This is a genomic window from Microbacterium sp. ZW T6_19 (assembly GCF_044987465.1).
Taxonomy (GTDB): Bacteria; Actinomycetota; Actinomycetes; order Actinomycetales; family Microbacteriaceae; genus Microbacterium; species Microbacterium natoriense_A.
Genome location: NZ_JBJDRH010000001.1, coordinates 286,947 through 342,201, shown reverse-complemented (window position 1 = coordinate 342,201; position 55,255 = coordinate 286,947). Strand labels below are relative to the sequence as shown.

Here is a 55,255-nt window from a genome sequence, read left to right as displayed (position 1 = left end):
GATGCTCGAGGTCGAAGAAGCTCATGGATCCGACGTTACGCCTGCAGCGCACGGGAAGGATCGACGATGACGGGGGTGATAGCGTCGCTTCCGAAAGGGGTGCGCGCATGAGCGAGTGGTTCGGCGAGATGCTGGGCTTCGTCGCGGCCGCGCTCGGACTCGTCCAGATCCCCGATGCCGCCGCCCTCGGGCTCGCGATCGCCCTCGTCGCCGTCACCGTTCTCACGATCGCCGTGACGCTCACGCTGCTGCCGCTGCGGACCGCGGGCAGACCGCATCCGCATCGCGCCATCAGCGCCGGAACCCGGCTCGACCAGAGCGATCCGGATGCCGCGGGCCACCCGCGTCCTCGTGCGCCGGGAGTCGCCGTACCCGCGTAGTCCCTGATCGGGAGTGCGCGGTCTTCGCCGACCCTCCCGACTCATGAAAAGGACAACGCTGTGGACATCTTCGCCTTCCCTCCCCTGACCTGGCTGCTCGACGCCGCCTACCGCGGCCTCGCCGGCCTCTCCGACCTCCTCGATCCCCTGAGCACAGCATCCGCCGCCCTGGCCGTCGTGCTGGTGACTCTGCTCGTGCGGGCCGTGCTGATCCCGGTGGGCATCTCGCAGGCGAAAGCCGAGCAGACAAGAGCCCGGCTCGCGCCCCAGCTGCGCGCGCTGCAGCAGAAGCACAAGAAGAACCCCGAGAAGCTGCAGGCCGCGATGCTCGACCTGTATCGCCGCGAGAACACCTCGCCCTTCGCCGGGATGCTCCCGGTGCTCGCGCAGGCGCCGGTCGTCGGCATCCTGTACACGCTGTTCATCCGCCCTGAGATCGCCGGGCATCCGAACGAGCTGCTCACGCACGACCTGTTCGGCGCACCGCTCGGCACGAGCCTCGTCCACATGCTGACGGCCGGGCCGTTCTCGGGAGCCACACTGCTCGTCACGGGCGCGCTCATCGTGATCATGATCGTGGTCGCCGACATCACGCGGCGGGTGTTCCGACCCGCTCCCGTCGACGACTCCCCGATGTCGTCGCCGGGGATGCTGCGCGTGATGAGTGCTCTGCACTACCTGACGGCGGTGTTCGCGGTCTTCGTCCCGCTCGCCGCAGCGCTCTACCTCACGGTCACGGTTGCGTGGACTCTCGTGCAGCGCGTCGTGCTCCGCCGGCGCTACCCGATGCCCGTGCCGGTCGCGGCCTGACGCGTGCTGCTGCCCGCACCGGACCGGTTCAGTCGGGCAACGGGATCGGAGCGGTGAAGGGGCCGTCGGAGCGACGGTCCCTTCGCACGCCGAGAGTCGTGCCCACGCTCGCGGCGATCACCAGGGCGACCGCCAACATCCGCAGCACCGTCGCGTCCTGTCCCAGGATCATCCAGCCCGCCAGCGTCGCGAAGGCGGGTTCCAGGCTCAGCAGCACACCGAACACCCGTTGCGGCAGTCGTCGGAGCGCGGCGAGTTCGAACGTGTACGGGATGACGGACGACAGCACGGCGGTGATGGAGGCGAGCAGCAGCAAGTCAGGCGCGCCGGCCACTGTGACGGATGCCGGTACTCCGACGGGAAGCAGAAGAACCGCGGCGACCAGCAGCCCGATGGACAGGCCGCCGTGCCCCGGAATGAGCGAACCCACGCGCGCGCTCATCCGGATGTACATGATCCAGAATCCGGCCGCGACGAGGATGAACAGCAGCCCGAGGGGATCGAGCGGCTCGGCGCCGATCATGCCGTCCACACCCAGCAGAGCCATGCCGAGGAGAGCCACTCCCACCCAGATCGCATCCGCCACCCGCCGCGTCAGCACGGCGGCGAGCACGAGCGGTCCGAGGAACTCGATGGCCACCGCGGGCCCGAGCGGGATGCGGTCGATCGCGGCGTAGAAGAATCCGTTCATGGCGGCGAGCGAGATGCCGAACAGCACCGCCGCCAGCCACTGCTGACGGGTCCATCGCCGCGGTCGCGGTCGCACGATGACGAGCAGCAGCAGGGCCGCGATCGCCACCCGCAAAGACGTGACGCCCCAGGGCCCCAGCACGGGGAAGAGCTGCGCGGCGACTGCGGCGCCGAACGGCAGGGAGAGGCACGAGCCGACGACGAGGGCTACACCCACGAAGGGGCGGGACGACGTCGGCGGCTGCACCTCTCCAGCCTAGGGGCGCGCTGCGGTCAGAGCGGCTTGCCCCCTGTCACGGCGAGCACCGAACCCGAGACATAGGACGACTCGGCCGAGGCCAGATACACGTACGCACCGGCGAGCTCGGCCGGCTGGCCCGCCCGGCCCAGCGGCGTGTCGGCCCCGAAGGACTTCAGCCGCTCGGCATCCCACCCTGTCGCGGGGATCAGCGGCGTCCAGATCGGCCCGGGGGCCACGGCGTTCACCCGCACGCCCCGCGGGCCGACCTCCTCGGCGAGCGCCTTCACGAACGCCACCTGAGCCGCCTTGGTCATGGCGTAGTCGAGCAGACCGGGTGAGGGGTGGAAGGCCTGGATGGATGCGGTCACGATGATGCTCGCACCCGGCTCCAGATCGGGCAGCGCCGCTCGCGTCGTGAACAGCTGCGAGACGAGGTTGGTGTCGAAGACCCGGCGCATCCGCTCGGTGCGCAGGTTCTCGATGCCGTCGATGTCATGCTGATAGCCGGCATTGAGAACCAGGACGTCGAGTCCTCCGAGCGCCTTCCGCGTCTCGAAGACGATGTCCGCGGCGAAGGACTCGTCGCGGATGTCTCCCGCGAGGCTCACGCCATTGCGGCCGGCCTCTCGGATCAGGGCGACCGTCTCGTCGGCATCCGCCTGTTCCTCGGGCAGATGCACGATCGCGACGTCCGCGCCCTCACGGGCGAAGGCGATCGCCGCCGCCCGGCCGATGCCGGAGTCGCCTCCCGTGATGAGCGCTCGCCGGCCCTCGAGGCGCCCGTGGCCCACGTAGCTCTTCTCACCGTGGTCCGGCCGAGGGATGGTCTCGTCCGTGTGACCCGGCTGGTCCTGGTGCTGCGGAGGGAATCCCTCCTCGCGGTGTGCGTGGCGGGGGTCGTTGGTGGCGTCGCTCATCGAATCTCCTCCTCAGTCGTCTGCGGAGTCTCCAGCCTGTGATCTGCGCCTCAGCCGTTCCAGGGGGTTGACACGGCACAGTGCCCGCCACTGCTATCCGGCATCCACCGCTCTCAGCCAGCGGAAGCCGTAGGCCTCCAGATCGAACACGAACCGCCCGTTCTCGGCAACGACCGCAGGGCTCGACGAGAGCAGCTCGTGGAGCGGGCTTCCGCCGACGACTCCCGCCGAGAGCACGACTCGCCGCGGTTCGTCGCCGAAGTTGTGCAGCGCGAGGAAGACGACTCCCTCGGTGCTCAACGTGTGGGCCAGAACCGCGGGATCCTGCGTGTCGAGCACGGCGACCGAACCCCAGGCGATCTCCGGAGCCTCGCGGTAGCGGGTGATGAGCATCCGCAGGAAGGACAGCAGAGAGTCGGGGTCGCGCTGCTGCTCGTGCACGTTCACGTGCTCCGGCCCGTAGCCGCTCTTCGCCAGTTCCCTCCGCTGCCGAGAGACCGGCGCCATCGAGAAGCCGCCTGTGCGGTCGGGCAGCCACTGCATGGGCGCGCGGACCGCCATCCGGTCGCCCAGACCCGGCACCTCGCCCATCCCGATCTCCTCCCCGTAGAAGAGCGCGGGGGTTCCCGGCAGCGCGAACATCAGGCTGTACGCCATTCGCAGTCGGCGAGGATCGCCGCGCAGCATCGGGGCGAGACGGCGCACGATCCCGCGCCCGTAGACGCGTTGCCGCTCGTCAGGCGCCAGTTCCTCGAACACCTCCTGCCGCTCCTCCTCGCTCAGCTGATCGAGCGTCAGCTCATCGTGGTTGCGGAGGAACATCGCCCATCCCTGGCTCACATCGATCTCCGGTCGCGCGCGCAGCGCCGCCGCGACCGGGCCGGCGTCGTGCCTCACGAAGGCGAGGAAACACGCCTGCATGGTCGCGAAGTCGAACTGCAGATCGAGCTCCGCGCCCTTCGCGCCGAAGTACTCCAGCTGCTGCTGGTGCGGGAGATTCACCTCTCCGAGCAATGCGGCGTCGCCGCGACGACGGGTGATGAAGCGGTGCAGCTCTCGCAGGAAGTCGTGCGGGTCAGCGGTCTGGGGCCCGCCGGGCTGCTGGATGAGGAACGGCACAGCATCGATGCGGAACCCGTCGACCCCGAGCTCCAGCCAGAAGCCGACGATCCGCGCGATCTCGGCACGCACAGCGGGGTTCGCGAGATTCAGGTCGGGCTGGTGCCGGTAGAAGCTGTGGAGGTAGTACTGACCGCTGCGCTCGTCCTTCTCCCACACGCTGTTCTCCTCGCCGGGGAACACGAGGTTCTTCGACCCGCGTGTCGGCCGGTCCCGCCACACGTAGTAGTCCCGGTAGGGCGAGGTGCGAGAGCGTCGCGCAGCGACGAACCACGGATGCCGGTCGGATGTGTGGTTCACGACGAGATCGACGATCACCCGCAGCCCGCGGCCACGCGCGATCCGCAGCAGCTCGACCACGTGCCCGAGATCGCCCAACCGGGGATCGACCCCGTAGAAGTCGGTGATGTCGTACCCGTCGTCACGGTCGCGTGTCGGCTGGAACGGCATCAGCCACAGGCAGGTGACGCCGAGATCCGCCAGATAGTCGATCCGGTTCGCGAGCCCTTCGAGGTCTCCGACACCGTCTCCGTCGGAGTCCTGGTAGGTCTCGATGTCGAGGCAGTAGACCACAGCGGTGCGCCACCAGAGATCGCTGGTGTCCGCCGGCCTCATCGCTGGCTCGTCTCGGTGCCCAGCAGTCCCCGCAGGGCCGGCAGCAGCTCCGCCCCGCACCGGTGCAGGAACGGAGACTGCGCGCGACCCACGTGGTGCAGGTAGACCTCGTCGACGCCGCGCGCGAGCTCGGCGATCCGTTCGGCGAGCTCCTGGGTCGAGGCGGTGATGATGACCGATCGTCGCAGGTTCTCGTCGGTCGGGTCGGCCAGCGCCTCGAACTCCTCCGGCTGCTCTACATCCCACATGAGCTCGGCGGGCGCGGTGGAATGCGACCACTGCTCCCGCGCGGTCGCCATGGCCTCGTCGAGGGTGTCCTCGAGGCTGATGTGCACCTGCAGGACCGTTCGCCCGGGGCCGCCGGCTCGGCGGTACGCCTGGAAGGTCTCGCTGCTCGCCGCGGCGTCCGTCCCCACCGTGATGACCCCGTCGGCCCATGCGGCCGCGCTGCTCGCCGTGTGAGGGCTGACAGCCGCGGCCAGAAGAGGAGGCGGAGTCGACGGACGGCTCCACACCCTCGCCTCGTGCACGCGCACCTCGGCGTCGGCGCTGACCCGCTCGCCGTCCAGCAGACTGCGGATGACACGGACGCACTCCCGTAGCCTCCGATCCCTCGCATCCTTGTCGGGCCAGGGATCTCCCGTCACGTGCTCGTTCAGCGCCTCCCCGCTGCCGAGCGCCGCCCAGAACCGCCCGGGGAACATCTCCGCGACCGTCGCGATGGCCTGCGCGGCCACGACGGGGTGATATCTCTGCCCCGGCGCCGTGACCAGCCCGATCGGGAAGCGGGTCGTGGCGAGGGCGGCTCCGAGCCACGACCATGCATAGCCGGATTCTCCCTGGTTGCGTGTCCAGGGAGCGAGATGGTCCGAGCACATCGCCGCGTCGAAACCCGCGGTCTCGGCCAGGCGAACGGCCGCCAGAAGCCGTCCGGGCGGCACCTGTTCGTGCGAGGCGTGATAACCGATGACAGTCACTGAACGCTCCTTCCCGGGCGCCAGGAAGAAGCCGGCGCCCACCCCCGATGCTCTCGGGGATGGGCGCCGTTGGCACGGGGGTTGACAGCCCCGTGCGATGATCGGATGCGGCTCAGAGCGGCGGCGTCACCGGCGTCTCACCCGTGCCAGGTGTTTCGCCCGCCTCGGGGGGCTCCGGAACGAGGTACAGCCCGCTGGGCGCGTTCGCCGTGAACGCGAGGGCTTCGATCCAGGCGCGGTTGATGGCGGGCTGGCGGCTGCCGAAGTACTTGAAGACCAGGGCACTGCCCGGCTGGATCCACACGGTCGTGCGTCCGCCGCCGACGCTGGCGTCCTCGCGCCAGCTGAACGGGAACGGTTCGCCGCGGCGCAGCTTGGCCGTGATCACGAGCTGAAGATGAGTGAGCGCTCGGTCCTCGATCTCCGTCTTCACTCCGTCTTCGTAGATGAACTTGCCCATCGAGAGCGCTCCTTCTGGCTTGCGTGTCAGTCCGACGAGGACTGTCGAAAACATCCCCCCATGCGTAGCGTATTCGGTATGGGCCTGCTGTATTACGACGACTCCGAGGAACCCGTTCAGATCGACGACCTCGCGCTCGCCCATCTGAAGGTGGTCATCGCCGCGAAGCTGCGTCGAAACGAGAGCTTCACGCTGTCATGGCGCCATCCCGACGGCGAGAGGGCCGGTCGATCGACGATCTGGCTGCATCCCTCGATCCCCTTGCGCTTCGTGTTCGACGAGCCGACGCCGCCGCCTCTGCAGCAGGAGCGGATCACTGCGATGGCCGACTCCGCGAACTCGACCGGCGGCATCATGATCGCAGCCGCCGACCTGCTCGCCGACGAGACGACGGCCACTCGGGGGAACTGAAGTCAACCCCCTCGGCCAGGCATCCGTTCCCCTCTAAGCTCGGCACTCCGACACGAGGAGGCCGCGTTCCATGGACGAACGACACATCGACGATCGCCCCGATGAGGGGTACACCCCCACGACCACGCACGCCGAACGAGGCGCGGGTTCTCCGCGCCTGCGCATCACGCGCGATGACGAGCGCACCGAGTTCGCGTTGGACGCGGACGTCGTGCGCATCGGCTCGGCCGCGGGCAACGAACTGCAGCTCGCCGACACCGATCCGGTGCACGCCACCATCACGCACGACGATCGCGACGAGTACGTCCTCGAACTCCACGGCGAGGGCGAGATGAACGCGAGCGCCGGTGTCGCGGCGACTCACGGAGGCGACCGCACCGAGACGCTGCGCACGGGAGCGCGATTCACGACGGGCCCGTGGACCCTCGTCTTCGCCCGCGAGGAGTTCGCGGATCACGGTCGCCCGTTCGGGGGTCGGCTGGGCGGCGAGTACTCGGATCAGCCCGTGCAGCCTCCTCGCCCCGAGTACGCAGGCGATGAGCGCGTGCCCCCCGAGGCGGGCACCGATGAGACCGCGACCACCGCGACAGGCACGGACGCACCCCGTCAGTCGGATTCCAGAGCTGACACGTGATGCGGCACCCCCACCGGCTTCGACTCCGCTGAGCCGCGCTGGCGAAGGTAGATCGAGAACGCCACCATCGTCCCGACCGCGAGGAACTCCGACTGCCAGTTCTGCAGGGTGCGGTCCCAGAAGTCCGCCGAGACCACGTAGTCGAGCCAGGTGATCGCGGGCGCGCCATGCATCGAGTTCTCCTCGTTCATCACGACGACGCCACCGAGCGACTGTGCGAGCCACGAGAGGACGAACACGGCGCCCATCACGATCAGCAGGGAGTTGCCGTACACGACCGTGCGCCAGCCGCCGATGCGCGCCCAGCGAGGGGAGTCTCCGCGGGCGTGCGCGCCGATCCGCTGATCCTCGTCGCTTCCCGGCCCCCCGTCCCCGGGTTTCTTCGACTCGGGCGAGCCGCGCTGCACGAGCCAGACCGTCGCCGCGATGAACAGGAAGAACTGCAGGAACTCGGACTGCCAGTTCTCTGCGACGTCGACCAGGAAACCCGACGACGTCACGAACTCGCCGAAGCCGATCGTGGCCATGCCGTGGTCTGCGAGTTCGGAGTTGTTGCGGAAGAAGCCGGCGATGGACTGCCCGACCAGCGCCAGCACGAACAGCGCGAGGAAGAACAGGCTCAGTCCGTTGTCGCGGATCGCTCTGCGCATGCTCACCTCCCGCTCAGCGGCACGAGGATCATGGCGGCGAGCCCCGCGACGATGATCGTCATCCAGCTCCAGAACATCCACCGCATCCCCGCGGTCTCCTCTTCTCCGGGCATCGAAGCCCTCCCTTCCCTATGCCGGCATCCTGATCGCGCTCGTGACGGCGCGCCAGGGGCTTGACGGGCGCTCCTCCGGTTTGTCAATCCCCCTCCAGAGGCTTCCGGGTGCGCCTATCGTCGCCGACACGGAACGTTGACACGACACGAGAAGGAAGACCGATGACTACCGCAGCCGAGATCATGACGCCCAGCCCTCGTTGCATCGGAGTGAACGATTCGCTCCGCATCGCCGCATCCGTGATGGCCGACCTCGATGTCGGCGCCCTGCCGATCTGCGGCGAGGACAGCAAGCTCAAGGGCATGCTCACCGACCGCGACATCGTGGTGCGCGGCATCGCGATGGGGATGGACCCGGAGACGACAGCAGCCGGCGCGCTGGCGCAGGGCAAGCCCGTGACCGTCGCCGCCGATGACGACGTGCGGGTCGCGCTCGACCTGATGCAGGAGCACCAGGTGCGGCGGCTGCCGGTGATCCAGGATCGTCTTCTCGTGGGCATCGTCAGCCAGGCGGACATCGCCCTCTCGCTCTCTGCCGCGACCACGGGCAAGACCGTCGAGAGCATCTCCCGCTGAGCACCGCGATGGACGAGGTGCGCCGCCTTAGTGAGATCGCCCGGGAACGGGGCCTGCGAGTCTGCGTGGTCGAGTCGCTCACGTCGGGTCGGCTGGCCGCCACCGTGGGCGCGGGCGAGGATGCGTCCTCGTGGTTCGCGGGCGGCATCGTCGCCTATCTCACCGAGGTGAAGGAGCGGCTGCTCGGGCTGACGCCGGGCACGGATCCCTGCTCCGCCGCATGCGCGCAGCAGATCGCGGAGGGCGGGCTGGCTCTTTTCGATGCGGATGTCTGCGTCTCGACGACGGGTGTCGGCGGGCCGGGTCCCGAGGGCGGTCACCCGCCTGGCGAGGTTCACCTCGGCTGGGCGACTCCGCTCGGCACCGGCCACCGGGCGCTGAGCCTGACGGGCGAACCCGAGCAGGTCATCGACGAGGCGTCGGACGCCGCGCTGCGGCTGCTCCTCTTCCATGCGGAGGCGGTGCGGCCTGCAGGCCCGCTTCGAGCACCTGCGGGGCTTCAGCCCGGCACAAGTCCGATCCGCAGCGGAGCGTCCGGTGCGGATGCCGCAGCGAGCGCGTCATCGAGCTCGCTCAGCGGTCGCACTTCGCCGACCGCTTCGGCGAAGGGGTAGGCACGGCCCCGACCCGACAGGAAGGCGATCGCCTCGGCCAACTCCGATCCGGTGCAGCCTTCCACACCGCAGATCGTGACGAGTCGTCGAGTGATGCTCTCGAGGTGGACCGGAACAGGCTCGGCGGAGAGGGCGCTCCCTGCCAGCACGACCATGCCGCCGACCGCCACCCCCTCGATCGCTTCGGCCACGGCGCAACCCGATGTCTCGACGACGATGTCGGGATCGCGGGAGATACTGCTGGCGCCGAACCTGGCCGCGAGGGCCCGCCGGGCGGGATTCGGGTCGACCACTTCGACCGATGCTCCGAGCTCCGCCGCGATGGCCGCGGCGGAGAGGCCGACGAGCCCGGCACCATGGATCCGCACCGCAGCGCCGTCGAGGTCGCCTCGTGCCCGGGCGAGCGCCGCCCAGGCCGTCGAGGTCGCGCACGCGGCGGGTGCGAGGACGGATGCGGGCAGGGTCTCCGGCACCCGCACGATGGATGTGCCCGATCGCAGCTGCACGTGACTTCCGAACGCGCCGGTGAGGTCGCCGTGCCCGCCGATGCGATCGTGTCCGTATCGGCCGAGTGTCCGGCACTTCTGCGGGAGCCCTGCGGCGCATCGATCGCATGATCCGCACGAGATCGTGACGGACCACACCACTCGGTCCCCGATCCGCAGCGCAGTGCCGGAGACGTCGAGTGCACCGGCATCGCCGATCGCGATCACGCGCCCGACGCTCTCGTGGCCGAGCACGAGCGGCACGGGCGTCGCGCGGCGCCCGTGCACCGTGTCGACGTCCGCGTCGCAGATCGTCGACATCTCGACCGCGACGAGGACGTCGCGGTCGCCGAGCGCGACTCCAGGGACCGCGATCATCTCGTGACGATGACCCTCCCCGATCCAGACCATCGCAGTCGCGGCAGGGCGAAGAGCGACATCGCGGCGGTGCCCTGGCGGACGGACCAGCAGAGTTCCCATCGTCGCACTCAGACCGTCGCGACGAGGAGCCGCAGTCCGCGCTCTGCGAGGACGCCGCGCAGCGCGGTGGCATCGGTGGCGGCGGAGAGATCGCGGCGCTTCATCGCGGTCCTTTCGAGGATGTGGGGATGGATCACCCACGACTCTCTCAAGGGAATGCGGCGCGACCGCGTCCGACCCGGAAGAGTTCAGCCTCCGTTCACCCGAGGTTCCTGCTGCGCATCGTGCAGTGCGCGTCCGCTGCCGTGGATTCGTGTGCGCAGCGAGGCACAACGTGCGGCAGCCGGAAGCGGCCGCGAAGCGACGTGGGCGACGACACAGCCCTGAACACAGAAACGCGATCGCGAGCGCAGTGGTTCAGAAGCCTAAGAAGATCGCGCTCGCGATCGCAGCGCTGGGGACGCTTTTCTGGGGAGATCCCAGACTACGAGGGATGGGGGGACATCACGTAGAGCCATACGGCGAGACATATATGGACTTTCGTCTAGTCTTCGTTTTCGCTCGTGATCAGGACATCGGTAGCCTGGCACGCACCTGCCAGGCGTCTTCGACGACGCCCGCGCTGAACTCGCCGCTCGCGCCGATGACGCGCTCGGCCATCCGCGTGAGACCTGTGCCGCTGGACGGGAGGTCTCGCCGCGGCGTGGCGGGCAGAGGACTCCGGATCGTGAGCGTGGCGGCATCGTCGTCGATCTCCATGTGGATCTCGACGGGCCCGGGCCCGGCATGCTTGAGGATGTTGGTCGCCGACTCGCGGACGATGCGGGCGAACACGATCTCGGCGACGCGCGGTATCCGCTCATCACGAGGGTCGCCGTCGATCACGACCGGGTGCCCGGCTGCGTCGATCTCGCCCTCGGCTTCGTCGATCGCCTCGCCGAGGTCTCCGGTCGGCATGCCGGACGAACGCGGTCCGTCGTCGGCGAGTTCGATGACGAAGCGCAGATCGGCCATGGCTTTGCGCGCTGCGACCCTGATCGCCTCCTGCGATTCGGTGCTGGCCGCGGGCTCGTCGAGCATCTGCACGTGCAAAGCCACGACGGTGAGGTGGTGCGCGATGCTGTCATGCAGTTCGCCGGCGATCCATCGCCGCTCGGCGAGAACCGCCTGACGCTCCTGCTCCGCGCTCTCGGCGAGTTCGTGCTCGAGCTTCCGGCCGCGCGCGAACGCGATTCTCAGGGTGAAGCCCACCGCTCCGGAGACGGTGGCGATCACGAGGTAGGTGCCGACGTTGACGGGACCGTCGACCTCGACGAAGGCGGCGATGGCGACGGCGACGAGGAAACCGGCGGCGTAGGTGAGGATCAGGGCGAATCGCCCCAGCCGCAGCACGAGGCCTGCAGCCACAGCGGTGGCCAGCAGAGCCGCGACGGCCGTGTCTGCGGCGAACGACAGCGCGAGCACCACTCCCAACAGGAGTGTGGCGACAGTCGGCGACCACAGGTAGGCGGCGAAGACCGCCGTCGTCGCGATGCTGAACACTTTGGGGACGACGGCGAGATCAGGCGTCGTGAAGGCGCTGATGACATCGAGGGCCAGGAGGATGACGATGATCGCGAGAAGCGCGATGCGTTCGAGGGCGCTGGGCTTCTCTCCGCGCCCGAGGCGGAGGATGCCGGGGTCGTCCCGGGTCGAAAGACCAAGCGGCATCTCTTCAGTATCCCCTATTAGCCAGGTAGATTAGCGGTAAAGACCAAATGCGCGTGCGAGCTGCTCCCAAACGGACATGCGATTCACCTCCAATATCAGGTCGTTTGTCCAGGTACCTATTGATCTTCTCGGCTGGCTGCTCGGGGCACATCTGTCTCTTGTCCAGACCTTGTTGGCCAAAGGTCTAGAGATGCCCGGGACCTGTCGCCCAACGCCGTTAGGCTTCGTTCATGCCCGAAATCCGTGTGCTCATCGTCGATGATGACCCTCTCGTGCGCTCAGCCCTCTCGCACTTCGTCGCCCGCGATCCGGAGATCACGGTGATCGGTCAGGCCGAGGACGGATATGAGGCGATCGACTTCATCGAGCACGACCGCCCCGACGTCGTCATGATGGACGTGCAGATGCCGGGCATGAACGGCATCGAGGCCACCGCGGCGATCGCCGAGCGCTGGCCCGAGGTGCGGGTTCTCGCGGTCACGACGCTCGACGGCAGCGACACGGTGCTGCCGATGCTGAGCGCTGGCGCCTCCGGCTACCTCCTCAAGGACTCGAGCGCCGAGAGCATCGTCACCGGCGTGCGCGAGGTGCACAGCGGCGCGAGCTCGTTGTCGCCTCGCATCGCCTCGCTGCTGGTCAAGCATGTCCGCAGCACCGAGCCCGCCGGCGGCGGCGCCGAGCTCGAGGTGCTCACCGATCGCGAGTCGGAGGTGCTGGAACGCCTCGCCCAAGGCATGTCCAACGCCGAGATCGCGCAGTCCCTCATCGTCTCCGAGGGCACCGTCAAAGCGCACCTCGGTCGAATCATGTCGAAATGGCAGGTGCGCGACCGCGTGCAGATCCTGGTCACCGCCGCCCACGCGGGCCTCGTCGACTTCCGCTGAGTCGTCCACGGCGCGGCGTTCGGAGTCAGGCCCAGCGCTCCTGCAGCCACGCGATCCCGGTCAGAGCCTCCTGCCGCTGGAACTCGCGCAGCGTCGGCATGCCGGGAGGCGCCGGCAGACGCGACTTGAACATGTACCCGCCCGTCAGGGCCGCGATCAGCGAGTCGATGTCGGCATCCGCCACGCCATCGAAGAGCGGATGCCGCCCCAGCACCTCCTCGACGTCGATGGCCTCACCGCGCATGCGCACATCGAAGAGGTAGCAGGCGCCGTCGGTCCAGCGCGCACCGATGCCTGCCCACGGCCAGTCGATGATCCAGGCGGCGCCGTCACGGTCGAGGATCACGTTGTCGGCGCGGCAGTCCAGGTGCTGAAGGTGCTCCCCCGCCGTGGCCTCCGCGACACGATCCGCCGCCGCGAGGATGCGGTCGTATGCTCCCTGCACCCATTCGGGCAGCTCACCGATCACGCCCTCGGCCTCGAGCCGGCACCACCCCTCGGCGTCGCCGGCGAACTCCGCGGCGGCGTCCGGCAGAACCGCGGGGTCTCCGGCAGCGATGCGAGGGAAGCCGGCCAGCGCATCGAGGACGGCATCCACGTCGCGCCCGTCACCCGTGGCACCGGGATGCGCTCCCTCGATGTCCCTGCTTCCGTCGCGGGATTCCGGTCCTGCCACGAGACCCGCCGTCCGCGCGTGGCTCTCACGGCGAACGGCGGGTCTCACGACCGGAGGCGGATCAGATCGCGGCTTCCCGGCGGCGGACCCTCGCGACGAGCAGCACCAGCGCGCCGATCGCGAGCAGAGCGAGCGCCCAGCCCAGCCCGGTGACAACGCCACCTGTGGTCGCGAGGACCTGCAAGTCGACGGATGCCGTCGCCGCTGCCGTCACGGTGACCGCGCCTGCGGCGCCGCTCACGGTCGCGACGTTGACGACCTTGCCCGCGGCGACGTCCGCCGCGGTGAGCGCATACGTCACGGGTCCGCAGTCGGCCGCCGCGCCAGGAGCGAGGTCTGCGATGTCGCAGTCGATCGCGCCGCCGAGCATGGGGTCCGTGATCACGATGCCGGTGAGCGTACGGGAGCCCGTGTTGGTCACCGTGAAGCGGAACTTCACCGTGTCGCCCGCGTTGATCCTGCCGTCGCCGTCGGCGTCGGCGTAGTCGCCACCCGTCTTGGTGAGCGCGATGGCCGGCTGCGCCTCGATCGGCGTCACCACGGTGTCTTCGATCGTGGGCGGCTCCTCGCCGGTTCCGGTGCCCGTCGCGGTGGCGGTGTTGATGATCTCGCCGGCGTCGACCTCGGCCTGCGTGAGCACAGCGGGCTCGCCCGCGCACACCGTGGAGGCGCCGGGCGCGAGCTCGGTCGTGTCGCACACGATGTCGCCGGTCAGCCGAGGATCGGAGACCGAGACGCCCGTGAGCGTCGTGGTTCCGGTGTTCCTGACGGTGAACGTGTAGGCGATCGTGTCGCCGGCGTCCGTGCGTCCGGTGCCGTTCGCGTCCACGATGGCCGCCGCCGACTTCAGTAGGGAGAGCGCGTCCGTGCCGATCACCGCGACGTCCGCCTCATCCGTGGCCTCGGCTGCCTCTCTCCATGACTCGCCCTCGACGCTCGCCGTGTTGTGCACGGTTCCGGCGTCGACATCCGCCTGCGTCAGCGCGTAGTCGATCGGGCCGCAGGTGGCGTCCCGACCGGGCATCAGCTCGAGCCCGTCCAGAGCGGGGCAGTCGAGCTCTCCGCCCAGCAGCGGGTCCGTCAGCACGATGTTCCGCAGGGCCGTGGTTCCGGTGTTCCTGACCGTGAACGTGTAGGGCACGGTGTCGCCCGCGCCGACCATGCCGTCGGCACCCGGGTCGATGGAACCGGGGGTCTTGGTCAGTGCGATCGCCGTCGTGCCGGCGAACATCACCTCGGCCGAACCCTCGTCGCCGACCTCGCCGATCGGGCTGTCGCCGGTCGCGGTCGCGGTGTTCGGGCGACGCTCCGCCTCGATGTCCGCCTGGGTCAACGCGTAGGTGAAGGGGCCGCAATCGGCGCTCGCACCCGGCAGGAGCTCAGCGATCGTGCACAGGGCACCGGTCCCGAGGAGCGGATCGGTCACGGCGACATCAGTCAGGGTCGTGTTACCGGAGTTCTGCACCGTGAACGAGTAGTCGATCGTGTCGCCGGCGCCGACGAAGCCGTCGTCGTTCGCATCGGTGACCTGACCGGCCTTCTTGGTCAGCTCGATGCCGGCCGTCTGATCGATGTCCGCCGACGCGGACGCGGTGTCCTCGACGAAGCGGTTGTCGGGTCCCTGAGCGATTGTCGAGGCCGTGTTGCGCACCACCCCGTTGTCGATGTCGTCCTGCGTGAGCGTGTACGCCACCGGGTCGCATGTCACGGACTGTCCCGGCGCCAGCACTGCGCCCTCGAGCGCGTCGCAGGTGACTGCTCCCCCGAGCATCGGGTCGTCGATCTGTCCGTTGTGCAACGTCGTCGTCCCGGTGTTGGTGAGCGTGAAGGTGTACTGGATCGTGTCGCCCGCGTTCACCTGGTTGTCGCTGTTGATGTCGACGACCGTGCTCGGGGTCTTGGTGAGGCTGACGCTGTTCACGCTCGGGACGATCACGTTCGCCTCCGCATCGTCGGTCGCGGTGCCTCGAGCGGACTGTCCTGTGACGGTCGCCTCGTTGTGCACGGTGCCGTTGTCGATGTCCTGCTGAGTGAGCGTGTAGGTCACCGGCGCACAGGTGACCTCGGCTCCGGGCGCGAGCGGTGCGCCGAGCGCCGCACAGGTGACGGCGCCGCCGAGCTTCGAGTCGGTGATCTGCGTGCTCGTGAACGTGGCGTCTCCCGTGTTGCGCACGGTGAACGTGTACGCGACGGTGTCGCCCTGGTCGATCCTGCCGTTGCCGTTCGCGTCGACCGGAGCGGCCACCGCCTTCTCGAGCTCGATCCGCGGGGTTCCGGCGACCGGGACCGTGCTGGTCGAGCTGTTGTCGGACGGATCGGGATCGGGCGTCGTCGAGGTCACCGTCGCGGTGTTCGACAGCTGTGCGTCGGGCGTGGCCGGGTCGACGGTGCCGGTCACGGTCGCCGTGAACGTGGCGCCGACGGCGAGGGTTCCGACCGTGCAGTCGAGCTGAGCCGTGGTGATCGTGCACCCGGAGGTGGGCGTCGTCGGATTCAGCAGCGCCGCCGGGAGCGGATCGGTGACCGAGACGGCGGATGCCGCGCTCGGCCCGTTGTTCGTAACGACGATCGTGTAGGTGATCGGCGCGTTCAACTGCGCCGGGTTCACGGATGCCGTCTTCACGATCGACAGGTCGGCAGAGGGCGTGCCGTCGATCGTCGATGTACCCGTGTTGTTCGAGGGATCGGGATCGGGCGTCTGCGACGTGCCGGTGGCGGTGTTCGTCACTGCCCCCGTCGCCACCACGCGCGCTGTCACTGTGAGCGTCGCCGACTCTCCGGGGAGCAGCGTGCCCACGGTCCAGCGGGCGTCGGCGGCCGACCAGGTGCCGACCGACGGCGTGGCGTTCACGATGATGAGGCCGGGCGCTGCCGCCTCGTCGACGACGACACCGGCTGCCGTGGACGGACCGTCGTTGCGCACGGTGACGACGAAGCTCGCCTCGCCCTCGAGCGGAACGCTCGGGGTGCTCGTGGTCTTCGTGACCACGACGTCGGCGCTCGGGGTCAGCGGCTTGTCGACGGTCGACGTGTTGTCGGAGGGGTCGGGATCGGGCGTCGGCGATGTGACCGTCGCCGTGTTGCTGAGGGTCCCGGTCGCGCTCTCGGCGAGTGCGCCCTCGATGCGGATCTGCACGACCTGGCCCACGGTCAGGTCTCCGACCGCGCACGTGAGGGTGCTGCCGGAGAGCACACAGCCCGCGGGCGTCGCGCCGATCACGAATCCGGCCGGAAGGGTGTCGCTCGCGACGACCCCGCGCGCGACCGAAGGGCCGCCGTTCGAGAAGGTCAGGGTGTAACCGAATCCGCCACCGGGCACGGCCGAGGCGTCGGCGGTCTTGACCACGCTGATGTCGGCGCTCTGCACGACCTCGACGTCGGCCGAATCGGAGTTGTTCTCGGGGGTCGAGTCCTGGGCGGGCGAGGCCACGGATGCCGTGTTCGTGAGCGTGCCGGCCGGGGCGTCAGCCGCGACCAGAGCCTGCACGGTGACCGTGCTCGACGCACCTTCGGCGAGTGTCGGCCATGTGCACTCGACGCCACCCGACGTCGTCGTGCAGCTGCCGGAGGTCGCCGTCGCGTTGATGACGGTCAGTCCCGTCGGAAGCGTGTCGCTGAGAACGGCGTTGACCGCATCCGAGCTTCCGTTGTTCGTCACCACCATGGTGTACGTGACGGTGCCGCCGGCGGCGACCTGCGCGGCCGATGCCGTCTTGGTCACGGCGAGGTCGGCGATGATCGTCGGGTTGAAGCTGGTGGAGTCGACGTTGTTCGACGGGTCGGGGTCGGGCGTGCTGCTGGTGACGCTCGCCGAGTTCTGCACGACGGCGCTCGCTCCGGAGGCGAGCGCCACGGTGACGGTGATCGTCGTGGTCGCGCCGGGGGCGAGAGTGCCGACGAGGCAGCCCAGGGTCTGCCCCGTCATCGAACAGGAGCCCTGCTGAGGGCTCACGCTGACGAAGGTGGTCGCGGGGTCGAGCGGATCGGTCACGCGCAGGTCGCGAGCCTCGGACGGGCCGTCGTTGTGCACGGCGAGCGTGTAGGTCACGTTCTGCCCTGCTACGGGCGCCGCCGGCGCGTAGGTCTTGACGATCGAGACGTCGGCCTCGGCCGTGAGGGTTCCGGATGCGGAAGCCGTGTTGTTCGAAAGGTTCGGATCGGTGAGGGTCCCCGACACGGACGCCGTGTTCGTGAGCGCTGCGCCGGGGCTCATCGACGCCGAGACGGTTCCCGTGACGGTGATGGTGCTGCTCGCGTTGACCGCGAGGGACCCGAGCGTGCAGCTGATGCTCGCACCGATCGTGCACGTGCCCTGCGCGGGAGTGACCTGGGTCACCGCGAACCCGGCGGGCACGGCATCCGTCACCGACACGCCGGTGGCCGTCTGCGGGCCGTTGTTGGTGACGGTGATCGTGAAGGTCGCCGGCTCGCCGGCCACGAGCGGCGAGGTGTCGAGCGTCTTGGCGATCGCGAGATCGGCCGCCGCATTGACGGGCGTCTGCACCTCATTGCTGGTCGAGGTGCGGTTCTGGTTCACCACTCCGTCGTGGAAGGCGACGTTCGCCTCGTTGAGGACCGTGGTGGCCGCAGCAGACACCGCGACCTTCGCGTCGAACGTGTAGCTCGTGCTCGCTCCCACGCCGATCGATCCGCCGACGGTGGCGCTGCCGTTGTCGCCGAGGCGCACTCGCACCGTTCGGGACCCGGCGGCGTACTCGCCGCGGTCGTCGCCGGACGCATCCGTCAAGGCCCCGGCGCCGGCGCCGGCGGTGATCTTGACCGATCCGGGGACGAAGTCGATCCCGGCGGCCAGCTGGTCGGTCGAGACGGCCTGCGTCGCCGGGTTTCCGCCGTTGTTGACGGTGGTGACCGTGTATCGGAGGACGTCGCCGACCTCGGCCGTGGACCCGCCCCGCGTGAGGTTCGTCACGCTCTTGGTGGTCACGAGGCACGGGCCGGTGCCGAATGTGATGTCGTCGAGGAAGTTGCCGACCGAGGCGTTGCCCGAACCCGCGCTGACCGCCTCGAACCCGAAGCGCGTCACGGTCTGGCCCGCCGGCACGGTGTAGGTGCCCGAGTGCGCTCCCCACGCGGCCGTGGTGTCGGAGAGATTGGGCCCGCTCTGCACGAGCGTTCCCCCCGGGACGCCGATCACGACCCTCATGACGTCGGTGCCCTGGCGCGCGCGGTGCTTGAGCGACCAGGCCAGCGTCTGGCCCGGTGTCGTCGCGACGTCCTGGTAGAGCATGCTGGCGCTGTTCGCGTTGAGTTCGGCGAACTGCCGCCCCTGCGCCGCGGACACGCCCTGGAATCCGCTCGACCAGACCTCGATCTGGTTCGCGCTGTCGTTCGTGAGCCACCCGGGGACCTGAGCCTCGGGTATCAGTCGGTAGGTCGCGTTGCCGATCGCCGGCGATTCGAACGAGCCGTTGGTCAGCGAGACCGTGCCCTGGCACTGCGTCGGGTTCTGCGCCGCCGACGCCGACGTCGGCGCGATTGCCTCGGTCACGACCGTGAGTCCCGCCGTGAGCAGCAGAGTCGACGTGACCGCCGCGATGGTGCGCCGAAGGCGCGCGTGAGCGTGTGAAAACACAGCCGTCCCCTAATTTCTCCCCAGAGGCTCCCCGCATCGCCCGGGCGATGCACCTCTCCGCATCCGACACTAACGGAGTCGTCAGCGCAGAGCCATACTCGTCCCGTGCTCCGATGCGGGATCGAGACCCGATTACGATCGAAGGTGCCCGCCCGCAGGAAGGTCGCCATGCCCGTCTCCACGCACGCCCTCGCCCACGCCGAGGATCTCGCCGACTTCGTCGCCGCATCTCCGTCCAGCTACCACGCAGCCGAGGAGGTGGCCCGCCGGCTCGAGTCGGCGGGTTTCGCCCGGCTTCGCGAAGAGGACGCCTGGTCGGTGCAGCCGGGAGGCCGCTACGTCGTGGTGCGCGACGGCGCCGCCATCGCCTGGACGGTTCCTTCGGATGCCGTCGCCACGACGCCCGTTCACATCCTCGGCGCGCACACCGACTCCCCCGGCTTCAAGCTCAAGCCCCAGCCGACGACCGGGTCGGCCGGCTGGCTGCAGGCGGCCGTCGAGGTCTACGGCGGCCCGCTGCTGAACTCCTGGCTCGATCGGGAGCTTCGCCTGGCCGGGCGCCTCGCCCTCGCCGACGGCCGGGTGGTGCTGGCCGACACGGGCGCTCTGCTGCGTCTGCCGCAGCTGGCCGTGCACCTCGATCGCGAGGCGAACACCGGTCTCGCACTCGACAAGCAGTTCCAGACCCAGCCCGTGTGGGGCCTGGGAGATCCGACGCAGAACGACATCCTCGCGGAGCTCGCCGCGTCCGCCGGGGTCTCGGCATCCGACATCCGCGGGTACGACGTCGTCATCGCCGACTCCGCACGGGGCGCGGTGTTCGGCAAGGACAGCGCCTTCTTCGCATCGGGCCGCCTCGACGACCTCGCCTCCGTGCACGCGGGCGTGGTCGCCCTCTCTTCGCACTCCACGGACGCGGGCCCGATCGCCGTGCTCGCGGCCTTCGATCACGAGGAGCTCGGCTCCGGTTCCCGCTCGGGAGCCGGCGGCCCCTTCCTCGAAGATGTGCTCGAGCGCGTGTACGCCGGGCTCGGCGCGGACTCCTCGGCGCGCCGGCGCGCCTACTCGTCGTCGTGGTGCCTGTCGAGCGACGTGGGTCACTCCGTGCACCCGAACTACGTCGGCAAGCACGACCCCGTCGTGCACCCGGTGCTCGGCTCGGGGCCCATCCTCAAGCTCAACGCGAATCAGCGCTACGCGACGGATGCCGTCGGCTCCGCCGCCTGGCGGGCCTGGTGCGAGAGTGCGGGTGTGCGCCCCCAGGAATTCGTGTCGAACAACAACGTGCCGTGCGGGTCGACGATCGGTCCGATCACCGCGACGCGTCTCGGCATCCGCACCGTCGATGTCGGCATCCCGATCCTCTCGATGCACTCCGCCCGCGAACTGGCCGGCGTCTCCGACCTGCACGATCTGACGCGCGTCGCCGGAGCGTTCTTCGCTGGCTGAGCCTCCGAGGACCGCCCGCCACCACATCGTCGACGCGCCACCGCCGAATCGGCGTGAAGAACATGGTGGCGCGTCGACGATGTGGTGGCAGAGCGGGCGACGCGATGCCGACCGATTCCCCACCGGCGCTTGCGGTGCCAGGATGTGCACATGAGCGACAACAGGAGTGCGCTGATCGAGCGCGCCGGCATCGAGATCATCCCCGAGTCCGACCGGGGCGCGAAGCCCCGCGATCTGTTCTGGCCGTGGTTCGCCGCGAACGTGTCGGTGTTCGGCATGTCGTACGGCTCGTTCATCCTCGGCTTCGGCGTCTCCCTGTGGCAGGCGACCCTCGTCTCGGTGATCGGCATCGTCGTGTCGTTCTTCCTGTGCGGGCTGATCGCGATCGCCGGCAAGCGCGGATCTGCCCCCACTATGGTGCTGTCGCGCGCGGCTTTCGGGGTGCAGGGGCAGAAGCTTCCGGGCATCGTGTCGTGGCTGACCTCGATCGGCTGGGAGACGTCGCTGGCGATCACGGCCGTGCTCGCCACGGGAACGATCCTGCGCACGCTCGGATGGGTGAGTGGGAACGACGACACGGCCGTGAAGATCATCGCGACGATCGCGGTCGCCGCACTGATCGTGGGCGCCTCGGTGCTCGGATACCACACGATCATGAAGCTGCAGTCGGTGCTTACCTGGCTCACCGGTGCGATGACGGTGCTGTTCCTGATCTTCACCTTCCGTCACATCCAGTGGGACGTCGCGTTCTCCCGCCCCGACGGCACCTTCGCGCAGACCGTGGGAGCGCTGGTCATGGTGATGACCGGCTTCGGGCTGGGCTGGATCAACATCGCCGCCGACTGGTCGCGGTATCAGAAGCGCACGGCATCCGACGGGCAGATCATCGCCTGGAACACGATCGGCGGGTCGGTCGCCCCCGTCATCCTCGTCTTCTTCGGTCTCCTGCTCGCGGGATCCGACGACGAGCTGTCGGCAGCCGTCGGCGGCGACCCGATCGGCGCCCTCGCGACCCTGCTGCCGCCGTGGCTGCTGTTCCCGTTCCTGATCGTCGCGATCCTCACGCTCGTGTCCGGCGCGGTGCTCGGCATCTACTCCTCCGGCCTCACGCTGCTGAGCCTCGGCATCCGCATCCCCCGCCCTGCCGCGGCCGCGGTCGACGGTGTCATCCTCACGACCGGAACGATCTTCGTGGTGTTCTTCGCGACGAGCTTCATCGGGCCGTTCCAGTCGTTCCTCATCACGCTGGGCGTGCCGATGGCGTCGTGGGCGGGCATCCTGATCGCCGACATCCTCCGCCGCCGCGCCGACTACGACGAGGCGGCCCTGTTCGACTCGCGCGGACGTTACGGCGCGATCGACGGGCTGTCGATCGGCACCATGCTCGTCGCGACGGCGATCGGCTGGGGCTTCGTGATGAATCAGATCCCCGGCACCCCCTGGAATGACTGGCAGGGCTATTTCCTCGATCTGTTCGGCTGGCGCGACGACTGGGGCTACGCGAACCTCGGCGTGCTGTTCGCCCTCGTGCTGTCGTTTCTCGTGACGTGGTTCGGACGGGCGGGAACGATCCGGCGGCAGGAGCAGGCGTGACGCAGTGGCTGGTCATCATCGACCCGCAGAACATCTTCGCCTCCCCCGAATCGGCCTGGGGATCGCCGTTCTTCGCGGCGGCGATGCCGCGCATCAGCGAGCTGGCCGACGCCTTCGGCGAGCGCGTGATCGTGACGAGATGGATGCCGACAGCCGATCGATCGACCTCGTGGGGCGACTACTTCGCGGCATGGCCGTTCGCTGATCGACCGGCGACGGATCCGCTGTACGACCTCGTCCCCGATGCCGCGCACCTGACTCCGCATCCGACGCTCGATCTTCCGACCTTCGGCAAGTGGGGTACAGAGATCGAGGCGATCGTGGGGCACGGGGCGCACGTCGTTCTTGCGGGAGTGTCGACCGACTGCTGCGTGCTGTCGACCGCACTGGCGGCAGCGGATGCCGGTGCGCACGTCACGATCGCGGCCGACGCCTGTGCGGGGTCGACGGCGGAGAACCATGCGGCCGCGCTCCACGTCATGGGCCTGTACCCGCCGCAGATCACGATCGCCGACACCGCGAGCGTCCTCGCCACACTCTAGATCCGCCCCTCGCCACACGAACCGGAATACTGCCACACTGTCGGTGGGAGGGGTTCCATGAGCACGCACGCCGCAGAAGAGCGCACCGACGACGTCGTCCACCCGAAGAAGCGACGCCGATGGCGGCGCACGAGGATCGCGCTCGGCATCATCGTCGCGGTCGTCGCCGTCGTCGCGATCATCGGATCGATCACACCGTGGCCCTCGGCCATGGTGATCCGCTCGGTGTTCTCGAAGGGCGGGGACGACACCGCCGCCGAGATGGACAAGCACGTCCCCGACACGAAGCTCACCGAGACGCTCGACGTCGCCTACTCGGACCACGGCGTCGACACCACGATGGACGTCTTCTCCCCGGCATCCGCCACGGGCCCGCTGCCGACGATCGTGTGGATCCACGGCGGCGCCTGGATCTCAGGCTCCAAGGAGAACGTCGACCCGTACATGCGCATCCTCGCCGCCGAGGGGTACACGACGATCGCGGTGAACTACACGATCGGCCCCGAGGGCGTCTATCCCCTCGCAGTGCACCAGCTCAACGACGCCCTCGCCTACATCGACGAGCACGCGGACGAGCTCGGAGTCGACCCGACGCAGATCGTGCTCGCCGGGGACTCCGCAGGCGGGCAGCTGGCCAGCCAGATGGCGACGCTGATCACGAACCCCGAGTATGCCGAGATCATGGACATGACCCCCGCGCTCACGGCGGATCAGGTCGTCGCGACGGTGCTCAACTGCGGCGTCTACGACCTCTCGGCGCTCGCCGAGCTCACAGGCCTCGTCGGCTGGGGCTTCAAGTCATCGATGTGGGCGTACGCCGGCACGAAGGACTGGGCCGAAGGCTCGACCGGAGCCACGATGTCGACGATCGACTGGGTCACCGCCGACTTCCCGACCACCTACATCTCCGGCGGCAACGGCGACGGGCTGACCTGGCTGCAGTCCATCCCGATGGCGAAGCGCCTCGACGAGCTCGGCGTCGAGGTCACGACGCTCTTCTGGCCCGCTCCCCACGAGCCGTCGCTCCCGCACGAGTACCAGTTCCACCTCGACACTCCCGATGCACGGACCGCGCTGCAGAAGACGATCGACTTCCTGAACGCGCACACCACGCACTGACGACCTCCGTCTTCCGGCTTCCGGCCCTTGCAGTTCGAGGGACGACACGCCAGATCGGGGGACGAAAGTCGTGTTTCGTCCCCCGATGTGGCGTGTCGTCCCCCGGATCGGAACGGTGCGGAACGGGTGCAGGCGGACGGATGCCGCGCGCGTCACTTCATGGTGTCGAGGATGCCCACCAGATCGTCGAAGGTCGTGAGCGGGTTGAGGATCGCGAATCGGGTGTTGGGGCGGCCCGCGTGCGAACTCGGCACCACGAAGGCGTGCTGCGTGTCGAGCAGTTGATCCGACCAGCGATCGTAGTCGGCGCGGTCCCAACCGTTGCGCTCGAACACCACGACCGACAGCTGCGGGTCGCGCACCAGCGTCAGCTCGGGGCGTCGGGCGATCTCCTCGGCGATGCGCTGCGTGAGCGCGAGCGTCGCGCTCACCGCCTCGCGGTAGGCCGTGACGCCATAGGTCGCGAGCGAGAACCACAACGGCAGGCCGCGGGGACGCCGGGTGAGCTGGATCGAGTAGTCCGAGGGGTTGAAGTCGTCGGCATCCGTCAGCGTGTCGAGGTACTCGGCGTGCTGCGTGTGGGCGCGGCGACCGCTCTCGGGATCGCGGTACAGCAGTGCGCAGCAGTCGAATGGGGCGAACAGCCACTTGTGCGGGTCGACGATCATCGAGTCGGCGCGTTCGACGCCCGCGAAGATGTGCCGGGCCTCGGGCGCCAGCATCGCGGTGAGCCCGTAGGCGCCGTCGATGTGCAGCCAGAAGTCGAACTCGTCCTTCAGGGCGGCGATGCCGGCGATATCGTCGACGATCCCGAAGTTCGTTGATCCCCCGGTCGCGACGACGGCGCACACCTCGTCACCGTGCTCGGCGAGGGCCGCACGCACCCCCTCGGGATGCAGCCTGCCGTCGGCGCCGGCCGGGATTAGCAGCACGTCGGCATCCATCACCTTGGCGGCCGACTTGTTCGAAGAATGCGCCTCGGTGCTGCACACGATCTTCCAGCGCGTCGGGAGCTCCTTGCCCGCAGCGATCAGTCGAGCCTTAGTGGCCTCTCGTGCGGCCACGAGAGCCGACAGGTTGCCGATCGTGCCGCCCTGCACGAAGACGCCGCCAGCGGTGTCAGGCAGACCGAACTCGCGGGCGAGGAAGGCGAGCACCTCGTTCTCGGCGTGCACGGCGCCCGCGCCCTCGAGCCAGCTGCCGCCATAGAGCCCGGAGGCCGAGACGACGAGATCGAACGCGATCGCGGCCATGGTGGGCGCGGTCGGGATGAACGACAGGTAGAGCGGATGACTCGTACTGAGGCACGCGGGGGCGAGCACGTGCTCGAAGGTCGCAAGCGCCCTGGTGGCGCCGAGCCCCTCGTCGGTGATCGTGCGTCCACCCGTCAGCCGGGTGAGCTCACCCGGTGTCTGCGGCTTGTCGAGCGGCACGAAGTCCGACAGCATCCGTCGCCTCGAATAGTCGAGGACGGCGTCGACGATCGCCGTGGATTCGGCCGAAGCCGCGTGCATGCGTTCAGCTGCCATGCGCTTTCCTGTTCTGTGTGGGGTCAGCCGAGGACGGCTGCGAGTGTGCGGCGGGCGAGGTCGGCCCGGTCGTGCGGAGTCCACTTGACCAGCGAGTGGGCGCTCATGCCGTCGACCATCGCGAGCAGCAGCCACGCGGCGGGCTCTGGATCGACGGCTCCTGCGGATGCGCGGCGGATGACGTCTTCGAGTCCGGACTGCCAGAGATCCATCTCATGACGGACCCGCTGCCCGAGCGCCTCGTTGCGAGCGCCGAGCGACCAGGACTGCACCCAGACCAGCGCGACGTCTTCGCGGGTGTCGTCGAGCAGCGTCTCGATCAGGCGCTGCAGGTTCTCGCGGAGGTCCCCCGAGAAGACGAAGCCGCCCAGAACCTCTTCGCGTTCGGCGGCGACGATCTCTCCGAACACCTCGGCGACGAAATCGTCCATCACCGGCCGGTAGTGCGCGATGAGCGCGGGCGTCACTCCCACGCGGCTCGCGACGGCGCGCACGGTGAGCGCGTCGATGCCGCTCTCGCACGCCAGCGCCTTGGCGCCGTCGACGATCGAACGCTCGCGCTCGGCGGGCGGCAGCCGCTTCGCCGCGGCTCTTGACGTGTTGTTCATCACGGGATACCGTAGCACCTGTTGGCCACCCGTTCAATAGGCATCCGCCGCGGTTCCGATCTCGGCGAAGCACGGCACCCCGAGGAGACCCCATGACCTGGCGAATGCCGGCAGAGACCGCCCGCCACGATCGCATCTGGATGGCGTTCCCGGCCGAGGGGCAGACCCTGGGCGAGAACGCAACCGAACGCGAAGAGGGCTACGCCACCTGGACCGCCGTCGCGCACGCCGCCGCCGAGTTCACGCCGGTCTCGATGCTCGTCGACCCAAGCGAGCTCGACAGGGCGCGCCGCATGCTCAGCAAGACGATCGAGATCGTCGAGGCGCCTGTCGACGAGTTCTGGATGCGCGACTCGGGGCCGAGCTTCGTCGTCTCCGACGACGGCCGCCTGGGCGCGGTCGACTGGATCTTCAACGGCTGGGGCGCTCCGGAATGGGCACAGTGGAGCAAGGCCGCTCAGCACGCCCGCATCATCGCGGGCGCCGTCGGGGCCGAGCTCGTCAGCTCCGTGCTGGTGAACGAGGGCGGCGGCATCCACGTCGACGGGGAGGGCACCGTTCTGCTCACCGAGACCGTGCAGCTCGACAAGCGCCGCAACCCGTTCGCCGACCGGCAGCGGGTCGAGGCCGAGATGCTGCGCACGATCGGCGCGACCGCAGCCGTCTGGCTGCCCCGAGGCCTCACCCGCGACTACGACGACTTCGGCACGAACGGCCACGTCGACATCGTCGCGACCATCGCCTCCCCCGGCCGCCTGCTGCTGCACGAGCAGCAGAACCCCGAGCATCCCGACTTCGAGGTCAGCCGGCAGCTGCGTGCGCACCTCGAGCAGCAGACGGATGCCGCCGGCCGCGGCTTCGAGATCATCGGGCTCCCCGCACCCGCCACGCTGCGCGATGACGAGGGCTTCGTCGACTGGAGCTACGTCAACCACCTCGTCACGAACGAGGGTGTCGTCGCCTGCGGATTCGGCGACGAGCAGGCGGATGCCGCGGCCCGCGCCATCCTCGCCGACGCCTACCCAGGGCGCACCGTCGTCACAGTCGACGCACGCCCGCTGTTCGACCGCGGGGGCGGCATCCACTGCATCACCCAACAGCAGCCGTCGCTCTGACCCGACCGCCCGTCTGCATTTCGTCTCGCTTCGCTCGCTCAACGACCAACTTCCGCGGGTCGTTGAGCGAGGAGCGAAGCGACGAGACGAGACGAAACGCATCAACCGACAAGGACTCACGATGTTCAACGTGCATGAAGCCTCCATCGCCGATCTGCGGCGCGCGCTCGAATCGGGTCGGACCACGGCGGTCGAACTCGTCGAGGCGTACCGGGCCCGCATCGCCGCCTACGACGCACCCGGCACCGAGACCGCGCTGAACGCCGTCGTGGTGCACAACCCCGACGCACGCGCCGAAGCCGAAGCGTCCGACGCCCGCCGTGCAGCCGGCCAGACGCGCGGCCCGCTCGACGGCATCCCCTACACCGCAAAGGACAGCTACCTGGTCACGGGGCTCACCGCCGCATCCGGCAGCCCCGCCTTCCGCGACCTCGTGGCGCAGCGCGATGCCTTCACGATCGAGCGCCTCCGAGCCGGAGGAGCGATCTGCCTGGGTCTGACGAACATGCCGCCCATGGCCAACGGCGGCATGCAGCGCGGCGTCTACGGTCGCGCCGAGAGTCCGTACAACGCCGACTTCCTCACCGCCCCCTTCGCATCGGGCTCGTCGAACGGGTCCGGCACCGCGACGGCGGCGAGCTTCGCGGCCTTCGGCCTCGGCGAGGAGACATGGTCGAGCGGCCGGGGACCTGCGACGAACAACGCGCTGTGCGCGTACACGCCCTCGCGCGGCGTCATCTCGACGCGAGGCAACTGGCCGCTCGTGCCCACCATGGACGTCGTGGTGCCGCACGCGCGCACCATGGCCGATCTGCTCGAGATCCTCGACGTGATCGTCGCCGACGACGCCGAGACCCGAGGCGACTTCTGGCGCTCGCAGCCGTGGGTTCCGTTGCCCTCGGCATCCGACGTCCGCCCTGGCTCCTACCCGGCCCTCGCCGCCTCGGCGTCGCTGCAGGGCGCCCGCATCGGCATCCCGCGCATGTACATCAACGCGGATCCGGATGCCGGCAACGCCGAGAATCCCGGTATCGGCGGGCCGACCGGGCAGCGCATCGAGACCCGCGCGTCGGTGATCGAACGCTGGGAGGCCGCACGCCGAGACCTCGAGGCGGCCGGCGCGACCGTGGTCGAGGTCGACTTCCCCGTCGTGTCCAACTACGAGGGCGACCGCCCGGGGGCTCCGACGATCGCGACCCGCGGTCTGGTGTCTCCCGAGTACCTGAAGCGGGAGATCGTCGACCTGTCGGCATGGGGCTGGGAGGACTTCCTGCAGGCCAACGGCGACCCTGACCTCTCGACTCTCGTCGACGTCGACGGCGCCGCGATCTTCCCGCACCCGGCGGGCGCGCTGGCCGACCGCTACACCGGCTTCGACGACGACATCGCCGAGTACCCGGGCTGGGTGCGCGAGCATCCGGGCATCGGATTCCTCGACATGCCGGAGCTCGACGGCGGGCTGCGCGGTCTGGAGGAGACCCGTCGCGTCGATCTCGAGGAGTGGATGGATTCTCTCGGCCTGGATGCCGTCGTCTTCCCCGCCGTCGCCGACGTCGGCCCCGCAGACATGGACGTGAACGAGGCGTCGGCCGATCTCGGCTGGCGCAACGGCACCTGGATCGCGAACGGCAACCTCGCCGTGCGCCATCTCGGCATCCCGACGGTCACGGTGCCGATGGGACTGATGGCCGACATCGGGATGCCGATCGGCCTCACCTTCGCCGGCCGCGCCTACGACGACGTGAAGCTGCTGGCTCTGGCCGCGGCGTTCGAGGCGGCAGGCGCTCCGGGTTCCCGCCGCACTCCCCCGCCCCGCACACCGTCGCTGTAGTCCGATGGCGGGTACGGCGCGTCTCGAGCACCGGCGTCTACGCTGAGCGCATGGACCTCAGCGCGTTCTTCTTCACGCTCTTCCTGAACGTCGTGTTCTGGAGCGTTGTCGCCGTTCTGCTCCTCAGCGCCGCCTTCGCCGTCGTCTGGCTGATCACGGCGGTGATCCTCGGCGTCTTCGAGACCCGCCGGACGCGCCTCGAACCCGATGCGGAGCACGACGCCGGCGTGGAGGATCTGTTTAACATTTCACACCTGTGACGCTCGCCACGAAAGTGATATGTTCGGGGCATGAGCACTGAGAACGAGCGCGCGCTCGAAGACGGCATCGTCACCGACTTGACGGGCCGGATGACCTACGGGTCGTACCTGGCTCTCGATCAGCTGCTCACCGCGCAGCGCCCGGTCAGTGCGCCCGAGCACCACGACGAGATGCTGTTCATCATCCAGCATCAGACAACCGAGCTCTGGCTCAAGCAGCTGCTGCACGAACTGTCCTCCGCCCGCCGGCTGCTCGCGAGCGACGATCTGCGAGAAGCGCTCAAGCGGGTCGCCCGCATCAAGAAGATCCAGGACGTGATGACCCAGCAGTGGTCGATCCTGGCGACACTCACCCCGACCGAGTACGCACAGTTCCGCGGCTCGCTCGGCAGCTCCTCCGGCTTCCAGTCCGTGCAGTACCGCGCGGTCGAGTTCGCCCTCGGCAACAAGAACGAGAAGATGCTGAGCGTCTTCCGCGATCACCCGGCGAACCTCGCGCTGCTGACGGCCGAGTGGGAGAAGCCGACGCTGTACGACGAGTTCCTGCGGTACGCGTCGCGCCGCGGCCTGCCGGTGCCCGCCGAGATCCTCGACCGCGACGTGCGCGAGCCCTACCGCGAGACCCCCGAGCTCGTGCCCGCGATCCGCGAGATCTACGTGAATCCGCAGCAGCACTGGGACCTGTACGAAGCCTGCGAGGACCTCGTCGACCTCGAGGACAACTTCCAGTTCTGGCGCTTCCGTCATCTCAAGACGGTCTCGCGCACGATCGGCATGAAGATCGGCACCGGCGGGTCGAGCGGCGTCGGTTTCCTGCAGCGCGCGCTCGAGCTGACCTTCTTCCCCGAGCTGTACACCGTGCGCACCGAGATCGGCGGCTGATGCAGACCCTCCCGCACGAGGATGGCACGGTGATCGGCGGCTTCACCGATCACCACGTGCATCTGCAGCTCGTCGACCACACTCTGCTGGCCGGATCGCGGCTCGGAAGGGTCGTCGATCTGGGCGGGAATCCGCGTTTCGTCTCGTCGCTGTGCTCCTCGCCCGACGACCAGTCACACGTCCGCAGAACGTCGATCGAGTTCGCGGGCGCGTTCCTCACTCCTGTCGGCGGCTATCCCTCCGACCGCTCCTGGGCGCCCGCAGGCTCGTTCCGCGAGATCGCGGACAGAGCGGATGCCGCATCCGCCGTCGCCGAGATGGCGGATGCCGGCGCCTCCCGCATCAAGGTCGCGAGCAACAGCACCGCCGGGCCCGTCTTCGACGACGACATGTTCCGCGCCATCGTCGGACTCTCCGCGGCACGCGGCCTGCCGGTCGTCGCCCACGCGGAGGGCGTCGGCGAGGCACAGCGCACCGTCCGCCTGGGGGCCGCGATCCTCGCGCACGCTCCCTTCACCGAGCGGCTCTCGGACCACGAGATCGGAGAGCAGGCGGCATCCGTCTCCTGGATCTCGACCCTCTCGATCCACGACGAAGCCGCCCTGGCGACCGCGATCGACAACGTCCGCCGCTTCCACGCGGCGGGCGGCGCCGTGCTGTACGGCACCGACATGGGCAACGGTCCGACTCCGGTCGATCTGAACCGCTACGAGATCGACGCGCTGCGCGAGGCAGGCATCGACGGCGCCGACCTGCTGAGGGCTCTCGATCCCGTCGATCCCTCCCATCCGGCATCCGTCCGCCTGCTCCTGCCCGCCGGCGATGCCGACCCGCTCCACGCACAGATCCTGAAGGTGTGACATGACCGACCTGCTCACGACCGCCCGCGCCCTCGACGCCGCCGACCCGCTGCGCTCGCACATCGACGCCTTCGCCGAGATGCCCGGTGTCACGGCCTACCTCGACGGCAACTCGCTCGGCCGCCCGCTGCGCGACGTCGGCGAGAAGATCTCCGACTTCGTGCGCGGCGACTGGGGCACCCGCCTGATCCGCTCGTGGGACGAGCAGTGGATGGATCTGCCCGTCGCTCTCGGCGACCGCATCGGCGCGGCCTGCCTGGGTGCCGCCGCAGGGCAGACTGTCGTCGCCGACTCGACCACCGTGCTGCTGTACAAGCTCATGCGCTCGGCCACCGCGGAGCGCAAGGACCGGTCCGAGATCGTGATCGAGCAGGGCAACTTCCCCACCGATCGCTTCGTCGCCGAGGGCGTCGCGGCCGAGTCCGGCATGGCCGTGCGATGGATCAGCGCCGATCCGGTGCAGGGCGTGCAGATCTCCGACATCGCCGATGCCGTCACCGCGCGCACGGCTCTCGTGGTGCTCAGCCACGTCGACTATCGTTCGGGTGCCCTCGCCGACATGGAGGGCATCACGGCGAAGGTCCACGAAGCCGGTGCGCTGATGCTGTGGGACCTGTGCCATTCGGTCGGCGTGATTCCGATGCGGCTCGATGAATGGGGCGTCGACCTCGCCGTGGGCTGCACGTACAAGTACCTGAACGGCGGACCGGGCGCCCCGGCCTTCGCCTACGTGCGCGCGGCGCATCACGGCGTGCTTCGGCAGCCGATCCAGGGGTGGATGGGCGCCGCCGACGTGTTCGCGATGGGCCCCGCCTACGTCCCCGACGCCACGATCCGCCAGTTCATCAGCGGAACCCCTCCGGTGCTCGGGATGCTGCCCATGCAGGGGATGCTCGACCGCATCGAGCAGGCGACGATCGAGGGCGTCCGTGCCAAGTCGAAGACGCTCACCGATCTCGCGGTGCAGGCCTTCGACGAGGTTCTCGCCCCGCGCGGTGTGCGCCTGCTGAGCCCACGAGATGCAGAACTCCGCGGCGGCCACATCACGATCGGCCATCCCGACTTCCGCGCCGTGACCCAGCGGCTGTGGGCCGACGGCGTGATCCCCGACTTCCGATTCCCCGACGGCATCCGTCTGGGTCTCTCGCCTCTGAGCACCTCTCACGTCGAGACCGTGACCGGCGTTCTGGCCGTGCGCGATGCGCTGCTCCAGGGACCCATCCAGGAACCCACGGGATGACCCCCGTCTTCGATGACATCGACGCGCGCCCCGGCAGCACCGCCTCGCTTCTGCGGACTTTCGTCGGCCTGTATCTGCGCCGGCTCGGCGGGTGGATCTCAGCGTCCGCGCTGGTCTCCCTGGCGGGTTCGCTCGGAATCCCCGAGTCGCAGGCACGCACCGGCGTCACCAGACTCAAGCAGAAAGGCCTGCTGCTCGCCGAGCGCGACGGCGTTCCCGGGTACCTGCTGAACCCCGGGGCCGTGCCCATGCTGGAGCGCGGCGATCGACGCATCTTCGAGATGCGCGAGATGACGGATGCCGACACGTGGTGCCTCGTGTCGTTCTCGATTCCGGAGAGCGCCAGGAACGTGCGCCATCAGCTGCGCAAGCGGCTGCAGTTCATCGGGGCGGGAGTCGTGTCATCCGCTCTGTGGATCTGCCCCGGTCATCTGCAGGGCGAGGTGGAGCAGATCCTCGACGACCTCGATGCGCGACCCTGGGCGACCCTGTTCTCCGCGGCTGCCCCGGTGCCGTCCGGCTCGCTCGTCGAGGCCGCGGCCGCCTGGTGGGATCTGACCGCGCTCCGCGCCGCGCACGAGAGCTTCCAGACGTCCCTCTCGACTCTGCCGGAGGAGCCGTTCGCCGCGTACGTCCATCTGATCGACCGCTGGCGCGTGCTGCCCTACACCGACCCTGGACTGCCGCCGGCGATGCTCCCGGCCGATTGGCCGGGAGCATCGAGCTTCCGCGCGTTCGCGCGGCTTGCGACAGAGAACGCGGGCCCTGCGTGGGAACGGGTTGAGGCGGCTACCCGCTGACCTCCGTGAGGAATCCCGAGACGTGCTCCTGCAGGCGCAGGATCCGCAGGTCCCTGGCCAGCTCGCGGTCGTAGCCCTGATACGCCAGCGGCGGCAGCATCCGGACGTTCCGCGAGCAGCCGAACTCGGCGCAGACCAGAGTGCCGACCGCATCGCCCTTGCGTCCGGCGGCGCCTGCCTTGCGGGCGACGAACAGCTGCACGTCATTGCGGAGCGTCACGTCCTCGCACCAGGAGCACTGGCCGCGCGCAGCGAGCCGCTGCTCGGCTCGCTGCAGGAAGATGCCGACGGGGTCGTCTTCGAGCCGGGCGACGACATAGGCGCGGCGGGGCAGCTTGGGATCGACCCAGCCGAGATAGTCGAGCTTGTCGAAGTCGATGTCGGCGAAGCCGACGGGAAGGTTGAGGTCTGCGACCTCTTTGCGGGAGGCGTTGATGAAGGACGCGCGGATGGCGCGCTCGTCGAGGGGACGCATGAGTGATGAGTGCTTTCGTGAGAAGGATGGAGGTGGGTACGTCTCAGCGCCGGCGACGGGGGTTCCGCCTCCGGCTGATCCTCAGCCTCTGCCCGCGGCGCTGAACGCGCCTGCGGCTCCGTTCCGCGCCGGGAGGGCGCTCCTCGAGAACAACACGCGTCGATCCTACGCCTCTTTGTTTCACTGCGTGTCGGGTGCGCTTCCCGATCCGACACGCCCGACCTACTCTTGCGGGAACGCCTCGACCGACAGGAGAAACCCGTGTCCACGCCGCAGAACTTCCTTCCGCCCCTTCAGGTGCGTGAGCGTTCGGCGTGCATGTGCTCGCGCGGTGAGATCTGCTCTTCGTTCGCCTCCGGTCACGGTCTGCACCTGATCCAGGCGCGACTCGCCTCGGCGACGCCGTCGGAGTGGGTCGACGCGATCGTCGAGCGAGCGGATGCCGCGACCGGCGAACTCGTCGTACGCACGCTCGAGGGCGACGCGCACGCGCTGTGGAACGCCACCGGCGCTGCGCTCGAAGCAGCGCCGGGCAGCCCGGTCGCTCTGCACGTGCGCTATGGCGTGCTGGCGGTCGGCCGCACGCAGTTCAACGTCGCCTCCGTCTGAGGGCTCGTCAGGCGGACGCCATCATCATGTCCTTCATGGCCATGCAGGCGTCCATGCAGGCCTTGCACGACTGAGCGCACATCCGGCAGACGTCGCTGTCATCGGCATGCATCATGCACATGTCCATGCAGGTCTGGCACATCGCGATGCAGGCGTCGAGCATCGACATCATCGAGGCCGGCGTCATGCCCTGCATCCGCATCATGGAGCGCATCATCGTGTTGCACATGTCTGCACAGTTCATGCATGCGGGGGCGCAGTCCATCATCTGCGTCGAGCAGACGGTGCACGCCTGCTCACACGCCGAACACGCATCCATGCACGCCTGCATGACAGACATGTCCATCATCACCATGTCAGGCATCGACATCATGTTCTTGGACATGGCGCCCATCATCATCGAGTCCATCGCACACCGCTCTCGTCTCGGGTCAGCGGGCGGAATCGTCCGCTTGCCGCCAGAGTAGTCCTCGCCGCTCGCCGCGTCGATGGGCGATCCCTAGACGGATGCGAAGCCGGATGTCAATCCCGTCGTGATCACGCTCGTCTCGTGCGACAGTGGCCGTTCCACTGATCGCTTCGCGAAAGGAGCACACCATGGGCGTCGGAGACGACATGAAGAACGCTGCCGAGAAGATGGGCGGAAAGGTCAAGGAAGGCGTCGGCAAGGTCACCGGCAACGAGGACCTCGAGGCTGAAGGCCGGGTGGATCAGGCCAAGGCCGCGGCCAAGCAGGCGGGCCAGGACGTGAAGGACGCCGCGAAGAAGGCGGGCGACAACGTCCGAGACGCCTTCGACAAGTAGGTGCAAGCAGCTCCCCGCGCGTCGGCAGGGCGCTCCCTCGGGAGGTCGCCCTGCCGGACGCCGCGTGGAGCGCGGGAACAGAGAGGAGATTCTGATGCCAGGACGCAGGAACAACTCGTTGAAGGACCCGAAGCTGTACGAGGAACTCCGCGAAGACGGTGCCTCCAAGGAGAAGGCCGCACGCATTTCGAATGCCGCAGCGCGAGACGGTCGCAGCGCGGTCGGGCGGCGAGGCGGCGAGCACGGCGACTACGAGGACTGGACCGTCGACGAACTCAGGAAGCGCGCGAAGGAGCTGGGTCTGCACGGCTACAGCAGCAAGCGCAAGTCGGAGCTGATCTCCGACCTGCGGGATCATTAGGTCCTGATGTCCGCGCGCTTCGGCGTCGAGGAGGAGTTCGTCGTCCTCGATCGTCAGACCCTCGCACCGATCGGGATGGATCACGGAGCGCGCGAACGCATCACGGGCCGCCGCGGTGGCGGTGAGGTGATGCCGGAGTATCTGACCTGTCAGCTCGAGTGCGCCACCAGTCCCGCCGAGACGCGAGCGGAGGCCGGGGAGCAGTTGATGAGGATGCGGGCCCTGCTGGCCGAGCACGCTTCTCAGCAGGGAGCGGTCGCGGCCTCGTCCGCGACGCCGTTCATCGCTGCCGGCGGGTTCGTCGTGTCGACCTCGACGCACTACGACGAGGTCGCAGATCAGCTCGGCGAGATCACACGAGATCATGAGGTCAACGGCCTGCATGTCCACGTGGAGGTGCCGGACGACGAGGAGCGCGTGCGCGCTCTCAATCGCGTGAGGGAGTGGCTTCCGACGCTGCTGGCGCTCACCGGAAACGGTCCGTACGCGCACGGCAGGCATTCGGGATTCGCGAGCTGGCGCAGCATCCTCATCCGCCGCCTGCCGTCCTCATGGTGCCCTCCGAGCTTTCACGATCTCGACGACTACACCGCTCGCGTGGATCGTCTGGTGGCGCTGGGCGCCATCGGCGACGCGGCCTCGATCGCCTGGGCGGCGCGACTCTCCCGGCGTTTCCCCACCGTCGAGGTCCGGGTGTTCGACGCACAGCTCACGACCGATGACACCCTGTTCGCCGCCGCGCTCGCGCGAGCGCTGATCCTCTCAGGTTCGGCGAGCGCACGCCCCGCCGAACCCGACGCCATCGACGCATCGATGTGGACCGCCGCGCGGCGAGGCACGCAGTCACGTGTGATCGACCCGACCACCGGCGAGGTGGGCCCGTTCTGGGAGGTGGCCTCGGCCATGCTCGACCATGCTCGATCCGTGCTCGCCGACCTCGGGGACGAGGAATTCGTGGTCGAGCAGTTCGCACGCATCCGTGCCGACGGCACGGGTGCCGAACGCCAGGAGCGCGCCTATCAGCGCGGCGGCGTGGCGGGCCTGCGCGACCTGTACCTCTCCGGCATGAGCGCCTGACCGGCATCCGCCCCTCGCGTCCGTTCACGACGGTAGTGTTCCGATCGTGGCTTCTTTCGCTCCTCTGCAGCGGCTCGTGATCGTGATCGCGGTCCTCGCCTCGTTCGTGACCTTCCTCGACGGCACAGTGGTCAACGTGGCCCTGCCCGCGATCAGCCGCGAACTCGGCGGCGGCATCACGACGCAGCAGTGGGTGGTGGATTCCTACCTCATCACCCTGAGCGCACTCATCCTGCTCGCCGGCTCCGTCTCCGACGCATACGGGCGAGTGCTCGTGATGCGCATCGGCCTGATCGCCTTCGGCGTCGCATCCGTCGCGGTGGCCGCGGCCCCCGATCCCCTCGTCCTGATCATCGCGCGCGCTCTGCAGGGGGCGGCCGGAGCTCTGCTCGTTCCGAGTTCGCTCGCCCTGATCACGGCGACCATGCGCGCCGACGTGCAATCGCGGGCGATCGGCGTGTGGACCGCGTTCACGACCGCAGCCCAGCTCGTCGGCCCGCTGCTGGGCGGACTCTTCGTCGACTATCTGTCGTGGCGCTTCGTCTTCCTCATCAACGTGATCCCGATCGCGGTGAACCTCGTGCTGCTCGCCCGGTTGAAGCTGCAGGAGCACCCGAGCGGCGTGCGCGTGGACTGGTGGAGCGGAGCACTGTGCGCCCTCGGTCTCGGTGCCGTCGTATTCGCGCTCATCGAGCAGCCGACCAGGGGTTGGACGTCGCCGGTCATCTGGATCCCCGGCGTCGCCGGGGTCGTGCTGTTCAGCGGATTCCTCTGGCGGCAGCAGAGCTCGACCTCGCCTCTGCTGCCGATGTCGCTGTTCCGTGTGCGAGACTTCGCCTGGGGCAACCTCGCGACGCTGTTCGTCTACGCGGCGCTGTCGCTGAACGGTTTCGTGGTGGGTGTGTACCTGCAGCAGGGTGCTGGTCTTCCGGCCACCGCCGCCGGGCTCGCGAGCCTTCCCATGACGATCCTGATGATCCTCGTCAGCTCTCGCGCCGGCGCCTGGGCCGGTCGTCTCGGCCCTCGGCTGTTCATGACCGTCGGCCCGCTCATCATGGCGGTGGGCGCAGTGATGCTGCTGCTCGTCTCGGAGCGCTTCGACTACTGGTGGCAGGTGCTCCCGGCGATGATCGTGATGGGCCTCGGCCTGTCGCTCACCGTCGCACCGCTGACGGCGGCGATCCTCGGCGCGATCGACGAGGCGCACTCCGGCATCGCCTCGGCCGTCAACAACGCGGTCGCGCGGGTCGCGGGTCTGCTCGTCGTCGCGATGATCTCGACGATCGTCGGCGGCACCCTGAACCTCGCCGGCTTCCACAGCGCGGCGATCGTGACCGCTGTCCTGCTCGTGCTGGGTGGAGTCGTGTCATGGATCGGCATCCGCCGCAATCCCGCGCAGGAAGCCGAGGCGACACCCCGTTGACCCTGTCGGCGACCCGGCGCAGACTGAGGGCATCGTCGCCCGTCACCAACGGAGGTCCACCGTGAGCACGGCTCCCCTTCCCCCTGTCGTCGACGCCGCCACCTGGCAGCGCGAACTCGACGCCCTGCGCGTGCGCGAGAAGGCGGCCACCCGCGAACTCGACGCTATCGCTGCGCAGCGACGCCGTCTGCCGATGGTCGAGCTGCCCGAGTACACCCTCGTCGGCGTGGACGGCCCCGTGCGCCTCGCCGACGTGTTCGACGGGAGCTCCCAGCTGATCGTCTACAACCACATGTGGTCGGACGGCAACGAGTGGCAGTGCCCCGGATGCACCGGCTTCACCTCGCAGTTCACCCGCCTCGATTTCCTCGAGCGCTACTACGACGCGAAGTTCGTGATCGTGAGCAACGGCCCGATCGACGAGCTGCTCGCCTACCGCGACCGCGTCGGCAATCGGATGCAGTGGTTCTCGAGCGCCGACAGCACCTTCGGCGCCGACGTGGGCGCGCCTGCGAACGCGGGCTTCGCCCTCAACGTCTTCCTCCGCGACGGCGACACGGTCTACCGCACGTGGCATTCGAACGGACGGGGCACCGAGCGCCTCAGCCATCTGCAGGCTCTCGCCGACCTGCTGCCCTACGGACGCCAGGAGGAGTGGGAGGAGTCCCCTGAGGGCTGGCCGCAGCATCCGACCTATTCGCAGGGAATGGGCTCCAAAGAGATCGGCGCACTGTACGGGGCACGGAACTGAGGCGTCGACCGGCTTCCGCTCTCGCGCTCGCCCTGGTCCTGGCCGTGGCCGCCGGGCTCGGCGGGTGCGCAGCGGATGCCGCAGACGTCGCACTTCCGCCGGCCGGGGCCGAGCCCGACTACCAGCTCGGCGGCGCGTATCCGCCCGCCGGCGCGGTGGGCGTCGTCGCCCGCGACCGCTCGGAGCTGCCCGTCGACGGCGTGTACTCGATCTGCTACGTGAACGGCTTCCAGACGCAGCCAGGAGAGCTCGAGTCCTGGCCCGACGACCTGCTGCTGCAGCGCGATGGAGAGACGGTGTTCGATCCCGACTGGCCCGATGAAGCCCTGCTCGACACGTCGACGCCCGATCGCCGCGAACGCGTGGCGGCGATGATCGAGCCCTGGATCGCGGGATGCGCGGCCGCCGGCTTCGACGCGGTCGAGTTCGACAACCTCGACTCCTACACCCGGTCGGACGGGGCGCTCGCGCTCGACGACAACCTGACCCTGGCGACGCGCCTGGTCGAGCTCGCCCATGACGCCGGGCTCGCCGCCGGCCAGAAGAACGCCGCAGAGGACGCCGCCACCCTGCGAGACCGCGCAGGGTTCGACTTCGCCGTGACCGAGGAGTGCGCGGCGTACTCGGAGTGCGAGGCGTACACAGAGGTGTACGGCGACCACGTGATCGACATCGAGTACGTCGACGAGCTGCCGCGGCCGTTCGCCGAGATGTGCGCCGATCCGGAATCGCCGGCGTCCATGGTGCTGCGCGACCGGGAGCTGCGCACCCCCGGTGATGCGGGCTACGCCTTCGAGACCTGCTGATCCGCGAGGAACGCGCGCACCTCGGCGACGATGGGATCGAGCGGCCGAGTGGGAACGTCGTATCCGCGTTCGGCGAGCCACTGGTCGTCGTAGAGCTTGTCGAGGTAGCCGCGGCCGTGGTCTGGCAGCAGCACGACCACGAGGTCGTCTTCGTCGAGCTCGGCCGCCGTGCGCAGAGCCGCGACGACCGCCATGCCGCTGGATCCGCCGACGAACAGCCCCTCCTCCGCGGCCAGGCGACGCGTCATCGCGAAGGATTCGGCATCTGAGATCCGCTCGTAGCCGTCGACGACCGAAGGGTCGAACGTCGGCGGCATGAAGTCCTCGCCGACGCCCTCGACGTGATAGCCGTGGATCGGTCCGCCCGAGTAGATCGACCCCTCAGGATCGGCGCCGACGACGCGAACCCGTCCTTCGCTGGCCTGCTTCAGATACCGGCCCGTGCCCGTGATGGTTCCGCCGGTGCCGATGCCCGCGACGAAGTGGGTGACCCGGCCGTCGGTGTCGGCCCAGATCTCGGGCCCTGTGGTCTCGAAGTGCCCGCGCGGACCGTTCTGATTCGCGAACTGGTTCGGGTTGAAAGCGCCGGGGATCTCTGCGGCCAGGCGGGCGGCGACGCTGTAGTACGACCGCGGGTCGGTCGGTTCGACGCTGGTCGGCGTGACCACGACCTCCGCGCCGTAGCCGCGCAGAGTGGCGACCTTCGCGCCGGCGAACTTGTCGGGAACCACGAACACCATGCGGTAGCCGCGTTGAAGGGCGACGAGCGCGAGGCCGGTGCCGGTGTTGCCGCTGGTCGCCTCGACGATCGTGCCGCCGGGCGCGAGCAGTCCTTCCCGTTCGGCGGCGTCGATGATCGCGCCGGCGATGCGGTCCTTCGCGGATCCGCCGGGGTTGAAGTACTCGACTTTGGCCAGGACGGTCGGACGGATGCCGGCGGTCACGGAGTTCAGACGGACGAGGGGCGTGTGGCCGACGAGTTCGGCGATGTGCTGGGCGTAGCGCACGGAAGTTGTTCCTGATCTTCAGGGGCGCGCGTCTCGAGACGCGCGCAGGTGTCGGGGGTCAGTCGAAGGTGAGCGGAGCGCTCAGCGACAACAACGACACGTCAGAGACACACCCGAACTGTAACCCGCGCAGGCGCGGCCTGGCAACTCACGCCACTCGATCAGACGAGATCGGCGTCGTCGTCCGTCGCGCCTCGCGCGATCTCCACCCAGCGACTCAGATAGCGGGCGCCGGCTTCGTCGTGGATGAGCGTCGGATGCTGGCGCACGGGGTACGGGGTCGCCGGCACCCCGTCTGCGGGCCGGACGTCGACGTGCACGACCTCGTGCCCGTTCTCGTGCAGCCAATCGGCCATCGCGTAGTCGGTACGCGAGTCGCCCATGGTGCGCCATGCGCGCGGAAGGGGGACGCCCTCGTCCGCGAGGAAGGCGAGCATGAGGCTCGCACCGAGATCCTTGCCCACGCGGTTCGACTCGATGTCGGTGGAGATGATGGTCGGATCGATCCGGTAGTCCACGCGGCCGTCGGCATCCGGGACGCGCTTCTCCCCCCACTCGTACCCGAGGCCCTGATCGCTCATCGCCTGGGCGATGGCCCGGTTGAGAGCAGGCTGACCTGCGAGGAAATCATCGTTCTCGATCTCGGTGCGCTGCTCGACCGAGACCATCGCCCGCTTCGTGTCGTCGTAGAAGACGAGGTCTGCGAAATCGTCGTGGACGATCCGCTCGACGTCGCGGCCGAAGGCCGCCGGCATCCGCAGCTCCTCGTCGACGGTCACCTCCTGAGCGCCCGCGGCCGTGATCCGCATCCACACCGCCCCCTTCTCGCAGATGCCCCACACCCGCACGCCGGCGTCGAGCCCCGCGGTCAGCAGCGGCGGGACGACCTGCTCACGGAGGAACGCGTCGGAGCGCCCCGTGTTGAAGGCGATCGGTACGCCGAGGTTCGCGAGCGCGGCGAGGTCGGCGGCGATGCTCGGGATGGCGATCGAACGCGTCACAGGGCTGGCGATGGGGCCGTCGACGTCGAGGAGGAGGCCGAGCGGCGGCGTCGAGTCAGTCACGGATCGATCCTATGCGCCGCGGCACCACCGGCCTGAGCCCATGACATGTCGGAGCGGCCCCAATAGGCTGGGCGGGTGATCGATGTACGGGGCGCCCGCGACCGCGCGCGGGCGATCGCAGCGCGCGGGTTCCGCTCGGTGTTCTCCCGTCGCGCGCTTCCCGCCTGGATCACGGTCGGCACTCTGGCCGCCGCCGCAGCCGCGCTGATCGCCGTGGGCGCGTTCGACACCGCCGAGAACGAACCTGCGGCGACGGCTCTCGGCGAGGAGGTGCGCCTGCCGACGTACTCGATCACGGTTCTCGACGTCGAGGTGACGGATGCCGTGGAAGAGCAGTTCCTCGAGGCTGATGAGGGCGAGAGCCTGCTCCTCGTGACGATGCGGCTCGAGAATCTCAGCGACAGCACGATCGGCGTCGACGGCAGCGCAGACGAGGTCTCGTCGAATCTGCTGAACACGGCCTCTCCGATGCTCGACCTGTCCGGTGTGACAGAGATCGGCAGCGCGCGGTACTGGCGCGACGTCACGTCATCACGCCGACCGCTCCTGCAGCCTGAGGTGCCCGCTGTCATCACCGTGGCTTGGACGGTGAAGACGGCGGACCTCGGCTCCGACGGGATCGTGCTCGACGTGCACGAGGCCGACCCCCGCCACGGCAATATCGTCGTCGCGTCGAGTGCAGTGACGTGGCGGCAGGGCGCCTTGGTCGCCCGCATCGACCTGGAGGTGGGTGGATGAAGAAGGTTCTCCCCTGGCTCACCGGCGCGGCTCTCGTCCTCGCGGCCGGTACCGTCGCCGCCGTCACGCCCGATCCGGTGGCGCAGGACGGCCCGTTCCTCATCCGAGGAGCAGCCGATCAACCGGTAGCCTCGCGCGACCTCATCGTACGAGTCGGAGAAGCGCGCTTCGCCGATCGTGTCACGGTCGACGACGAATGGCACGCCGATGGCAACTGGTTCGTCGTGAGTCTGTCGGCCGCTGCGACACAGACCGAGGTCGACGCCGCCATACGGTTGATGAAGCTCGTCGTCGACGGCCGGGAGTTCATCGCGAGCGAGCGGCCGTCGACGTCTCTGATCGGCGTCGGCCTGCGTGTCGGCACCGACACCGAAGGGATGGTGGCGTTCGAGCTGCCGGAGGACATCACGACCGGAGACGCGGAGATCCGGGTGTCGACGCCTCACTCCACACCGCACCTGGATGACGTGATCGTGGTGCCGCTCCACCTCGACGACCTGCCTCGTGAACACAGCATCGAGATCGCTGAGCCGTCGATCGAGGAGATGCCGTGACCTGGCTGCGCACGCATCGTCTCGCGCTCACAGCGCTGATGTTCTGCGTCGCGGCGGTGGCCGGCGTGCATCTGTGGCTCGATGTGATGCCGATCGCCGAGCGGCAGGAGAAGACCATCACCGTCGTCGAGGACGACACGACCGAGATCGCCGGGCAGGAGCTCACGCTCGAGGATGCCCGCTGGGACGAGTACCCCTCCCCCGACGGCACCAGGGTCGTGAGCGTCCACATGCGAGGATCGGGCGGTCCCGATTCGGCGAGCTGCGGCCGTGTGACGCTTTCGGAAGTGCACGGTTCGCGCACCTGGCTCGACGCTGACGACGTGATAGACGTGCCCTACGACGCAGGCGCGGCGTACTGCATGAACGAGTCAGAGCCCTACGACATCATCTCTGTGTTCCTCGTGCCCGACGACGCCGAGGGGCCCTTCTTCCTCGACATCGACGGCGAGGATCGCGCCGTCACCCGTTTCCTCATCGAGCCCTGACCCTGCGTCCAGTCCGGCTTCGGGTCTCCCGATCACGGCGTCGTAGGCCGTGGCCATGAGCGCGACCCGGAGCGGTTCGACCACCGCGGCCACGGCGACGAGGATGACAGGCAGATAGGCCTTCCAGAAGTCCGTGTCATGCCCGCCGATCAGTTGCAGCACGCCGCGCGTGCCGGCGTGGTCGACCAGCATCCAGAGGGCGTAGGCGAGTGCGGTGGTCCCGAACGTCACCGGGCCCCCGCGCCAGATCACGGCGGCTGCGGCCCACAGGCTCTCGAGACGCACGACGAGCGTGCGTGCGAGTGACCGCGCGGTTCCGCGAAGCGCCGTGTCGCTCCATCTGCCGAGCCCTGACTGCACGTCGAAGGTCGTGCCGTAGATGACGCCGACCACCGCGAGCCAAGCCGCCGGCACGATGAGCACTGCGATCACGATGCCGATGAACCAGCTCCCGCCCTCCCAGAGACCGGCCACGGGCGGCAGGTGGGCGGCGAACCAGTCGCCGACATCCCGCAGCCAGTTCGCGCCCGTGCGCTGCGACAGCCATTCGCTGACGCCGCGCCACCATTGACCGACCAGCGTGACCAGCATGAAGGTCCACAGCACTTCGGCATACGTCGCGAGCACTCGCAGTGGCGCGGACAGCCGATCTTCGAATCGCGCGAGCACGACCCGCACCGCCAGCGCCACGAGGAGCACCGTGACCGGAAGCACGCCGACGCTGATCAGTCCGGCTCGATCGCCGATCTCCTCCTCGCCATATCCGGACTGGGCGACTCCGACGTAGATGGCGATCTTCAGGAACGCGCTGCGATCCGCATCCAGCATCCCCCACGCTTCGTAGAACGCGAAGAACGGGAGGATCGATACGAACACGGTGCGCGCGAATTCCCGGTAGCTGATGCGCTCGTCGGTCGCGGCATGCGGGAGCGAAGGGCGCACGGTGAGGTACATCGCCACGTACGACACCAGGCGGGCCGCCACGGCGATGGGGAGGATGAGCAGTCCCCCCAGGGTCGTGTATCCGCCGACGATGCCCGCGACCTCGATCGTGAGCCGATGGACGACCTCGCCGCCCAGGTACCACGCCATCAAGGCAGGCCAGTGCTCGGCCAGGATGCGGCCGAACGTGCGGAGAGCCTGCTGCATGCCTTCACGGTACCGGGCCGAGTCGCGCCCGCGCACGAAATCCACCTCCCCTAGGCTTCTCGCATGCCCGAGAGCGACGCCACCACCGTCTGGAACGGACGGGTGCGCGTCGTGTGGGCGAGCGGAGCGGATGCGCGCAACGCCGTGCTGCGACGGCTGCGGGAGGATGCGGGGGTCCCCGACGACTCGATCGCGCATGAGTGCCCGACGTGCGGCTCGACGATGCACGGCCCCCTGCGGACCTCCTCGGGGACGACGGTGCTGAGCCTCAGCCACGCCGGGGACCTCACCGTAGGAGCGATCGCCCGAGCGGATGACGCGGCATCCGTCGGCATCGACGTCGAGGCCGACCGCGGCGCTGCGCGCCTGACCGAGCTCGCCGCGCTCTTCGCGCCGCGCGAACCTCCCACGCTGCGCGAGTGGACGATGATCGAGGCCGTCGTCAAGGCCGACGGACGCGGTCTGCGCATCGCCCCGACGGATATCCGGTTCGATGGCACGACCGCACACATCGCCGGTCGCGCGCCGATCGAGGTTTCGACCGCTGCTGCGCCCGAGGGCTATCTGATCAGTGTCGCGATCGATCCCATGGGACGGTTCCGCCGAGCCCCAGGATGGGCCCGGTGATCGGGGCCGCCTCGGTGTCGGCGGGACCTGCGGGCAGCGGCGGCACCGCCGACTGGTCGAGCCATGGAGAGAACACCGCGTCGAGCGCAGACCCGCTCACCGCCGATGCCAGCGCGATGAAGTCGGCCGTCACCGCTGTCGCGTAGGCCCGTTCGGCCGTCCACGTGCGCAGCACCCGGAAGAACGCCTCGTCGCCGATCGTGAGCCGCAGCGCATGCAGCGTCAGCGCCCCGCGCTTGTAGACCCGATCGTCGAACATCGCGTCAGGGCCGGGATCTCCGAGGACGACGTCCTGTTCGAGATCTGCGAGTCGCGCATGGTGCGCGAGGGCTTTCGCATGGGCTGAGGGGCCTCCCGATGCCTCCGACCAGATCCATTCGGCGTAGCAGGCGAAGCCTTCGTTCAGCCAGATGTCCTGCCAGCGCGCCACGCCGACGCTGTTGCCGAACCACTGGTGCGCGAGTTCGTGCGCGATGAGGCGTTCGAGTCCGTGCTCGCCGTCGATGTGGTTCGCGCCGAAGATCGCCGACGCCAGCGCCTCGAGCGGGATCTCGAGTTCGTCCGCAGTGACGACGACCGTGTACTCCGCGAACGGGTAGGGTCCGAACGCCTCCTCGAACACGGTCATCATCCGGGCGAGATCCTCGAGATCCGCGTGGACCCGCGCGATCAGCCCGCGCGGGAAGAACACCCGGCCGGCCACGGCGCCCAGCGGCATCCGCTCTTCGTCGTACTGGCCGATCTGCAGCGTCATCAGATACGTCGCCGTGGGCACCGCGATGTCGAAGTCCCACACCGCCCGGCCCTTCGACGTCGAACGCTTCGGCGGCACCGAGCCGACGACCGCGTAACCGGGGTCGGTCGTGACGCGCATCCGGTACGTGGCCTTGTCGTAGGGCACGTCGTTGCAGGGGAACCAGGTGGGCGCCCCGGTGGGCTGCGAGGCGACCAGGAGGCCGTCTTCGAGCTCCTCCCAGCCGAGCGCGCCCCAGCGGGTGCGACGCGGCTTCGGCGCGCCCGCATAGTCGACGGCGACCTGCAGCACCGTGCCGGCTTCGACGGGGGCGCCGAGAGCGATCTTCAGCTTGCGATCGTTCTGGCTGAATCCCGCCTTCGGGAGCCCCTCGACGCGCACCTTCTTCGCGCGCAGGCCGACGAGATCGAGACTGAAGGTCGTGGTCTCCTGCGCGATGCGCACGTCGATCACAGCCGTGGCCGTCAGCCGGTTGGTCGAGAGCTTGTAGTCGAGGTCGAGGTCGTAGTGCTCGACGCGGATGCGGGCATCACCCGCGTGCGGCGTGTACGGGTCGACGTTCATGCGCCTTCGGCCTGGTAGGCGCGCACGGTCACGGCCCGCCACGGCCCGATCGGGTTGCCACTCCAGCGGCTTCCCGCGGGGACCGTCTCGCCGCGCATCACGAGGGATGCCGGACCCACCGTGGCGTCGGCTGCGATGGTCGCGGCCGGCAGCACGACGGAGTGCGGGCCGAGTGTGGCGCCCGATTCCAGGGTGACCGTGTCGATGCTCATCACACGATCATGGAACAGATGCGTCTGAACCACACATCCGCGGTTCACGGTCGCGCCGTCGCCGAGGCGCACGAGGTCGGGTTCGGGAAGCCAGTAGCTGTCGGTCCAGACGCCCCGCCCGATCTTCGCGCCGAGGCTCCGCAGCCACACCACGAGCGCCGGAGTGCCGGCGGCCGCATTCGCGAACCAGGGCGCGGCGACCATCTCGGTGAAGGTGTCGGCGACCTCGGTGCGCCACACGAAGCTCGACCAGAGCGGATGCTCGCCGGCGCGGATCGGGCCGACGAAGATCCACTTCGCGGCCGTGGTGATGGCCGCCGCGAATGCCCCGGCCGCGAGCATCGCGCCGCCGGACAGGAGGATCGCAGCTCCCAATCCCCAGGTCTCAGTGAACCAGGCCAGCGTCAGCATGACGGCGAGTCCGAGCGCACAGGTGACGAACACGGGGAGGATGCGGCTGAACTCCCACAGTCCTCGCGCCCAGCGCAGCGACTGCCGGGGCCGATAGGTGCGCTCGAGGTCGGAGTCGTTCACGACCCGGCGCAGCCGCACCGCGGGCGACCCGAGCCAGGACGAACCGGGCTTGGACTTCTCCGGGGCGACGGAGAGCACCGCGATCAGGCCGTCCTTCGGAACCCGGTGCCCGCCTGCCGCGAGACCGGAGTTGCCCAGGAACGCGCGTTTGCCGATCCGGGCGGTCGCGATGCGCATCCATCCGCCGCCGAGCTCGTACGTGCCGACCATCGTGTCGTCGGCGAGGAAGGCGCCGTCGTCGATCACCGTCATGCAGGGGATCAGCAACACCGTCGACGCCTCGACCTCCCGGCCGACCTTGGCGCCCAGCATGCGCAGCCAGATCGGGGTGAACAGGCTCGAGTAGATCGGGAAGAGCAGCGTGCGGGCGGAATCCAGCAGCCTCTCGGTCGTCCACGCCTGCCACGCCACGCGCCCGTGCACGGGATGCACGCCCTCGGTGAGACCGATCGAGAGCAGCCGCACGAACAGCACCACAGCACCGGCGAAGACGAGTCCGGTGACGAGCACGGCCGGCACGAGCCACGCGGCGAACGCGCCGATCGCCGCGTTCAGGGTGTCGGCGCCGCGGACGCCGGAGGCGAGCACGAGCACGCCTGCGGCGAAGGCGACGAACGGGAGGAGTCCGAGTAGAGCCGACGAGGCTCCATACGCCCACAGCCAGCGACGACGCTTCGGCGGCGCCTCCGAGGCGAACGGAACGCTCTTGCCGCCCACCCGCACGGCGGGCGATCCTGCCCAGCGCTGGCGGGCGCGCACGCGTCCGAACACCGCGGAACCCGGCGCGATCTCAGCGCCGCGGCCGATCTTCGTGCCCGGTGCGAGGGTGCTGCGCGCGCCGACCGTCGCGTCGGCGCCGATGCGGATCTCGCCGATGCGCACGGTGTCGCCGTCGATCCAGTAGCCGGCGAGGTCGACCTCCGGCTCGATCGCGGCGCCGTCGCCGATGTGCAGCATCCCGGTGACCGGCGGCAGGGAGTGCAGGTCGACGCCCCTGCCGATGCGCGCGCCCAGGGCGCGCGCATAGTGGATCACCCAGGGGGCGCCGGCGAGCCCCACGGCATCGACCTGGTGCGAGACCTGCTCGGCGAGCCAGAGGCGCAGATGCACCGAGCCCCCGCGCGGGTAGTCGCCGCCGCGCACGCCGGCCAGCAGCAGCCGCGCGACGAGCGCCGAGAGCGCCATGCGCCCGAAAGGGGTCGTGAACACGAGGAGGCCGATGACGATCGTCCAGAGCGGCGCGTCGGGCAGGAAGTCGAAGCCGGGCACGAGCTGCAGCAGCCAGCTCGCCGTGAGCAGCCAGGTGATCCAGCGGGCTCCCGAGAGGATGAACAGCGGGATGCCGAGCAGGGTCTGCACCCACTGCATACGCCTGGGGGTCGGCGTCGCTGCGGTGAAGGAGTGCACGTCCTCGTCGACCGAGGCCGCCTCCACGGCATCCGACATCTGAGCCAGCTTCGGGAGGTCGTAGACGTCGGCCATCGTGAACTCGGGGGCGCGGGTGCGGATGCGGGAGACCAGCTGCGCCGCCGCGAGCGAACCCCCGCCGAGCTGGAAGAAGTCGGCACTCTCCTCGGTCGGGCGCATGCCCAGCACCGAGAACCACTGCTCGGCGAGCCAGGCTGCGGTGCCCGACAGGGTGGAATCGCCCGCATCGGTGTCGATGAGCGGCCAGGGAAGAGCCGCCTTGTCGACCTTGCCCGAGGTGCGCACCGGCAGATCGTCGACCACGGCCAGCAGCGGGATCAGCGGCGCGGGCAGGGCCTCCGCGAGCTGCGCGCGGGCACGCTGTCGGTCGAAGCCCGCGGCGGGGACGACGTAGCCGACGAGCAGGGCGATGCCGGCATCCGTCCTGCGCACCGCCACTGCGGCGGCCGTGACGTCGTCGATCGCCTGAAGAGCGGCCTCGACCTCACCGAGCTCGATGCGCCGGCCGCCGATCTTGACTTGGTCGTCGACGCGGCCCTGGAAGATGAGGCCCTCGGGGTCGGCGCGCACCATGTCGCCCGAGCGGTAGGCGCGCTCCCAGCCCAGCGTCGGCATCGGGGCGTACTTCTCGGCGTCCTTGAGGGGATCGAGATAGCGGGCGAGGCCCACTCCCCCGATGATGAGCTCGCCGGTCTCGCCGTCGGCCACGAGCTGCCCTTCGGAGTCGACCACGGCGAGCGCCCAGCCGTCGAGCGGCAGGCCGATGCGCACAGGGCCGTCGCCGCGCATGACGGTGGCGCAGGCGACGACCGTGGCCTCGGTGGGCCCGTAGGTGTTCCACAGTTCACGCCCTTCGCCGACCAGACGCGCGACGAGCTCGGGCGGACACGATTCGCCGCCGAAGATCAGCAGGCGCACGTTCTCGACCGTGTCCTGCGGCCAGAGGGCCGCGAGCGTGGGCACTGTGGAGACGACCGTGATGCCGTGGCCGACGAGCCACGGTCCGAGGTCTTCGCCCGAGCGGACGAGGGCTCTCGGAGCCGGCACCAGGCAGGCGCCGTGACGCCAGGCGAGCCACATCTCCTCGCACGAGGCGTCGAACGCGACCGACAGCCCTGCGAGCACGCGGTCGCCCGGACCGAGCGGTGCGTCCTGCAGGAACAGCCGCGCCTCGGCATCGACGAAGGCCGCCGCGGATCGGTGCGAGACCGCCACGCCCTTCGGGGTGCCTGTCGACCCCGAGGTGAAGATGATCCACGCGTCGTCGTCCGGCGTGGGCGGCTCGACGATCGGCACGGCCGAGGTGCTGGGGTGCGGGGCGTCGCCTGCGAAGAGGTCGCTCGCCCCCTGTGCGTCAGACGGCGTGAAGACGCCCCCTGCACCGATGATGCCGCGCACCTTCGCCTCGCCGAACACGAGGTCGGCGCGCTCCTGCGGGTCGTCGGCGTCGACCGGGACGTAGGCGGCCCCGGCCGCGAGGATCGACAGGATCGACGTGTACAGGGCGCGCTCGCCCGACGGCATCCGCACGCCGACGCGGTCTCCGCGGCGCACGCCCTGCTTGTGCAGGCGAGCGGCCGTGACGTTGATGCGGGCGATCAGCTCGGCGTAACTGACGGCGCCGACCGCGTCTTCGATCGCCGAGGCGTCGGGGAAGCGCGCTGCGGTGTCGCGGAGGATGTCGATGAGGGTCCGGGGATCCGGGGCCAGGTCGGTGCGGTCGTAGCCCTGCTGCGCGTCTGCCACTGTCGGTCTGTCTGCCGTCTCTTCTCGACGCTCAGGCCGAGAGCAACACGATCAGCTGCGCCTTGGTGAGGCGGGAGTAGCCGGTGCGTCCGCTCTCGCGTGCGCGGTCGCGGAGGGCGGCGACGGAGAGGGCGGCGAGATCAGCGGATGCCGCTGAGGTGGTGGCTTTGGCGGGTGCGGTGCTCGCGGCGGGCTTGCGGGCGGGGGACTTTCGTGCCGGCGTCGTGGCGTCCGTCACCGAGTTCGAGGGCTTCTTCGTCGGCGCCGCGGGCTTCTTCGCGGGTGCCGCGGGCTTCTTCGCGGGTGCTGCGGCTCGCCTGCGGGCGGGTGCCGCGGCGCGCTTCGGGGCGGTGGCCGAATCCGCATCTCCCACGGCAGGTTCCGGTGCATTTCTGACCACCGCTGCCGGAGCGGATTCCGCAGTGGCCGCTTCGGCATCCTCCGATGCCGAAGCGGGTGCGGTTTCGACCACGGCTGCGGGCGAGGACTTCTTCGAGATGGTGACGGTGGCGACAGCATCCGTCTTCTTCGAGGCCTGCGTCTTCTCGCTCTTGTCTTTCGCCGATGCCTTGCCCGCGGCATTCTGCGCTTTCTTCTCGGCAACCTTCTTCTCGGCAGCCTTCTTGTCGGCAGCTTTCTTGTCGGCAGCCTTCTTGTCGGAAGCCTTCTTCTCGGCAGCCTTGGCCCCGAGCTTCGCCGCGGTCTTCTCGAGCCGCGCCGTCGCGGCCACCGCGACCTTCTCGACCTTGCGGGGCTTGGCGGCGAGCTTCTTCTTCGAGGGCTGGGCCGCGTCTTTCGCCTCATCTACGAGCTCGCGGAGCTTCTTGCCGTCCTTCTTCGGGAGGGACTTGCTGAGCTTCTTCGCGTCCTTGGCGGCGATCGCGGCGGCATCGATCGCAGCTTCCGCAGCCTTCTGCGCTTTGGTCTTCTTTGCCATGGGGTCCTCACGATCCGTTCGGGCAGCACTGATCGGGGTGCCGCAGGGCGCTAATCGTACTGAGGGCCGGTGAACGGATGGAGAACTGCGACGCGACGTGACACGCAGGGCGGTGCCCCAGCACCTGCGGCGGGGTCGGCGGAGTGAACCGATAGCCTGCCAGTGACAGACCGGAGTCGGGGGGATTCTGATGAGGGGAAGAAGCCGTCGCGGCCGGATCGGCGCGACCCTGCTTGTGGCGCTCGCGCTGGTCGGATGCTCCACGATGCCGAGTCCTCCGAGCGCGGTGGGCGAGAACTTCCCTGGCACCTGCACGCCGCCGCAGTTCGCATGGCCGTCGGACTTCATCGAGAGCCTTCCCGGTGAGACCGAGGGCATCGGGACGATCGTCGGGCTGCGCCTGGAATACCTGGACGACGACTCATGGGCCTGGCGCGTGCGCTCCCCTGACGCGCGCGAGGACTTCTTCGGCGAGCGGGTGAACGACCCGAGTCACGGACGAGAGGTGTTCCTCGACGCCCAGACGCTCGGGGTCATCGCCACGCAGGAAGTCGAACTCACCGAAGCCGAGCAGAACCTGACGAAGAGCGCATACGACGCCGCACAGGAGTCCGGTGAAACCTGGCCGAGTCCGCTGATCGTCGAGATGGCGCGGGTCATGGACGACGGGCGAGCCGTGTGGCAGCTGACGATGTGCGACACCGCGACGACCGAGCTGAGCGTCGTCACCGTGCGGTGACGAAAGTCAGACCTGCGACCACAGGCTCGCGATCAGGATCTCCCGCCCGATGATCCGCTCGGCCGCGCGATGCCCCGACAGCATCGCCGCGGGGACGGTCGCAGGATCATCGGTCCAGGTCGCCTCGCCGGCGATGTGCAGGATGCCGCCGATCGGAGTCGCGAGATCGTCGTGATCCGCGGTCGTCGACCCCACGGTCATGTAGGCGTAGGAGCCGTGGGCGAAAGGGTCGTCCTGCCAGGCGGTGCGGTGCACGCTGACGGGCGCAGGGATGTCGCCGCCGAACAGTCGCCGCAGCGGCGCCATCACCGCATCGGCGACCTGGGCGTCATCCAGATCGCGGATGCCGCGGGCGGCGGGACCCGCGGCGAAGGTGAGCAGCGCGGGCTCATCGTGCAGCGGAGTGAGGTCGTACCAGGAGTGCCACAAGCGCCCAGCGGGGCCCTGCTGTCGGATCGCGTACACGTCTTCGTCCCAGAACCTCACCGGGAAACGAAGAATCACCTTCTCGAAGGCGTTCATCTCGAGGCGAGCCAGCGCATCGGCGTTGATCCGAGGCAACGACGGCACGATCTCCACGTCGCCGGACTTCAGCACCCCGACGGGCAGCGTGAGCACTACGGCATCCGCTGTGAGATCCTGCCGTGCCGTGCTCACCCGCACTCCGTCGCTCCACTCGACGCGCGTGACGACGTGGCCGAGGCGGACGTCGAGGCCGTCTGCCAGGTGCGTCGGCAGTTCGTCGTACCCGTTCGGGAAGACGACTTCGTCGCCGTCGATCGAATCGTCGTCGAGCCCGTGCGCCGCGAGATCCTCGATCCACACGCCGTACTGCTCCTCGGCGCGATGCTCGAGGTATTCGCGCACGCGCTGCGTGCGCTCGGCATCCCAGCGCATGCCCTCGAGAGCCGCCTCCGTGACCTCGCGGTACGAGGCGTCCGGCACCGAGGACGCGACCACCATGGCCAGGGCGGCGTCGACCTCGTGGATGTCGGCGGCGAAGCGGGCGGCCTCGGCATCCGAGAGCCTGGTGCCCTCGGGGCCGTAGTAGGCGATCGGCCGGCTGTCGGGTTGAAAGCCGCCGACCGTGAACTCGACGGTCGGCATGCCGAACGCCTCGGCGGCGGCCGCGACAGAGCTGTCGGTGATGCCGTGGATCCAGGAGGCGCCGAGGTCGGTCACCCGCCCGTCGCGCATCGTGTGCACGCGTCCACCGACGCGATCACGTGCCTCGAGCACGATCACGGTCAGCCCCTGCTCCTGCAGCAGCCGTGCGGCAGTGAGCCCCGCGACTCCCGCCCCGACGACGATCACGTCCGCGTTCTTCATGGGTTCCTTCCACCGGGTCACGTGCCCTCTCAGTCTGGATGCGGCGGCGGCGATCGTCCAGCCCGGTGCCGTTCCTGGGTCGTCACTGCGCCGTCCGCATGCCGTCCGCGTGCCGTCCGCATGCTCAGAATCCGTCTGCATGCTCGGATCGCCGTTCTCGGCATGCGGAAGGGATCTCGGCCTGCAGACGGGACGGGCGGGAGCCTGCTCATGGTGAGATGGAGTCATGACCGCTCCCGAGAACGCACTGTCGCTCACGATCGCCGGCAACCCGGACTTCCCGGGCGAGGTGCTCAAGGCGCTCTACCGCATCACCGGACGCTCCACGATCGAACTGCGGAACTCGATCCGCGCCGGCGAGCCGGTCTACACCGCGGCGCTGTTCGGCAACGACCACATCGACGTCGTGCCTCGCCTCGAGAAGACCGCCGCCTACCTCGACGAGATCGGCGCGGCGTTCGTCGTGCACGAGTGGGCCGACGGCGGGCGCGAGCAGATCACCCGCGACGTCATGCGCGAGATCATCGAGTCTGCGGACGGGGACTTCCGCTGAGCATCCGCTCGTAGCCCTCTCGGAACGAGGGGAACTCCAGCGCGCCGACCAGCCCGTGCATCAGGCTTCCGTCGAGAACCGTTCCCCCGCCGGTCTCCGGAACCAGGTGCGGAGGAGGCGCGACTCCGAGCTGCTCCGCGATGAAGGTCACGACCTCGCCGAGCGGCACCGGCGCCCGGTCGACCGCGTGCACCAGAGCGGGCGGAGACTCGGCGGTCAGCATCATGTGCAGGAAGCTCACCAGGTCGTCCTGGTGCACGCGATTCGTGCGGCGGGAGTAGTCGACGGGTGCCTGCTCGCGCACCTTGCGGATCAGCGACTCGCGCCCTGGCCCGTAGATGCCCGCGGGACGGACGATGCACGCTCCGAGGAGCTCGGTGGCCACCAGCTCGCCGTCCCGCAGCTCGCGCGCCCGCGGGCTGGTGGGGTGGGGCCCGGTCTCCTCTGTGAGGGGCGTCTCGCCGGCGGAGCCCTCGAGGACACGCGTCGACGACACGAAGACGAAACGGGAGGGACGCTCGGGCAACGCCTCGGCGAGCGCGGTGAGGGATGCTCGATAGAAACCGGCGCCCGGAGGAAGAGTGATCACCACCGAATCGCAGCCGGGAAGCTCCCGCGGGCGCGGAACGCTCAGGTCGTCGGTGATCACGGCGAACTCGGCCGGGAGCCCCTCGGTCGTCCGGCGCAGCGCGATGACCTCGTTGCCCTCGGCGACCAGCCGGAGTCCCAGCTGCGTGCCAAGCGATCCGCATCCGACGAGGAGCGTCCGGCCGGGGCGTCTGCCGCCGACCGCGCCGGACTCGCTCATGCCTCTCGACGCTTCGAGGCCGTCGCGAGCACGGCGCCGAACGACGGCCAGAGCGCGTCGGCGACGGATGCCGCATCGCCCAGGTAGCCGTTGACCATGGCCCCGTCGCGGAGCATCATGAGGCGCCGGCCCGCGGCCTCCGCGTCTTCGACACCTGCTTCTGCGGCGATGCTGGTGAACTCGTCGAGCATCCACCGTCGGTGCCTGGCGACGACCCCTCTCACCGGATCGTCAGGGTCGGAGAACTCGGCCGCCGCGTTGATGAACGCGCAGCCGCGGAAGCCGGGACTGCAGCTGGCCGCTCCGATTCCCTCGGCGATCGCGCGCAGGGACGCACGGGGATCGCCCGCGACCCGCACACCGGTAAACCAGGCCTGCTCCCTCGCGGCCTGGACTTCGAGGTAGGCGACCACGAGATCGCTCTTGCTCGGGAAATGGCGGTAGAAGGTCACCTTGGTGATGCCCACCTGCTCGATGATGCGGTCGGCGCTGGTCGCACGGATGCCGTGGGCGTAGAACACGCCGTTCGTGGCTTCCAGGATCCGCTCGCGCATGCCGGTGCGCGTCGTGGACGGTGTTTCCGACTGCATGACTGCCTCCGAATCGAGTCGCGCGGCTTGCGCAGGTATACGAAATAGTCTACCGTCATCTCAGTAGACGAACTAGTAACTCTACCCACGATCCAGACAGGAAGACACCATGGCCGACCACTCGTTCACCCGCTCGCTTCGCTCCCTCTACTTCGTCCGCTTCGCCTTCGCGATCATCTGGGTGGTCATCATGTTCGCCACCTCCGCGAAGACGACCGAGCCGAACGCGCTTCTCACGATCCTTCTGATCGTCTATCCGCTGTTCGACGCGGGCGCCGTGCTGTGGCAGCTGCGCTCGAACCCCGATCGCCAGCGCTCGAAGACT

The 55,255-nt window shown here is 69.1% G+C and carries 56 protein-coding genes (2 of these 56 only partly in view); 32 read left to right on the top strand and 24 right to left on the bottom strand.

The genetic code is table 11. From position 1 onward, the window contains the following. Positions 1-25: the 5' portion of an NAD(P)H-dependent flavin oxidoreductase gene (locus ACI3KT_RS01415; RefSeq protein ID WP_404902063.1), read on the bottom strand. Its footprint begins 1,010 nt before the window's first position; only the first 25 of its 1,035 coding nucleotides appear in the window; it begins with the start codon at positions 23-25; its stop codon lies beyond the left edge, outside the window. Between the two features lie 82 nt (positions 26-107). Here ACI3KT_RS01415 and ACI3KT_RS01410 point away from each other — a divergent pair, with 82 nt between their 5' ends. Both ACI3KT_RS01410 and ACI3KT_RS01405 read left to right on the top strand, forming a co-directional pair. Further along, positions 108-380 (top strand): DUF6412 domain-containing protein, encoded by a 273-nt coding sequence (locus ACI3KT_RS01410; RefSeq protein ID WP_292904138.1) that lies wholly within the window; start codon positions 108-110, stop codon positions 378-380. 60 nt (positions 381-440) lie between these two features. After that, the gene (locus ACI3KT_RS01405; RefSeq protein ID WP_404902061.1) at positions 441-1,190 is read left to right on the top strand and encodes a YidC/Oxa1 family membrane protein insertase; all 750 of its coding nucleotides are present in this window, start codon (positions 441-443) and stop codon (positions 1,188-1,190) included. Positions 1,191-1,218: 28 nt separating this feature from the next. On the opposite strand, the gene ACI3KT_RS01400 is transcribed toward ACI3KT_RS01405, so the two are convergent. From ACI3KT_RS01400 to ACI3KT_RS01380, 5 genes are all read right to left on the bottom strand, one after another. Further along, the gene (locus tag ACI3KT_RS01400) at positions 1,219-2,127 is read right to left on the bottom strand and encodes an EamA family transporter (RefSeq protein WP_404902058.1); all 909 of its coding nucleotides are present in this window, start codon (positions 2,125-2,127) and stop codon (positions 1,219-1,221) included. A 26-nt stretch (positions 2,128-2,153) separates the two neighbouring features. Beyond that, positions 2,154-3,038 (bottom strand): SDR family oxidoreductase, encoded by an 885-nt coding sequence (locus tag ACI3KT_RS01395; protein WP_404902056.1) that lies wholly within the window; start codon positions 3,036-3,038, stop codon positions 2,154-2,156. A gap of 93 nt (positions 3,039-3,131) precedes the next feature. Further along, positions 3,132-4,772, bottom strand: coding sequence for an alpha-amylase family protein (locus ACI3KT_RS01390; RefSeq protein WP_404902053.1), 1,641 nt, complete (start codon positions 4,770-4,772; stop codon positions 3,132-3,134). Beyond that, the gene (locus ACI3KT_RS01385) at positions 4,769-5,749 is read right to left on the bottom strand and encodes a TIGR03885 family FMN-dependent LLM class oxidoreductase (RefSeq protein ID WP_404902051.1); all 981 of its coding nucleotides are present in this window, start codon (positions 5,747-5,749) and stop codon (positions 4,769-4,771) included. The genes ACI3KT_RS01390 and ACI3KT_RS01385 overlap by 4 nt, the downstream gene beginning before the upstream one ends. Before the next feature lie 112 nt (positions 5,750-5,861). After that, positions 5,862-6,209 carry an ATP-dependent DNA ligase gene (locus ACI3KT_RS01380; protein WP_292904150.1) on the bottom strand — a complete coding sequence of 116 codons (348 nt, stop codon included), beginning with the start codon at positions 6,207-6,209 and terminating at the stop codon, positions 5,862-5,864. Positions 6,210-6,287: 78 nt separating this feature from the next. On the opposite strand from ACI3KT_RS01380, the gene ACI3KT_RS01375 reads away from it, so the two are divergent. Together ACI3KT_RS01375 and ACI3KT_RS01370 are read left to right on the top strand one after the other, a co-directional pair. Continuing rightward, positions 6,288-6,620: a hypothetical protein gene (locus ACI3KT_RS01375; RefSeq protein ID WP_307299443.1), complete on the top strand. Its 333-nt coding sequence runs from the start codon at positions 6,288-6,290 to the stop codon at positions 6,618-6,620. 70 nt (positions 6,621-6,690) lie between these two features. Then, positions 6,691-7,254 (top strand): FHA domain-containing protein, encoded by a 564-nt coding sequence (locus ACI3KT_RS01370; protein WP_404902049.1) that lies wholly within the window; start codon positions 6,691-6,693, stop codon positions 7,252-7,254. On the opposite strand, the gene ACI3KT_RS01365 is transcribed toward ACI3KT_RS01370, so the two are convergent. Further along, positions 7,227-7,904: a DUF6766 family protein gene (locus ACI3KT_RS01365; RefSeq protein WP_404902046.1), complete on the bottom strand. Its 678-nt coding sequence runs from the start codon at positions 7,902-7,904 to the stop codon at positions 7,227-7,229. The genes ACI3KT_RS01370 and ACI3KT_RS01365 overlap by 28 nt on opposite strands. 275 nt (positions 7,905-8,179) lie before the next feature. On the opposite strand from ACI3KT_RS01365, the gene ACI3KT_RS01360 reads away from it, so the two are divergent. Next, positions 8,180-8,593 (top strand): CBS domain-containing protein, encoded by a 414-nt coding sequence (locus ACI3KT_RS01360; RefSeq protein ID WP_292904156.1) that lies wholly within the window; start codon positions 8,180-8,182, stop codon positions 8,591-8,593. Between the two features lie 8 nt (positions 8,594-8,601). Beyond that, positions 8,602-9,207: a CinA family protein gene (locus ACI3KT_RS01355; RefSeq protein WP_307298788.1), complete on the top strand. Its 606-nt coding sequence runs from the start codon at positions 8,602-8,604 to the stop codon at positions 9,205-9,207. Here ACI3KT_RS01355 and ACI3KT_RS01350 read toward each other — a convergent pair. Together ACI3KT_RS01350 and ACI3KT_RS01345 are read right to left on the bottom strand one after the other, a co-directional pair. After that, complete coding sequence (locus ACI3KT_RS01350; RefSeq protein WP_404902045.1) at positions 9,093-10,070, bottom strand: alcohol dehydrogenase catalytic domain-containing protein; 978 nt, start codon at positions 10,068-10,070, stop codon at positions 9,093-9,095. The genes ACI3KT_RS01355 and ACI3KT_RS01350 overlap by 115 nt on opposite strands. A 609-nt stretch (positions 10,071-10,679) precedes the next feature. Next, positions 10,680-11,822 (bottom strand): sensor histidine kinase, encoded by a 1,143-nt coding sequence (locus ACI3KT_RS01345; protein WP_307298794.1) that lies wholly within the window; start codon positions 11,820-11,822, stop codon positions 10,680-10,682. 230 nt (positions 11,823-12,052) lie between these two features. On the opposite strand from ACI3KT_RS01345, the gene ACI3KT_RS01340 reads away from it, so the two are divergent. Continuing rightward, complete coding sequence (locus tag ACI3KT_RS01340; RefSeq protein WP_307298797.1) at positions 12,053-12,706, top strand: response regulator transcription factor; 654 nt, start codon at positions 12,053-12,055, stop codon at positions 12,704-12,706. Between the two features lie 25 nt (positions 12,707-12,731). On the opposite strand, the gene ACI3KT_RS01335 is transcribed toward ACI3KT_RS01340, so the two are convergent. Both ACI3KT_RS01335 and ACI3KT_RS01330 read right to left on the bottom strand, forming a co-directional pair. Then, on the bottom strand, positions 12,732-13,430 hold the full coding sequence (locus ACI3KT_RS01335; protein WP_404902043.1) for a phosphotransferase: 699 nt from the start codon (positions 13,428-13,430) through the stop codon (positions 12,732-12,734). A 13-nt stretch (positions 13,431-13,443) separates the two neighbouring features. Next, entirely contained in the window at positions 13,444-18,975 is a 5,532-nt protein-coding gene (locus tag ACI3KT_RS01330; RefSeq protein WP_404902040.1) for a hypothetical protein, read from the bottom strand. A gap of 168 nt (positions 18,976-19,143) precedes the next feature. Between ACI3KT_RS01330 and ACI3KT_RS01325 the strand changes: the two genes are divergently transcribed. The 4 genes from ACI3KT_RS01325 to ACI3KT_RS01310 all read left to right on the top strand — a co-directional run bounded on the left by ACI3KT_RS01325 (position 19,144) and on the right by ACI3KT_RS01310 (position 23,678). After that, positions 19,144-20,424 carry a M18 family aminopeptidase gene (locus tag ACI3KT_RS01325; RefSeq protein WP_404902038.1) on the top strand — a complete coding sequence of 427 codons (1,281 nt, stop codon included), beginning with the start codon at positions 19,144-19,146 and terminating at the stop codon, positions 20,422-20,424. Between the two features lie 150 nt (positions 20,425-20,574). Beyond that, positions 20,575-22,017, top strand: a complete 1,443-nt coding sequence (locus ACI3KT_RS01320; protein WP_404902036.1) for a purine-cytosine permease family protein — start codon at positions 20,575-20,577, stop codon at positions 22,015-22,017. Then, positions 22,014-22,559, top strand: coding sequence for a cysteine hydrolase family protein (locus ACI3KT_RS01315; protein WP_404902034.1), 546 nt, complete (start codon positions 22,014-22,016; stop codon positions 22,557-22,559). The genes ACI3KT_RS01320 and ACI3KT_RS01315 overlap by 4 nt, the downstream gene beginning before the upstream one ends. 57 nt (positions 22,560-22,616) lie before the next feature. Beyond that, the gene (locus ACI3KT_RS01310) at positions 22,617-23,678 is read left to right on the top strand and encodes an alpha/beta hydrolase (protein ID WP_404902032.1); all 1,062 of its coding nucleotides are present in this window, start codon (positions 22,617-22,619) and stop codon (positions 23,676-23,678) included. A gap of 152 nt (positions 23,679-23,830) precedes the next feature. Here ACI3KT_RS01310 and ACI3KT_RS01305 read toward each other — a convergent pair whose 3' ends face one another. Continuing rightward, positions 23,831-25,207 (bottom strand): pyridoxal phosphate-dependent decarboxylase family protein, encoded by a 1,377-nt coding sequence (locus ACI3KT_RS01305; protein WP_404902030.1) that lies wholly within the window; start codon positions 25,205-25,207, stop codon positions 23,831-23,833. A gap of 23 nt (positions 25,208-25,230) precedes the next feature. Continuing rightward, positions 25,231-25,815, bottom strand: a complete 585-nt coding sequence (locus tag ACI3KT_RS01300; protein WP_307298815.1) for a TetR/AcrR family transcriptional regulator — start codon at positions 25,813-25,815, stop codon at positions 25,231-25,233. A 92-nt stretch (positions 25,816-25,907) separates the two neighbouring features. Here ACI3KT_RS01300 and ACI3KT_RS01295 point away from each other — a divergent pair, with 92 nt between their 5' ends. The 7 genes from ACI3KT_RS01295 (at position 25,908) to ACI3KT_RS01265 (ending at position 32,803) form a co-directional block, all read left to right on the top strand. Beyond that, a complete protein-coding gene (locus ACI3KT_RS01295) occupies positions 25,908-26,930 on the top strand; it encodes an agmatine/peptidylarginine deiminase (RefSeq protein WP_404902028.1) in 1,023 nt (340 codons plus the stop codon). A gap of 121 nt (positions 26,931-27,051) precedes the next feature. Then, a complete protein-coding gene (locus tag ACI3KT_RS01290; protein ID WP_404902027.1) occupies positions 27,052-28,761 on the top strand; it encodes an amidase in 1,710 nt (569 codons plus the stop codon). A gap of 50 nt (positions 28,762-28,811) precedes the next feature. Further along, complete coding sequence (locus ACI3KT_RS01285) at positions 28,812-29,021, top strand: hypothetical protein (protein WP_292909592.1); 210 nt, start codon at positions 28,812-28,814, stop codon at positions 29,019-29,021. 30 nt (positions 29,022-29,051) lie between these two features. Then, positions 29,052-29,903, top strand: a complete 852-nt coding sequence (locus ACI3KT_RS01280; protein WP_404902024.1) for a tryptophan 2,3-dioxygenase — start codon at positions 29,052-29,054, stop codon at positions 29,901-29,903. Then, positions 29,903-30,763 (top strand): hydrolase, encoded by an 861-nt coding sequence (locus ACI3KT_RS01275; protein WP_404902022.1) that lies wholly within the window; start codon positions 29,903-29,905, stop codon positions 30,761-30,763. The genes ACI3KT_RS01280 and ACI3KT_RS01275 overlap by 1 nt, the downstream gene beginning before the upstream one ends. 1 nt (position 30,764) lies before the next feature. Then, entirely contained in the window at positions 30,765-32,003 is a 1,239-nt protein-coding gene (locus ACI3KT_RS01270) for a kynureninase (protein WP_404902020.1), read from the top strand. Next, positions 32,000-32,803, top strand: a complete 804-nt coding sequence (locus ACI3KT_RS01265) for a PaaX family transcriptional regulator C-terminal domain-containing protein (RefSeq protein WP_404902018.1) — start codon at positions 32,000-32,002, stop codon at positions 32,801-32,803. Before ACI3KT_RS01270 ends, ACI3KT_RS01265 begins: the two co-directional genes overlap by 4 nt. Here the strand turns inward: ACI3KT_RS01265 and ACI3KT_RS01260 are convergent. After that, on the bottom strand, positions 32,793-33,278 hold the full coding sequence (locus tag ACI3KT_RS01260; RefSeq protein ID WP_292909582.1) for an FBP domain-containing protein: 486 nt from the start codon (positions 33,276-33,278) through the stop codon (positions 32,793-32,795). The genes ACI3KT_RS01265 and ACI3KT_RS01260 overlap by 11 nt on opposite strands. Positions 33,279-33,539: 261 nt before the next feature. Here ACI3KT_RS01260 and ACI3KT_RS01255 point away from each other — a divergent pair, with 261 nt between their 5' ends. Beyond that, on the top strand, positions 33,540-33,887 hold the full coding sequence (locus ACI3KT_RS01255; protein WP_307298834.1) for a hypothetical protein: 348 nt from the start codon (positions 33,540-33,542) through the stop codon (positions 33,885-33,887). 7 nt (positions 33,888-33,894) lie between these two features. Here ACI3KT_RS01255 and ACI3KT_RS01250 read toward each other — a convergent pair whose 3' ends face one another. Then, positions 33,895-34,272, bottom strand: coding sequence for a hypothetical protein (locus tag ACI3KT_RS01250; RefSeq protein ID WP_404902017.1), 378 nt, complete (start codon positions 34,270-34,272; stop codon positions 33,895-33,897). Positions 34,273-34,484: 212 nt separating this feature from the next. On the opposite strand from ACI3KT_RS01250, the gene ACI3KT_RS01245 reads away from it, so the two are divergent. The 6 genes from ACI3KT_RS01245 (at position 34,485) to ACI3KT_RS01220 (ending at position 39,109) form a co-directional block, all read left to right on the top strand. Next, positions 34,485-34,691: a CsbD family protein gene (locus ACI3KT_RS01245; RefSeq protein ID WP_292909576.1), complete on the top strand. Its 207-nt coding sequence runs from the start codon at positions 34,485-34,487 to the stop codon at positions 34,689-34,691. A gap of 94 nt (positions 34,692-34,785) precedes the next feature. After that, positions 34,786-35,052, top strand: a complete 267-nt coding sequence (locus ACI3KT_RS01240; RefSeq protein ID WP_404902015.1) for a Rho termination factor N-terminal domain-containing protein — start codon at positions 34,786-34,788, stop codon at positions 35,050-35,052. A 6-nt stretch (positions 35,053-35,058) separates the two neighbouring features. Next, the gene (locus ACI3KT_RS01235) at positions 35,059-36,129 is read left to right on the top strand and encodes a YbdK family carboxylate-amine ligase (RefSeq protein ID WP_404902012.1); all 1,071 of its coding nucleotides are present in this window, start codon (positions 35,059-35,061) and stop codon (positions 36,127-36,129) included. 46 nt (positions 36,130-36,175) lie between these two features. After that, on the top strand, positions 36,176-37,552 hold the full coding sequence (locus tag ACI3KT_RS01230) for an MFS transporter (RefSeq protein ID WP_404902009.1): 1,377 nt from the start codon (positions 36,176-36,178) through the stop codon (positions 37,550-37,552). Between the two features lie 61 nt (positions 37,553-37,613). Beyond that, positions 37,614-38,303 carry a DUF899 family protein gene (locus ACI3KT_RS01225; RefSeq protein WP_404902007.1) on the top strand — a complete coding sequence of 230 codons (690 nt, stop codon included), beginning with the start codon at positions 37,614-37,616 and terminating at the stop codon, positions 38,301-38,303. A 38-nt stretch (positions 38,304-38,341) separates the two neighbouring features. Continuing rightward, positions 38,342-39,109, top strand: coding sequence for an endo alpha-1,4 polygalactosaminidase (locus tag ACI3KT_RS01220; protein ID WP_404902311.1), 768 nt, complete (start codon positions 38,342-38,344; stop codon positions 39,107-39,109). Here ACI3KT_RS01220 and ACI3KT_RS01215 read toward each other — a convergent pair. Together ACI3KT_RS01215 and ACI3KT_RS01210 are read right to left on the bottom strand one after the other, a co-directional pair. Then, entirely contained in the window at positions 39,088-40,116 is a 1,029-nt protein-coding gene (locus ACI3KT_RS01215) for a PLP-dependent cysteine synthase family protein (protein WP_404902004.1), read from the bottom strand. The two genes, ACI3KT_RS01220 and ACI3KT_RS01215, sit on opposite strands and share 22 nt — an antisense overlap. A 161-nt stretch (positions 40,117-40,277) precedes the next feature. Further along, complete coding sequence (locus tag ACI3KT_RS01210) at positions 40,278-41,180, bottom strand: hypothetical protein (RefSeq protein ID WP_307298850.1); 903 nt, start codon at positions 41,178-41,180, stop codon at positions 40,278-40,280. Positions 41,181-41,255: 75 nt separating this feature from the next. Here ACI3KT_RS01210 and ACI3KT_RS01205 point away from each other — a divergent pair, with 75 nt between their 5' ends. Genes ACI3KT_RS01205 through ACI3KT_RS01195 form a run of 3 tightly spaced genes read left to right on the top strand, consistent with a single transcriptional unit; the run spans position 41,256 to position 42,960 of the window. Beyond that, on the top strand, positions 41,256-41,918 hold the full coding sequence (locus ACI3KT_RS01205; RefSeq protein ID WP_404902002.1) for a hypothetical protein: 663 nt from the start codon (positions 41,256-41,258) through the stop codon (positions 41,916-41,918). Further along, entirely contained in the window at positions 41,915-42,472 is a 558-nt protein-coding gene (locus ACI3KT_RS01200; RefSeq protein WP_292909558.1) for a hypothetical protein, read from the top strand. The genes ACI3KT_RS01205 and ACI3KT_RS01200 overlap by 4 nt, the downstream gene beginning before the upstream one ends. Further along, on the top strand, positions 42,469-42,960 hold the full coding sequence (locus ACI3KT_RS01195; RefSeq protein ID WP_307298854.1) for a hypothetical protein: 492 nt from the start codon (positions 42,469-42,471) through the stop codon (positions 42,958-42,960). The genes ACI3KT_RS01200 and ACI3KT_RS01195 overlap by 4 nt, the downstream gene beginning before the upstream one ends. On the opposite strand, the gene ACI3KT_RS01190 is transcribed toward ACI3KT_RS01195, so the two are convergent. Then, the gene (locus tag ACI3KT_RS01190; RefSeq protein ID WP_404902000.1) at positions 42,844-44,154 is read right to left on the bottom strand and encodes a hypothetical protein; all 1,311 of its coding nucleotides are present in this window, start codon (positions 44,152-44,154) and stop codon (positions 42,844-42,846) included. The two genes, ACI3KT_RS01195 and ACI3KT_RS01190, sit on opposite strands and share 117 nt — an antisense overlap. Positions 44,155-44,172: 18 nt before the next feature. Here ACI3KT_RS01190 and ACI3KT_RS01185 point away from each other — a divergent pair, with 18 nt between their 5' ends. Continuing rightward, on the top strand, positions 44,173-44,736 hold the full coding sequence (locus ACI3KT_RS01185; RefSeq protein ID WP_404901997.1) for a hypothetical protein: 564 nt from the start codon (positions 44,173-44,175) through the stop codon (positions 44,734-44,736). Here ACI3KT_RS01185 and ACI3KT_RS01180 read toward each other — a convergent pair. The 3 genes from ACI3KT_RS01180 to ACI3KT_RS01170 are packed head-to-tail and all read right to left on the bottom strand — an operon-like array spanning position 44,678 to position 50,911. Continuing rightward, entirely contained in the window at positions 44,678-46,054 is a 1,377-nt protein-coding gene (locus ACI3KT_RS01180) for a M1 family metallopeptidase (RefSeq protein ID WP_404901994.1), read from the bottom strand. The genes ACI3KT_RS01185 and ACI3KT_RS01180 overlap by 59 nt on opposite strands. Beyond that, positions 46,051-49,974, bottom strand: a complete 3,924-nt coding sequence (locus tag ACI3KT_RS01175) for a Pls/PosA family non-ribosomal peptide synthetase (RefSeq protein ID WP_404901991.1) — start codon at positions 49,972-49,974, stop codon at positions 46,051-46,053. The genes ACI3KT_RS01180 and ACI3KT_RS01175 overlap by 4 nt, the downstream gene beginning before the upstream one ends. Before the next feature lie 31 nt (positions 49,975-50,005). Further along, the gene (locus tag ACI3KT_RS01170) at positions 50,006-50,911 is read right to left on the bottom strand and encodes a hypothetical protein (protein ID WP_404901989.1); all 906 of its coding nucleotides are present in this window, start codon (positions 50,909-50,911) and stop codon (positions 50,006-50,008) included. A gap of 190 nt (positions 50,912-51,101) precedes the next feature. On the opposite strand from ACI3KT_RS01170, the gene ACI3KT_RS01165 reads away from it, so the two are divergent. Next, complete coding sequence (locus ACI3KT_RS01165; RefSeq protein ID WP_307298868.1) at positions 51,102-51,650, top strand: hypothetical protein; 549 nt, start codon at positions 51,102-51,104, stop codon at positions 51,648-51,650. A 6-nt stretch (positions 51,651-51,656) separates the two neighbouring features. Here ACI3KT_RS01165 and ACI3KT_RS01160 read toward each other — a convergent pair whose 3' ends face one another. Continuing rightward, a complete protein-coding gene (locus ACI3KT_RS01160) occupies positions 51,657-52,979 on the bottom strand; it encodes a flavin monoamine oxidase family protein (RefSeq protein WP_404901988.1) in 1,323 nt (440 codons plus the stop codon). A 226-nt stretch (positions 52,980-53,205) separates the two neighbouring features. Here ACI3KT_RS01160 and ACI3KT_RS01155 point away from each other — a divergent pair, with 226 nt between their 5' ends. After that, entirely contained in the window at positions 53,206-53,532 is a 327-nt protein-coding gene (locus ACI3KT_RS01155; protein WP_404901986.1) for a hypothetical protein, read from the top strand. Here ACI3KT_RS01155 and ACI3KT_RS01150 read toward each other — a convergent pair. Both ACI3KT_RS01150 and ACI3KT_RS01145 read right to left on the bottom strand, forming a co-directional pair. Next, positions 53,501-54,340: a hypothetical protein gene (locus ACI3KT_RS01150; RefSeq protein ID WP_404901984.1), complete on the bottom strand. Its 840-nt coding sequence runs from the start codon at positions 54,338-54,340 to the stop codon at positions 53,501-53,503. The genes ACI3KT_RS01155 and ACI3KT_RS01150 overlap by 32 nt on opposite strands. Next, entirely contained in the window at positions 54,337-54,930 is a 594-nt protein-coding gene (locus ACI3KT_RS01145) for a TetR/AcrR family transcriptional regulator (RefSeq protein ID WP_292909537.1), read from the bottom strand. The genes ACI3KT_RS01150 and ACI3KT_RS01145 overlap by 4 nt, the downstream gene beginning before the upstream one ends. 109 nt (positions 54,931-55,039) lie before the next feature. Here ACI3KT_RS01145 and ACI3KT_RS01140 point away from each other — a divergent pair, with 109 nt between their 5' ends. Continuing rightward, positions 55,040-55,255, top strand: partial view of a hypothetical protein gene (locus ACI3KT_RS01140; protein WP_404901983.1) — the start only. Its footprint extends 339 nt past the window's final position; the window shows 216 of its 555 coding nt (coding positions 1-216); its start codon is at positions 55,040-55,042; the stop codon falls past the right edge of the window.

What these genes read in the sequence shown, in the direction of transcription:
- ACI3KT_RS01250 (WP_404902017.1), bottom strand. Translation starts at nt 34,272, where the DNA reads ATGTCCAAGAACATGATGTCGATGCCTGACATGGTGATGATGGACATG.
- ACI3KT_RS01185 (WP_404901997.1), top strand. Translation starts at nt 44,173, where the DNA reads ATGCCCGAGAGCGACGCCACCACCGTCTGGAACGGACGGGTGCGCGTC.
- ACI3KT_RS01275 (WP_404902022.1), top strand. Translation starts at nt 29,903, where the DNA reads ATGCAGACCCTCCCGCACGAGGATGGCACGGTGATCGGCGGCTTCACC.
- ACI3KT_RS01350 (WP_404902045.1), bottom strand. Translation starts at nt 10,070, where the DNA reads ATGATCGCGGTCCCTGGAGTCGCGCTCGGCGACCGCGACGTCCTCGTC.
- ACI3KT_RS01390 (WP_404902053.1), bottom strand. Translation starts at nt 4,772, where the DNA reads ATGAGGCCGGCGGACACCAGCGATCTCTGGTGGCGCACCGCTGTGGTC.
- ACI3KT_RS01180 (WP_404901994.1), bottom strand. Translation starts at nt 46,054, where the DNA reads ATGAACGTCGACCCGTACACGCCGCACGCGGGTGATGCCCGCATCCGC.
- ACI3KT_RS01325 (WP_404902038.1), top strand. Translation starts at nt 19,144, where the DNA reads ATGCCCGTCTCCACGCACGCCCTCGCCCACGCCGAGGATCTCGCCGAC.
- ACI3KT_RS01170 (WP_404901989.1), bottom strand. Translation starts at nt 50,911, where the DNA reads ATGGCAAAGAAGACCAAAGCGCAGAAGGCTGCGGAAGCTGCGATCGAT.
- ACI3KT_RS01285 (WP_292909592.1), top strand. Translation starts at nt 28,812, where the DNA reads ATGGACCTCAGCGCGTTCTTCTTCACGCTCTTCCTGAACGTCGTGTTC.
- ACI3KT_RS01165 (WP_307298868.1), top strand. Translation starts at nt 51,102, where the DNA reads ATGAGGGGAAGAAGCCGTCGCGGCCGGATCGGCGCGACCCTGCTTGTG.
- ACI3KT_RS01160 (WP_404901988.1), bottom strand. Translation starts at nt 52,979, where the DNA reads ATGAAGAACGCGGACGTGATCGTCGTCGGGGCGGGAGTCGCGGGGCTC.
- ACI3KT_RS01355 (WP_307298788.1), top strand. Translation starts at nt 8,602, where the DNA reads ATGGACGAGGTGCGCCGCCTTAGTGAGATCGCCCGGGAACGGGGCCTG.
- ACI3KT_RS01370 (WP_404902049.1), top strand. Translation starts at nt 6,691, where the DNA reads ATGGACGAACGACACATCGACGATCGCCCCGATGAGGGGTACACCCCC.
- ACI3KT_RS01295 (WP_404902028.1), top strand. Translation starts at nt 25,908, where the DNA reads ATGACCTGGCGAATGCCGGCAGAGACCGCCCGCCACGATCGCATCTGG.
- ACI3KT_RS01410 (WP_292904138.1), top strand. Translation starts at nt 108, where the DNA reads ATGAGCGAGTGGTTCGGCGAGATGCTGGGCTTCGTCGCGGCCGCGCTC.
- ACI3KT_RS01270 (WP_404902020.1), top strand. Translation starts at nt 30,765, where the DNA reads ATGACCGACCTGCTCACGACCGCCCGCGCCCTCGACGCCGCCGACCCG.
- ACI3KT_RS01300 (WP_307298815.1), bottom strand. Translation starts at nt 25,815, where the DNA reads ATGAACAACACGTCAAGAGCCGCGGCGAAGCGGCTGCCGCCCGCCGAG.
- ACI3KT_RS01150 (WP_404901984.1), bottom strand. Translation starts at nt 54,340, where the DNA reads ATGAGCGAGTCCGGCGCGGTCGGCGGCAGACGCCCCGGCCGGACGCTC.
- ACI3KT_RS01340 (WP_307298797.1), top strand. Translation starts at nt 12,053, where the DNA reads ATGCCCGAAATCCGTGTGCTCATCGTCGATGATGACCCTCTCGTGCGC.
- ACI3KT_RS01235 (WP_404902012.1), top strand. Translation starts at nt 35,059, where the DNA reads ATGTCCGCGCGCTTCGGCGTCGAGGAGGAGTTCGTCGTCCTCGATCGT.
- ACI3KT_RS01155 (WP_404901986.1), top strand. Translation starts at nt 53,206, where the DNA reads ATGACCGCTCCCGAGAACGCACTGTCGCTCACGATCGCCGGCAACCCG.
- ACI3KT_RS01145 (WP_292909537.1), bottom strand. Translation starts at nt 54,930, where the DNA reads ATGCAGTCGGAAACACCGTCCACGACGCGCACCGGCATGCGCGAGCGG.
- ACI3KT_RS01260 (WP_292909582.1), bottom strand. Translation starts at nt 33,278, where the DNA reads ATGCGTCCCCTCGACGAGCGCGCCATCCGCGCGTCCTTCATCAACGCC.
- ACI3KT_RS01265 (WP_404902018.1), top strand. Translation starts at nt 32,000, where the DNA reads ATGACCCCCGTCTTCGATGACATCGACGCGCGCCCCGGCAGCACCGCC.
- ACI3KT_RS01200 (WP_292909558.1), top strand. Translation starts at nt 41,915, where the DNA reads ATGAAGAAGGTTCTCCCCTGGCTCACCGGCGCGGCTCTCGTCCTCGCG.
- ACI3KT_RS01290 (WP_404902027.1), top strand. Translation starts at nt 27,052, where the DNA reads ATGTTCAACGTGCATGAAGCCTCCATCGCCGATCTGCGGCGCGCGCTC.
- ACI3KT_RS01305 (WP_404902030.1), bottom strand. Translation starts at nt 25,207, where the DNA reads ATGGCAGCTGAACGCATGCACGCGGCTTCGGCCGAATCCACGGCGATC.
- ACI3KT_RS01375 (WP_307299443.1), top strand. Translation starts at nt 6,288, where the DNA reads ATGGGCCTGCTGTATTACGACGACTCCGAGGAACCCGTTCAGATCGAC.
- ACI3KT_RS01360 (WP_292904156.1), top strand. Translation starts at nt 8,180, where the DNA reads ATGACTACCGCAGCCGAGATCATGACGCCCAGCCCTCGTTGCATCGGA.
- ACI3KT_RS01395 (WP_404902056.1), bottom strand. Translation starts at nt 3,038, where the DNA reads ATGAGCGACGCCACCAACGACCCCCGCCACGCACACCGCGAGGAGGGA.
- ACI3KT_RS01320 (WP_404902036.1), top strand. Translation starts at nt 20,575, where the DNA reads ATGAGCGACAACAGGAGTGCGCTGATCGAGCGCGCCGGCATCGAGATC.
- ACI3KT_RS01280 (WP_404902024.1), top strand. Translation starts at nt 29,052, where the DNA reads ATGAGCACTGAGAACGAGCGCGCGCTCGAAGACGGCATCGTCACCGAC.
- ACI3KT_RS01365 (WP_404902046.1), bottom strand. Translation starts at nt 7,904, where the DNA reads ATGCGCAGAGCGATCCGCGACAACGGACTGAGCCTGTTCTTCCTCGCG.
- ACI3KT_RS01245 (WP_292909576.1), top strand. Translation starts at nt 34,485, where the DNA reads ATGGGCGTCGGAGACGACATGAAGAACGCTGCCGAGAAGATGGGCGGA.
- ACI3KT_RS01310 (WP_404902032.1), top strand. Translation starts at nt 22,617, where the DNA reads ATGAGCACGCACGCCGCAGAAGAGCGCACCGACGACGTCGTCCACCCG.
- ACI3KT_RS01240 (WP_404902015.1), top strand. Translation starts at nt 34,786, where the DNA reads ATGCCAGGACGCAGGAACAACTCGTTGAAGGACCCGAAGCTGTACGAG.
- ACI3KT_RS01380 (WP_292904150.1), bottom strand. Translation starts at nt 6,209, where the DNA reads ATGGGCAAGTTCATCTACGAAGACGGAGTGAAGACGGAGATCGAGGAC.
- ACI3KT_RS01345 (WP_307298794.1), bottom strand. Translation starts at nt 11,822, where the DNA reads ATGCCGCTTGGTCTTTCGACCCGGGACGACCCCGGCATCCTCCGCCTC.